Annotated in this window: 62 protein-coding genes and 2 pseudogenes (1 of these 64 running past the window's edge); 6 read left to right on the top strand and 58 right to left on the bottom strand. The window is 70.7% G+C overall.

Annotated features, from left to right (window positions below; all coding sequences use genetic code 11):
* The 16 genes from ACFV3R_RS10200 to ACFV3R_RS10125 all read right to left on the bottom strand — a co-directional run.
* On the bottom strand, positions 1-1,333 hold the 5' portion of the coding sequence (locus ACFV3R_RS10200; RefSeq protein WP_385578592.1) for a DUF2637 domain-containing protein. Its footprint begins 311 nt before the window's first position; the window shows 1,333 of its 1,644 coding nt (coding positions 1-1,333); it begins with the start codon at positions 1,331-1,333; the stop codon falls past the left edge of the window.
* A 193-nt stretch (positions 1,334-1,526) separates the two neighbouring features.
* Positions 1,527-5,294, bottom strand: coding sequence for a LysM peptidoglycan-binding domain-containing protein (locus ACFV3R_RS10195; RefSeq protein WP_385578589.1), 3,768 nt, complete (start codon positions 5,292-5,294; stop codon positions 1,527-1,529).
* On the bottom strand, positions 5,294-5,746 hold the full coding sequence (locus ACFV3R_RS10190; protein ID WP_385578586.1) for a hypothetical protein: 453 nt from the start codon (positions 5,744-5,746) through the stop codon (positions 5,294-5,296). Before ACFV3R_RS10190 ends, ACFV3R_RS10195 begins: the two co-directional genes overlap by 1 nt.
* Positions 5,747-5,757: 11 nt before the next feature.
* A complete protein-coding gene (locus ACFV3R_RS10185; RefSeq protein WP_385578583.1) occupies positions 5,758-6,207 on the bottom strand; it encodes a TadE/TadG family type IV pilus assembly protein in 450 nt (149 codons plus the stop codon).
* Positions 6,207-6,629 (bottom strand): TadE family protein, encoded by a 423-nt coding sequence (locus ACFV3R_RS10180; protein WP_385578580.1) that lies wholly within the window; start codon positions 6,627-6,629, stop codon positions 6,207-6,209. The genes ACFV3R_RS10185 and ACFV3R_RS10180 overlap by 1 nt, the downstream gene beginning before the upstream one ends.
* Positions 6,626-6,829, bottom strand: a complete 204-nt coding sequence (locus ACFV3R_RS10175; RefSeq protein WP_385578577.1) for a hypothetical protein — start codon at positions 6,827-6,829, stop codon at positions 6,626-6,628. Before ACFV3R_RS10175 ends, ACFV3R_RS10180 begins: the two co-directional genes overlap by 4 nt.
* Positions 6,830-6,847: 18 nt before the next feature.
* The gene (locus ACFV3R_RS10170) at positions 6,848-7,744 is read right to left on the bottom strand and encodes a type II secretion system F family protein (protein ID WP_385578574.1); all 897 of its coding nucleotides are present in this window, start codon (positions 7,742-7,744) and stop codon (positions 6,848-6,850) included.
* Positions 7,741-8,682, bottom strand: a complete 942-nt coding sequence (locus ACFV3R_RS10165) for a type II secretion system F family protein (RefSeq protein ID WP_385578571.1) — start codon at positions 8,680-8,682, stop codon at positions 7,741-7,743. The genes ACFV3R_RS10170 and ACFV3R_RS10165 overlap by 4 nt, the downstream gene beginning before the upstream one ends.
* The gene (locus tag ACFV3R_RS10160; RefSeq protein ID WP_385578568.1) at positions 8,679-10,247 is read right to left on the bottom strand and encodes a CpaF family protein; all 1,569 of its coding nucleotides are present in this window, start codon (positions 10,245-10,247) and stop codon (positions 8,679-8,681) included. The genes ACFV3R_RS10165 and ACFV3R_RS10160 overlap by 4 nt, the downstream gene beginning before the upstream one ends.
* Before the next feature lie 14 nt (positions 10,248-10,261).
* Positions 10,262-11,077 carry a hypothetical protein gene (locus tag ACFV3R_RS10155; RefSeq protein ID WP_385578565.1) on the bottom strand — a complete coding sequence of 272 codons (816 nt, stop codon included), beginning with the start codon at positions 11,075-11,077 and terminating at the stop codon, positions 10,262-10,264.
* The gene (locus ACFV3R_RS10150) at positions 11,077-11,766 is read right to left on the bottom strand and encodes a flagella basal body P-ring formation protein FlgA (RefSeq protein WP_385578562.1); all 690 of its coding nucleotides are present in this window, start codon (positions 11,764-11,766) and stop codon (positions 11,077-11,079) included. The genes ACFV3R_RS10155 and ACFV3R_RS10150 overlap by 1 nt, the downstream gene beginning before the upstream one ends.
* Before the next feature lie 19 nt (positions 11,767-11,785).
* The gene (locus tag ACFV3R_RS10145) at positions 11,786-12,742 is read right to left on the bottom strand and encodes an ATP-binding protein (RefSeq protein WP_385578559.1); all 957 of its coding nucleotides are present in this window, start codon (positions 12,740-12,742) and stop codon (positions 11,786-11,788) included.
* Positions 12,697-13,278 (bottom strand): hypothetical protein, encoded by a 582-nt coding sequence (locus tag ACFV3R_RS10140; protein ID WP_385578556.1) that lies wholly within the window; start codon positions 13,276-13,278, stop codon positions 12,697-12,699. The genes ACFV3R_RS10145 and ACFV3R_RS10140 overlap by 46 nt, the downstream gene beginning before the upstream one ends.
* A gap of 520 nt (positions 13,279-13,798) precedes the next feature.
* Complete coding sequence (locus tag ACFV3R_RS10135; RefSeq protein WP_385578553.1) at positions 13,799-14,323, bottom strand: hypothetical protein; 525 nt, start codon at positions 14,321-14,323, stop codon at positions 13,799-13,801.
* A gap of 311 nt (positions 14,324-14,634) precedes the next feature.
* A complete protein-coding gene (locus ACFV3R_RS10130; protein ID WP_385578550.1) occupies positions 14,635-15,609 on the bottom strand; it encodes an MBL fold metallo-hydrolase in 975 nt (324 codons plus the stop codon).
* 69 nt (positions 15,610-15,678) lie between these two features.
* Positions 15,679-16,554, bottom strand: coding sequence for a helix-turn-helix domain-containing protein (locus ACFV3R_RS10125; RefSeq protein WP_385578548.1), 876 nt, complete (start codon positions 16,552-16,554; stop codon positions 15,679-15,681).
* A gap of 236 nt (positions 16,555-16,790) precedes the next feature.
* On the opposite strand from ACFV3R_RS10125, the pseudogene ACFV3R_RS10120 reads away from it, so the two are divergent.
* From ACFV3R_RS10120 to ACFV3R_RS10105, 4 genes and pseudogenes are all read left to right on the top strand, one after another.
* A pseudogene (locus ACFV3R_RS10120) lies at positions 16,791-16,931 on the top strand (helix-turn-helix domain-containing protein); the annotation flags it as partial.
* A 192-nt stretch (positions 16,932-17,123) separates the two neighbouring features.
* Positions 17,124-17,522: a hypothetical protein gene (locus ACFV3R_RS10115; RefSeq protein ID WP_385579156.1), complete on the top strand. Its 399-nt coding sequence runs from the start codon at positions 17,124-17,126 to the stop codon at positions 17,520-17,522.
* A 44-nt stretch (positions 17,523-17,566) separates the two neighbouring features.
* Complete coding sequence (locus ACFV3R_RS10110; RefSeq protein WP_385578545.1) at positions 17,567-18,271, top strand: beta-ketoacyl-ACP reductase; 705 nt, start codon at positions 17,567-17,569, stop codon at positions 18,269-18,271.
* Between the two features lie 382 nt (positions 18,272-18,653).
* Positions 18,654-19,814, top strand: a complete 1,161-nt coding sequence (locus ACFV3R_RS10105; protein WP_385578542.1) for a hypothetical protein — start codon at positions 18,654-18,656, stop codon at positions 19,812-19,814.
* 14 nt (positions 19,815-19,828) lie between these two features.
* Here ACFV3R_RS10105 and ACFV3R_RS10100 read toward each other — a convergent pair whose 3' ends face one another.
* The 35 genes from ACFV3R_RS10100 to ACFV3R_RS09930 all read right to left on the bottom strand — a co-directional run bounded on the left by ACFV3R_RS10100 (position 19,829) and on the right by ACFV3R_RS09930 (position 46,895).
* On the bottom strand, positions 19,829-20,209 hold the full coding sequence (locus ACFV3R_RS10100; RefSeq protein WP_385578540.1) for a hypothetical protein: 381 nt from the start codon (positions 20,207-20,209) through the stop codon (positions 19,829-19,831).
* Between the two features lie 381 nt (positions 20,210-20,590).
* Positions 20,591-21,298 (bottom strand): HNH endonuclease family protein, encoded by a 708-nt coding sequence (locus ACFV3R_RS10095; RefSeq protein ID WP_385578538.1) that lies wholly within the window; start codon positions 21,296-21,298, stop codon positions 20,591-20,593.
* A 98-nt stretch (positions 21,299-21,396) separates the two neighbouring features.
* Positions 21,397-22,389 (bottom strand): hypothetical protein, encoded by a 993-nt coding sequence (locus tag ACFV3R_RS10090; RefSeq protein ID WP_385578536.1) that lies wholly within the window; start codon positions 22,387-22,389, stop codon positions 21,397-21,399.
* A 138-nt stretch (positions 22,390-22,527) separates the two neighbouring features.
* A complete protein-coding gene (locus ACFV3R_RS10085) occupies positions 22,528-22,884 on the bottom strand; it encodes a hypothetical protein (RefSeq protein WP_385578533.1) in 357 nt (118 codons plus the stop codon).
* 72 nt (positions 22,885-22,956) lie between these two features.
* Positions 22,957-23,343, bottom strand: a complete 387-nt coding sequence (locus ACFV3R_RS10080; protein WP_385578530.1) for a hypothetical protein — start codon at positions 23,341-23,343, stop codon at positions 22,957-22,959.
* 45 nt (positions 23,344-23,388) lie between these two features.
* On the bottom strand, positions 23,389-24,018 hold the full coding sequence (locus ACFV3R_RS10075) for a TetR/AcrR family transcriptional regulator (protein ID WP_385578527.1): 630 nt from the start codon (positions 24,016-24,018) through the stop codon (positions 23,389-23,391).
* Between the two features lie 96 nt (positions 24,019-24,114).
* Positions 24,115-24,879: a hypothetical protein gene (locus ACFV3R_RS10070; RefSeq protein WP_385578524.1), complete on the bottom strand. Its 765-nt coding sequence runs from the start codon at positions 24,877-24,879 to the stop codon at positions 24,115-24,117.
* Between the two features lie 69 nt (positions 24,880-24,948).
* Positions 24,949-25,416 (bottom strand): hypothetical protein, encoded by a 468-nt coding sequence (locus ACFV3R_RS10065; RefSeq protein WP_385578521.1) that lies wholly within the window; start codon positions 25,414-25,416, stop codon positions 24,949-24,951.
* Between the two features lie 102 nt (positions 25,417-25,518).
* Positions 25,519-27,309, bottom strand: coding sequence for a hypothetical protein (locus tag ACFV3R_RS10060; RefSeq protein ID WP_385578518.1), 1,791 nt, complete (start codon positions 27,307-27,309; stop codon positions 25,519-25,521).
* A 183-nt stretch (positions 27,310-27,492) separates the two neighbouring features.
* Entirely contained in the window at positions 27,493-27,903 is a 411-nt protein-coding gene (locus tag ACFV3R_RS10055) for a hypothetical protein (RefSeq protein WP_385578515.1), read from the bottom strand.
* A gap of 50 nt (positions 27,904-27,953) precedes the next feature.
* Positions 27,954-28,841 (bottom strand): hypothetical protein, encoded by an 888-nt coding sequence (locus tag ACFV3R_RS10050; RefSeq protein WP_385578512.1) that lies wholly within the window; start codon positions 28,839-28,841, stop codon positions 27,954-27,956.
* Entirely contained in the window at positions 28,838-29,395 is a 558-nt protein-coding gene (locus ACFV3R_RS10045) for a hypothetical protein (protein WP_385578509.1), read from the bottom strand. The genes ACFV3R_RS10050 and ACFV3R_RS10045 overlap by 4 nt, the downstream gene beginning before the upstream one ends.
* Before the next feature lie 28 nt (positions 29,396-29,423).
* Complete coding sequence (locus ACFV3R_RS10040) at positions 29,424-29,798, bottom strand: hypothetical protein (protein WP_385578506.1); 375 nt, start codon at positions 29,796-29,798, stop codon at positions 29,424-29,426.
* A 99-nt stretch (positions 29,799-29,897) separates the two neighbouring features.
* Entirely contained in the window at positions 29,898-30,860 is a 963-nt protein-coding gene (locus ACFV3R_RS10035) for a hypothetical protein (RefSeq protein ID WP_385578503.1), read from the bottom strand.
* Positions 30,857-31,654 carry a hypothetical protein gene (locus ACFV3R_RS10030; protein WP_385578500.1) on the bottom strand — a complete coding sequence of 266 codons (798 nt, stop codon included), beginning with the start codon at positions 31,652-31,654 and terminating at the stop codon, positions 30,857-30,859. Before ACFV3R_RS10030 ends, ACFV3R_RS10035 begins: the two co-directional genes overlap by 4 nt.
* A 113-nt stretch (positions 31,655-31,767) precedes the next feature.
* Positions 31,768-32,502: a hypothetical protein gene (locus ACFV3R_RS10025; protein WP_385578497.1), complete on the bottom strand. Its 735-nt coding sequence runs from the start codon at positions 32,500-32,502 to the stop codon at positions 31,768-31,770.
* A gap of 194 nt (positions 32,503-32,696) precedes the next feature.
* Positions 32,697-33,662, bottom strand: a complete 966-nt coding sequence (locus ACFV3R_RS10020; RefSeq protein WP_385578494.1) for a DUF4007 family protein — start codon at positions 33,660-33,662, stop codon at positions 32,697-32,699.
* Positions 33,663-33,678: 16 nt separating this feature from the next.
* On the bottom strand, positions 33,679-34,035 hold the full coding sequence (locus tag ACFV3R_RS10015) for a hypothetical protein (protein WP_385578491.1): 357 nt from the start codon (positions 34,033-34,035) through the stop codon (positions 33,679-33,681).
* Positions 34,036-34,073: 38 nt separating this feature from the next.
* On the bottom strand, positions 34,074-35,075 hold the full coding sequence (locus ACFV3R_RS10010) for an N-6 DNA methylase (protein ID WP_385578488.1): 1,002 nt from the start codon (positions 35,073-35,075) through the stop codon (positions 34,074-34,076).
* A gap of 103 nt (positions 35,076-35,178) precedes the next feature.
* Positions 35,179-35,475 (bottom strand): hypothetical protein, encoded by a 297-nt coding sequence (locus ACFV3R_RS10005; protein ID WP_385578485.1) that lies wholly within the window; start codon positions 35,473-35,475, stop codon positions 35,179-35,181.
* A 105-nt stretch (positions 35,476-35,580) separates the two neighbouring features.
* Positions 35,581-36,045 carry a hypothetical protein gene (locus ACFV3R_RS10000; protein ID WP_385578482.1) on the bottom strand — a complete coding sequence of 155 codons (465 nt, stop codon included), beginning with the start codon at positions 36,043-36,045 and terminating at the stop codon, positions 35,581-35,583.
* 461 nt (positions 36,046-36,506) lie between these two features.
* Positions 36,507-36,755 (bottom strand): hypothetical protein, encoded by a 249-nt coding sequence (locus tag ACFV3R_RS09995; protein ID WP_385578479.1) that lies wholly within the window; start codon positions 36,753-36,755, stop codon positions 36,507-36,509.
* 104 nt (positions 36,756-36,859) lie between these two features.
* Positions 36,860-37,213 (bottom strand): hypothetical protein, encoded by a 354-nt coding sequence (locus tag ACFV3R_RS09990; protein WP_385578477.1) that lies wholly within the window; start codon positions 37,211-37,213, stop codon positions 36,860-36,862.
* Positions 37,214-37,309: 96 nt separating this feature from the next.
* Positions 37,310-37,987, bottom strand: a complete 678-nt coding sequence (locus ACFV3R_RS09985; protein WP_385578474.1) for a GNAT family N-acetyltransferase — start codon at positions 37,985-37,987, stop codon at positions 37,310-37,312.
* Positions 37,988-38,152: 165 nt separating this feature from the next.
* A complete protein-coding gene (locus ACFV3R_RS09980) occupies positions 38,153-39,061 on the bottom strand; it encodes a hypothetical protein (protein ID WP_385578471.1) in 909 nt (302 codons plus the stop codon).
* A gap of 59 nt (positions 39,062-39,120) precedes the next feature.
* Positions 39,121-39,675: a hypothetical protein gene (locus tag ACFV3R_RS09975; protein ID WP_385578468.1), complete on the bottom strand. Its 555-nt coding sequence runs from the start codon at positions 39,673-39,675 to the stop codon at positions 39,121-39,123.
* 7 nt (positions 39,676-39,682) lie between these two features.
* Positions 39,683-39,955: a hypothetical protein gene (locus tag ACFV3R_RS09970; RefSeq protein ID WP_385578465.1), complete on the bottom strand. Its 273-nt coding sequence runs from the start codon at positions 39,953-39,955 to the stop codon at positions 39,683-39,685.
* A gap of 134 nt (positions 39,956-40,089) precedes the next feature.
* Complete coding sequence (locus ACFV3R_RS09965) at positions 40,090-41,397, bottom strand: Eco57I restriction-modification methylase domain-containing protein (RefSeq protein WP_385578462.1); 1,308 nt, start codon at positions 41,395-41,397, stop codon at positions 40,090-40,092.
* Positions 41,394-42,704, bottom strand: a complete 1,311-nt coding sequence (locus ACFV3R_RS09960; RefSeq protein ID WP_385578459.1) for a hypothetical protein — start codon at positions 42,702-42,704, stop codon at positions 41,394-41,396. The genes ACFV3R_RS09965 and ACFV3R_RS09960 overlap by 4 nt, the downstream gene beginning before the upstream one ends.
* Positions 42,705-42,940: 236 nt before the next feature.
* Entirely contained in the window at positions 42,941-43,471 is a 531-nt protein-coding gene (locus tag ACFV3R_RS09955; RefSeq protein WP_385578456.1) for a hypothetical protein, read from the bottom strand.
* 92 nt (positions 43,472-43,563) lie between these two features.
* A complete protein-coding gene (locus ACFV3R_RS09950; RefSeq protein WP_385578453.1) occupies positions 43,564-44,025 on the bottom strand; it encodes a hypothetical protein in 462 nt (153 codons plus the stop codon).
* Entirely contained in the window at positions 44,022-45,005 is a 984-nt protein-coding gene (locus tag ACFV3R_RS09945; RefSeq protein ID WP_385578451.1) for a hypothetical protein, read from the bottom strand. The genes ACFV3R_RS09950 and ACFV3R_RS09945 overlap by 4 nt, the downstream gene beginning before the upstream one ends.
* A 47-nt stretch (positions 45,006-45,052) precedes the next feature.
* Positions 45,053-45,658, bottom strand: coding sequence for a hypothetical protein (locus ACFV3R_RS09940; protein WP_385578449.1), 606 nt, complete (start codon positions 45,656-45,658; stop codon positions 45,053-45,055).
* Complete coding sequence (locus tag ACFV3R_RS09935) at positions 45,655-46,188, bottom strand: hypothetical protein (RefSeq protein ID WP_385578446.1); 534 nt, start codon at positions 46,186-46,188, stop codon at positions 45,655-45,657. The genes ACFV3R_RS09940 and ACFV3R_RS09935 overlap by 4 nt, the downstream gene beginning before the upstream one ends.
* A gap of 155 nt (positions 46,189-46,343) precedes the next feature.
* Entirely contained in the window at positions 46,344-46,895 is a 552-nt protein-coding gene (locus ACFV3R_RS09930) for a hypothetical protein (RefSeq protein ID WP_385578443.1), read from the bottom strand.
* A 153-nt stretch (positions 46,896-47,048) separates the two neighbouring features.
* On the opposite strand from ACFV3R_RS09930, the gene ACFV3R_RS09925 reads away from it, so the two are divergent.
* Positions 47,049-48,301 (top strand): IS3 family transposase gene (locus ACFV3R_RS09925; protein ID WP_385578440.1). Its coding sequence is split into 2 segments (ribosomal slippage): positions 47,049-47,391 and positions 47,391-48,301, totalling 1,254 coding nucleotides; the frame shifts between segments, so codons are not numbered across the junction.
* Here the strand turns inward: ACFV3R_RS09925 and ACFV3R_RS09920 are convergent.
* From ACFV3R_RS09920 to ACFV3R_RS09895, 6 genes and pseudogenes are all read right to left on the bottom strand, one after another.
* Positions 48,250-48,498 carry a hypothetical protein gene (locus tag ACFV3R_RS09920; RefSeq protein ID WP_385578437.1) on the bottom strand — a complete coding sequence of 83 codons (249 nt, stop codon included), beginning with the start codon at positions 48,496-48,498 and terminating at the stop codon, positions 48,250-48,252. The genes ACFV3R_RS09925 and ACFV3R_RS09920 overlap by 52 nt on opposite strands.
* Positions 48,499-48,531: 33 nt before the next feature.
* Positions 48,532-49,356, bottom strand: a complete 825-nt coding sequence (locus tag ACFV3R_RS09915; RefSeq protein WP_385578434.1) for a hypothetical protein — start codon at positions 49,354-49,356, stop codon at positions 48,532-48,534.
* Positions 49,353-49,850: a hypothetical protein gene (locus tag ACFV3R_RS09910; RefSeq protein WP_385578431.1), complete on the bottom strand. Its 498-nt coding sequence runs from the start codon at positions 49,848-49,850 to the stop codon at positions 49,353-49,355. Before ACFV3R_RS09910 ends, ACFV3R_RS09915 begins: the two co-directional genes overlap by 4 nt.
* Positions 49,847-50,041, bottom strand: coding sequence for a hypothetical protein (locus ACFV3R_RS09905; protein ID WP_385578427.1), 195 nt, complete (start codon positions 50,039-50,041; stop codon positions 49,847-49,849). The genes ACFV3R_RS09910 and ACFV3R_RS09905 overlap by 4 nt, the downstream gene beginning before the upstream one ends.
* A complete protein-coding gene (locus tag ACFV3R_RS09900) occupies positions 50,038-50,508 on the bottom strand; it encodes a hypothetical protein (RefSeq protein ID WP_385578424.1) in 471 nt (156 codons plus the stop codon). The genes ACFV3R_RS09905 and ACFV3R_RS09900 overlap by 4 nt, the downstream gene beginning before the upstream one ends.
* Before the next feature lie 140 nt (positions 50,509-50,648).
* Positions 50,649-51,008: pseudogene (locus ACFV3R_RS09895) on the bottom strand (HU family DNA-binding protein); the annotation flags it as partial.
* A gap of 318 nt (positions 51,009-51,326) precedes the next feature.
* On the opposite strand from ACFV3R_RS09895, the gene ACFV3R_RS09890 reads away from it, so the two are divergent.
* Entirely contained in the window at positions 51,327-52,922 is a 1,596-nt protein-coding gene (locus ACFV3R_RS09890) for an ADP-ribosylglycohydrolase family protein (protein ID WP_385578421.1), read from the top strand.
* Between the two features lie 81 nt (positions 52,923-53,003).
* On the opposite strand, the gene ACFV3R_RS09885 is transcribed toward ACFV3R_RS09890, so the two are convergent.
* Entirely contained in the window at positions 53,004-54,347 is a 1,344-nt protein-coding gene (locus ACFV3R_RS09885) for a hypothetical protein (RefSeq protein ID WP_385578418.1), read from the bottom strand.
* Between the last annotated feature and the right edge of the window lie 298 nt (positions 54,348-54,645).

The following is a 54,645-nucleotide window of genomic DNA, read 5'->3' as shown; positions in this document are numbered from 1 at the left end:
TCTGGATCCGGCGGCCGTCACGAACCTCGTCGTCGCCACCGGGCGGCGGCACGTGCCCGTGCTCCGCGTCGGGCTCATCGTCATCCGGCTCGACCTCGTCGTCCGGCTCCTCGTCCGCGCCTTCGGCCCCGTCGGTCGGTTCCTCGTCCGCGGACTCGTCCGTGCCGGTGTCCTGCGCGGCGTCGTCAGGGATCTGAGCGGCTGCCTCGCCGTGCTCGTCAGCGTGAGGGCCAGCGGTGTCGGCCTCCGCACCGGGTTCGGGTTCTGCCGGTACGGGCTCGGGATCCGGGTCCGGGGCGGTGGCGTGCTGCACAGGCGCAGGCTCGGCAGCAGATTCGGCGCCGACAGGCGCGCCGGCGGGCTCCGGCGTTGTGGTCGGTGCGCCGGAATCGACCGCCGTCGTCTGCGGTGCCGAGGCGGCCGCGGACGTCTGGATCTGGATGGAGACCTCGGCGCTCTCCTCGGCGGCCGACGCGAGGCCCGCCGCTGCAGGGGCGGTCTGCTCGCCCTCCGCGACCGCGGCGCTGAGGGGGACCTCTTCGCCGGCGGCCGTCGGCCTCCCCGGGTCCTCGGCCGGAGCTGGCGCCGGGATACCCGCAGCGGACTTGTCGTCCCCCGTCAGGGGGCGCCGGGAGCCTGTGACGCGAACGTTGTCGACCGTGGAGAGCAACTCCTTCCTCCACGCCTTCCACATCTTCACAGGAGCGCCGATCGGCCAGGGCAGCCAGAGCAGCAGGCTGTATCCCCGCTCGTGCTCGTCCTTGCGGCGCTTCTGCCGTCCCATGATCACTTGCTCGATCTTGGTGAGGAGCTTTTCCAGCAGCACCGCGTAGACCAGCGGCGGGACCACGGCGAGGAACGCGCTTCCGGCACCGGCCTCCGGGGTGTGGAGCAGGTTCATCACCGCAGAGGCGCTGACGAACGCCAGCAGCAGGACCCGGGTGCTGGCGGAGGAGCGCAGGGTGAGGGCCTCGAAGAAGCGGATCAGGGACAGGCTCAGGGCGCCGGCGTCCAGCAGCAACGCGAAGCCGGTCGCCGCGTCCCAGTCGCCACCGTTGTGCGCGTGGGCGTACTCGCGCTGGGCGCCGAAACTCAGCCAGGCGGCGATGCCCGCGAGGACGAACATCATCACGCAGCCCACGGCAAGAGCGATCACGGCCAGGCGGCGCTGCCACGCCTGGCGGCGCTGGAGGACAAGCTGCGCGCGCTCTTCGGCCGTGGCGCGCTGCTCCGCGGCGCGGCGGCGGTTGCCGAGCAGCGTGCAGGCCACGACGACGGCGCCGATCCCGGCGACGGCCAGGCCGGAGGGCAGCGCCCACCGCGACAGGTCCATCACCGGTCTCCCTCCCGGGGATGCCGGGCCGGTGCATCGGGGCCGGCGGGCGGGGCGGCGGCGTACGGCCGGCTGCTGGTCATGCGCGCGGTCTCCTTCGTCGGGTCGGTGGCCGAGGAGGCTCCTCGCTCTCTACAGGTGTGCGGGAGTGGTTCCGTGTGACAGGGCGGGACGATGGATCTGACGGTGCGTTTCATGAAGCGGCGGATCCCCAAGTCGCCTGGCCGCGTTCGCCCTTGAGGAGGGTGCGCAGCAGGCCGACGGTCTCGGGGGAGGAGTCGATGCCTTCCTCGGCATTGATGCGGGCCAGCTGGTGGGCGGCGCGTTCCAGTCCTTCCCGGTCGCCCATCTCGTGGCAGATGGTGAACAGGTCCCGGTACAGCAGCTCGCTCTGGCTGTCGACGAGCATGCCCTTGGTGACGGCCTGGGCGGCGGCGCGGTAGTCGCGTACCTGGCGGCGCCGTTCGGCGAGTTCGTGGGCGACGTCCACGATCGCGCTGATCATCTCCTGGATGTCCGCCTCGGCCCAGGTGTACTTGGAGGGGTCGACGTCGGCGAACGGCCTGCCGCGGACCAGGGCAAGGCCCTGGGCCAGTGCGATGTCGGCGTCCTGCCCGTCGTGGTGCATGCCCTGCTGGTACAGCTCGCGGAACCTGTCCCAGTCCGAGGTGACGGCGGGACTGAGCTGGTAGATGCCGTCCTTGATCGGGGGGAGGTAGGCGGCGTGCGGATCGCCGGCCGGCAGCTGCGGGTTCTGGCCGAGCCAGGAGCGGAGCCGGGAGATCGCCGGGTTGCGGGTCTCGTTGGTGATGCGGATGCCGGGCCAGATCGCGTCGTCGAGGTCCTGCCGGCCCAGCCCCGGGTGCATCACGAGATAGGCGGCGATCTCCAGGAGGTGGTTGCGCCGGTTGCTGGCCACCCGGCCCTGCGCGCCCGTCAGAGTGACCGGGCCGAGCACCATGACCTGAGGCCCGGCGGGCTCTGCCGGTGGTGTGGACAGGGCCGCGAGAACGGTGGACGTCGCGGCGCTGGGCCGCGGGATGATGCGGGTCTCGCTCACCCCTTGCGCGGGTTCGCCGGCGCCGAGCGTGGCCGCCGACAGGGCCGAGGCGTCGTCCTCGCCGGCACGGTCCGGCGTCGGCGGGTCCTGCTCGGCGAGTACCTCGCCGAGAACCGAGTCGAAGTCCCCGGCCTCGCCGTCCCAGTCCGCCTCCGGCTCCGCGCGGTCACCGTCCTCGGCCAGCCTCTCGCCGTCCCACACGCCCGTGGCCAGCGCGGAGGAGGAGTCGTCCGCGGCGGCGTCCGGCGCCTGTTCGTACGCGGCCGCGCCGTGCGCGGCGAGAGCGAGGGCGTCGGTGCCGGTGTCCGTGTCGACCACGTCGGCCCCGTCGTCCGCAGCAGGCCAGGCAGCCGCGACGGCGGGGGACAGCGCGCTGTCCCCCGTGCCGCTGTCCTGCGCAGTGCGGCCGGAGGCGGAGGTGAACGCGGGTGCGAGCGAGGCGAAGTTGGGAAGGGCCGTACTCAAGTCGCCGCTGTCACCGGCCAGGTGAGCCGCTCCCGGTTGTGGGCTCCAGGTGGTCTCGGGGGCGAGCGCGGAGGACTCGCCGGAGGCATCGGACGCGGCCCGGGGGCCGTTGTCGGCGCTGTGCCCGGTCCATGCCGGCGGGGGCACGTCGTCGGTGCGGCTGGAGGTGGCCAGGAGCTGGACAAGACGGTCGTAGGCGGCGTCGTCCAGGTACTGGAGTTTGACCGCCAGGTCCAGTCCGGGCAGTTCGACCGCGGTGCCCGGCTGTGCGGGCAGGGTCCAGGCACCGTGCAGGTCGAGGTCCGCTCCTGCCGCGGTGACGACCGCGACCGAGGTGCGCGGGCGGGAGGTGAGCAGGTCCTCGAGCGCGGCGGCGGACGGTCCGGTGACCGGGTCGGTCGACAGCAGGATGCGGGGGATCCAGGTGTCCCCGCCGGTTTCCTCGCTCAGCCGGGCGGCGCGGAGGTGGTCGTGTCCGCCGTCGGCGAGGGCGTCACGCTGGAAGGTGTCGTGGGACTTCAGCTCGGCGGCAGCTGCGTTCAGGTCCGCGTGGTGGTCGATCTGGTCGGGGTAGAGGTGGTGCAGGTCGCTGCCGGCACCGGCGAGCACGATCTGCGTGGCCGGGGCGAGCTTGGAGGAGGCAAGTTCCACGGCGAGCGCGAGCGTGACCGCGCGGACGTCGGCGGGATGGCCGGCCAGCCGCAGCAGACCGATGCTCTCCAGGTCGACGAGGACCGCGTCGCCCTCTTCTGTCTCGCCGAGGCTGACCAGCGCGGGGTAGGGCGGGGTGACGTCGGCTGCTTCGTCCTCGTCCAGCAAAGCGGCGCCGCGCGCCGGACACCACCACACCATCGGATTGCCCTCGTGTTCGGCGAACGGCGGCACCGGGGCGGTGGCGGCGGCCAGGTGGAGTTCCACGCCGCGTGGGGCGATACGCATCGCCTCGACCTCGGGCAGCGGGCGCCCCGCTTCGCGGCAGTGAGCCGCCAGGGTGCGCAGGGCACGGTCGGCCAGCGCGGTGCCGGTGATGTCGGACGCCGCGCGCAACTGCTTCTCGAAGTCGGCGACGGCGCCGGAGGGCATGGGGATACGCCGCTTGGCACGCCGCCGGCGCTGCTGCCGGGCCCGGCGGGTGGCCAGCACGGCGAGGACCGCGGCCGCCAGGATGCTTCCTGCTGCCGCGACCGTCCGCACGCTCGATGCCTCGGAGCCCGTGTCGTGCTGCGAGCCGGGCGCGGCAGAGGCTTCGGGTGCGTCCGGTGCCGGTGCTGTCGCGTCCGGCTTCGCGGACTCGTGCGGCGCCGGTTCCTGCGTGGCCGGCGCCTGCGGCCGGTCCGTCGTCTGGCCTCCGCCCTGATCGTGCGCCTTGCCGTTGTCCTGCTGTTCCCCGCCGCGGTCGTGTCCCGGCGCCTGGTCGTGCGTGCCGCCGGAATCGTGCTCCGTGCCCTTGTCCTGCTGGTCGCCGCGGTCGTGCTCCGGGGCGGGTGTGTCGGCCGCGCCGTCCGGAGCTCCTTCGGCTGAGGGGATCTTCAGCTGCCAGCCCGGATAGATCTCGTCCGGATCGGTCAGGGTGCGGCCGTCGGACTGGCGGACGCCTTCATTGGCCTGCGCGATCGCGGGGTAGTCGTCGGCGTCGCCGAGCTCGTCCTCGGCGATCGACGACAGCGTCTCGCCCGGCTTGACCGTGTGCTCGGAGTCGTGGGCCGCCGTCCCCCCGGTCTGGGTGTGCACGCCGCCCTCGTCGTCGGCGGCCGGAGCCTTGGCATCGGAAGGAAGCCGCAGTGTCCATCCGGGCTGGAGGTCAGTGGTGTCCTCCGTCAGGTGCTGCCCGCCGGGCATCTCCACGCCCTGGTTGGCCTCGACGATCTCCCGCCAGCGCAGACCGCTGCCCAGGCGCTGCTCGGCGATGTCCCACAGGTTGTCGCCCGCCTTAACGTGGTGGACCGGTCCGGTGCGCGTGCTCTGCGACGCGGCCCGGTGCTCGGCAGCGGCGGGAGCCGGCGTGCTGGCTGCGGGCGTAGCTGCGGCGGTCGCTGCTGTCTGGGGAGCGGCGACCGCGGGTGCGGCGAAGGCGCCGCTGGTGGGCAGCAGCAGGAAGATGCCGCCGACCAGAACGCCGGCCAGCCGCTGCGTTCCGCCGAGCAGGCGCAGTCGGGGGGCCTTGCGGTGCCGGGCGATGGAGGCCGCTTCCAGCACGACGGAGATGGCGAAGGACAGGTAGCCGTACCAGCCGATCAGGGTGACCGCGCCGAGGAAGAGCTGCCCGGTGTCCTGCTCGGTCAGGGCGGTGGTGATCTCGCTGCCCGACGGCACGTGGTGCGGCAGAACCCCGACGCGGAGCAGGGCGTACGGGACTCCCACCAGGAGTATCACCAGAACGGCCAGAGAGAACAGACCGCGGGCGAAGGCGGCGGACTTGCTGCGAGTCTTCATCATTACCCCCGGTAGACCAGGTCGGCTTGGCCGGTGCCGGTCACGGACCAGTTGCCACCCGGCAGGAACAGAGGGGAGTAGCTCTCGTTCACGGTCACTTCCAGAGACGCGCCGTCGTCGCTGACCCGTACGCTCCCGCTCACCCCGGCGTGGGCGAGGTAGGAACGCGCAGCCGCCACCGCGGCGTTGCGGTCGACGGTGACACCCTCACCGGAGATGGCCTTGCCGGCGTCGATAGCCTGCCCGCCCGCGCGGGCGGCCTCGTTGGCCACGCCCTCGGCGTTGTTGAGCGCGCGCAGCTTGCCGCCACCGTCGACGACCAGGGCGGCGACGGCGAACAGCCCGACGATCGTCACCAGGACGAACAGCGACAGCGCGCCGTCGTCCCGCCGCCACCAGCGCGGTTGCGCGGCGGCCGGGCGAGGGGACGCGGGGGTGAGGCGGGCGGCGGTCATGGGTTCCTGTCTCAGTCGCGCTGGCGGTAGGAGTCGATCGAGCTGGTGAAACTGGAGGTCAGGGTCTTGGATCCGGGCAGACCCGGCAGGCCGATGTCGGACAACCGCACCGTGCAGCGCACGGTCGCGGTCGTGGTCGCGGGCGTGCCCAGCGGGACGTTGAACCCGTCGGTGGTGATGTCGACCGACACGGCGGTACAGGACAGGCCCTGGTTGCGCAGCCCGGCGCGGGCGTCGTCGGTGCCGGCCGTGCGCGCCGCCCCGGCGTCGCGTTCGAGGGAGGCGGCCCGGGCGGCATTGCGCGCGGCAGTGTCGACGGCGTTGGCCGAGGACTGGATCCGGCCGAAGGCGATCACCAGCAGCAGCACCATGATCAGCACCGGGAAGAGGATCATGGCCTCCAGCGACAGGGCGCCCCGGTCATGGGCGGCCAGTCGCCGGCGAAGGGCGGAGATGCTCACTACGGCTCCGTGATGCGTTCGGTCGCGGCCTCGGCGTGCTGGTTGATCGGCAACGTCAGCCCGGGGATCAGGGTGTCGACGTGCCCGGTGACGGTGATCCGTACGGTCTGGCCCCGGCTGCCGCTGACGTGGGCGCCGGAGATGCTGCCTCCGGCCCTGTCGAGAAAGTCCCGGGTCTCCCTCGTGCCGGCGTCCAGGGTCGAGCCGCGGCCGCGGGCCGCCTCGACCCCCTGCTGCGCCGCGGACATCGCCACGTTGCGTGCGTGCCACCACAGGCCGGCATGCACGGTCAGCAGGATGAGCATCAGCACGACGGGGAAGATGACCAGGAGTTCCAGGGACAGGGCCCCGCGGTCCCGGGCCGCGCTGCGCGCAGCTGCCGCCCGGAGCCATCGGCGAACCCGTCGTCCGGTTCGGGTCACTTGATCTGGTCCGCCTTCTCGTTGACCTTCGTCAGCAGGACGGCGGCCGCGACGATGGCGATGCCCACGAGGGAGCCGACGAGGATCATGGCCTCGATCGACAGTCCGCCGCGGTCCTCGTCGCGCAGGGCGCGCAGCTTGGCTATCTGAGCGCGGGAGCGGGCGACGAGGAGGCTGAGAATGGGATCGTTGAAGTGCACGGTGGTTCCTTGTCGTTCTCAGGCGGACATGATCCGCGTCAGGGCGGGATAGCCGACATAGATGGTCATGATCACGACGAGGGCTGAGACCGGCATGACCATCTTTTCCGAGGCGCTGTTCGCCTTGGCTTTGGCGGCGGTGACCAGGGCTCCGGACAGGGAGCGCGCCTGGGCGCCGAGTGTTTCGCCGACCGCGGCGCCCTCTTCGCCGGCGATCGAGATGATGTCCGCGGGGGCGCCGAGCTCGGGCACGTCGAGTTCCTCCGACAGACGCCGCAGGCCCTCCCAGGGGCTGATGCCCTCCAGCTCGGCCCGGGTGATCGCGTCGCGGATCTTGACGAAGACCCAGCCCTCGCCGACCTCGGCCGCCCGCTTGAGAGCCTGCGTCGGGGCCGCGTCGGCGGCGCGCTCGAGCTGGACCAGCCGCAGATATGTCTTGATGGCGTGACGGAAGTCAGCGCGGGCTTCGACGGCCTGCTGCCTGACGTGGATGTCGGGGACGAACCAGAACAGCACGCCCAGGGCCAGGCCGGCGAGTGCGGGCACGGGGAACGGCATCGGGTATCCGGCGGCCGAGGCCGCGGAGACCAGCAGCGCCGGCAGCACGAGCCCGTACAGGCCGAGCGCCACCTTGATGCCGACGTGCCGGGTGGGACTGCGCCCGATCAGCTCCAGCTCCTGGCGCGGCAGGCGCAGCGTGCCCTCGCCGGCCGAGCGCAGCAGCGCGGCACCGAGCTTTTCCAGACCGCCGGCCGGGGCGGTGGTGCGTACCGGCTGGAGGTTCTCCAGGCGGTTGGCGTCCATGCGGGAGATGACGTCCCCGACGTCGGGGCGGCCGGGTGCCAGGCCGCGGTAGGCGACGACCAGTCCGGCGCCGAGGGCCGCGCCGCCGAGGATCGCGAACGGCGAGATCATGCGGCCTCCTTGACCAGCGTCAGGGTGGTGTCGCCGCCCGCACGGTCCTGGGCGGACAGGAACCGGGGCGTGGGCTCGATCATGGCCATGCGCCGCATCCAGATCTTCACGACGACGAACGCGACGCCCAGGGTGATCAGGACGAGCTGGCCCATGACGGTGGAGTAGGGCACGGCCCAGGCCGACGAGAGCATCGACAGCCCGAAGATCGTCAGGCAGAAGATGGTCACCCAGCGGTCGTTGGTGCGGGGCTTTTGCCGGTCGGCCTCGATCTCGCGGCGGGCGAGGACCTCGTGGGACAGGCCCGAGGCGAGCTCGTTCAGGGCACGGCTGAGTCCGGCGCCGCGGTCCTCGACGTGCAGGATCAGCAGGGCGACGACCTCGTCGGCAGTGGCGTCGTTGAGTTCGTCGGCGAACGCGCGGTAGGCGTCGGTCGGGTGCCAGCCGGCGGACATGCGCGAGACGAGCCGGGTGACCTCGTCCTTGATGGCTGCGGGGACGGTGTGGAGGCTGCGCTGGATGCTCGCCTCCAGGCTCACGCCGACGGTGTGGATGTCGGAGAGGCGGCGCACCCACTCCTCGACCGCTTCCAGGCGGGCGATCTCCCGGGTGGCGTTGGCGCCGGGGTTGAGGAGCCAGGGCAGGCCGACGATGACGACGGCAGTGACCAGTCCGCCCATGGGCCAGCTGCTGAACAGCCAGACCAGCAGGCCACCGACGAGCGCGGCGGTGATGCGGGTGCTGGTGCGGGCCCACCAGGCGACGGGGCCGGGCTGATTGTCCATGCCCAGCGCGGCGCGCAGTTTCTGCCGGGCGCGGCTGCGGCGGCGGGCGGGCCGGTCGGCCCAGCCCATCAGGCCGGCGATGGCGATGAAGACGCCGGCGACCGCGGCGACGGCGGCGAGCGCGGCGACCAGGGAGTCGAGGTCGAGGTTCACAGCGGCATCACCGTTTCCAGGCGTTCGGTCCAGGTGCCCCAGGGCCGCATCAGTTCCTGGCGTGCGAAGCCCGCGCGTTCGATGTCGTCGAGGTAGCGGGGGCTGGGCATCTGCTGGGGAACCGCACGCGGTTCGCGGATGTCGCCCTGCTCGCGCGGGGCGAAGATCATCTGGTGGCTGGGGCGGTTGTTCTCGCCGATGCCGGTGATCTCCATGACGTGGCTGACGAAGCGGTGCTTGCGCCCGGGCCGCCCGCCGGCGTCGACGAGTTCGGTCTCGTCGACGAGGCGGACGTAGACGACCAGGTCGATCGCCTGGGCGACCAGGCGGTAGGCGAGCGCCTCGGTCATGCCGATGCCGGCCTCCAGGCACAGGGTCACCAGGCGTTCGGCCGACAGCTGGGCGGTCTCGGCGTGCAGCGTGCACATGGAGCCGCCCTCGCCGGTGTTCATGGCGTGCAGCATCGGCACGACTTCCTTGGAGCGGACCTCGCCGACGATGATCCGGCGCAGCGACATGCGCAGCAGCTGGGGGAAGAGGTCGGAGAGGGTCAGCTCGCCCAGCGGCTTGCCGTCCGGGCCCCGCTCGCCGTTGCTCTCCCGGCCTTCGTAGGCGATGACTTCGGGCCCGTCGGGGTCCTCGTGCAGGTAGAGCTCGTACTCGCTCTCCAGGGTGCCCACGCGCTCGGTGCGCGGGATCTCCCGGGCCATGGCCCGCAGCAGTGACGTTTTTCCGGCGCCCTGGGAGCCGACGATGACGATGTTCTTGCGGGCCTTGACCGAGGCGCGCAGGAACGCGGCCAGCGTGCTGTCGATGGTGCCCCACTTGATGAGGTCGTCCAGGCCCTGGCCGCGGGTGCGGTGGCGGCGGATGACGATCTGCGGGCGCGGGGTGATCAGATAGCTGGCCGCGAGGCGGGAGCCGTCGCCCAGGCGCATGTTGAGGTTCGGGGTCGCGGGCGTGAGCGCGCGCTCTCCCTGCCCCTGCATGCGGGCGATGTGGTTGATCAGCCGTACGAGTTCGCGGTCGTTCGGGGCGATCGGGTCCCACTGCTGGCTGGGCCGGTCAGCGAAGTCGACGCGGACCTTGTCGCCGTTGATGAGGATGTTCTCGACGTTCGGGTTGTCCAGCAGCGGCTGCAGACGGCCGGCGCGGAACAGTTCGTCGAACACCGCCTGGCGCAGCTGGTTCTCCTGGACGTCCGTGAGCGGCGTGGCCGCAGTGGCCGCATAGCGGGTCGCCCACTCGCTGACGGTCTCCCGAATGATCTTCAGGCCGAGCTGGCGCTGGTCCTGGGGGCTCATGGTGCCGTCGGCCGCGCTGGCCTGCCCGATCTTGGAGCTGGCCTGCTGGCGCAGGTCGGCGATCACCTCGTAGCCCACGGGCAGCAGGCCCAGGGCGCCCTTGCCCGAGGACACGGGCGCGGGCACGGCGGCGGGGGACGCCTTGGCCGGGACGGAGGCGCCGGCGTCAGGGGAGCCGCTGCGCTGCTGCAGCCGCTGCTCGAAGAGGGCGTCGAGGGAGTCCAGGGCAGGGGGGACCCGTTCGGGTCGGGTGTCGGTCATGTTCCTGCCCTCCTTCAGGCCAGGGCGCTGTAGTGCGCGGGATGGAGCTGGATACGGCGCCGGGTGACGACCTCGTGCAGGCGGTCGTGCGCGGTGCGCGCCGAGCGCAGCAGGCCCTTGGCGGTGCGGCGCAGCCGTGCCTGTCCGTGGGTGAACACGTCCGCGGTGTCGGGGTCCCAGTCCAGGGCGCAGACCACGGGGGTCTGCAGCCACTGCTGCACGTTGCTGGTGGAGGCGCTGCCCTCTTCGATCACCAGCAGGCCCAGTGCGTCGGCGCCGGTTCCGTTGCTCGCCAGGTCCTCCTTGAGGACCCGCGCGGCCGGCGCGGCGGCGACGACGGAGGCCTGGGTGGAGCGCACGACGAGCAGGACGGCGTCGGCGGCCCGCAGCAGGGGGGCGGGGTAGGAGCGGCTGCTGAGGTGGGTCTCGGACTCGGCCACGATGCGGCCGGCGTCGATGATGACGTCGAAGCCCTGGCTGTCCAGGACCGACAGCAGCTCGGCGATGCTGTCCCAGGTCCGGGCCATGGAAGGAGCCTGGGTGGGCGCGGTCAGTCCGGGCAGCAGCATGCGGTTGCCCGAGTGCTCCTTGTCCAGGGAGATCCAGTGGTGTCGGAACTCCCGGGCCAGGGTGCCCTGCCGGTCGGCCGTGGCCAGGCGGTGCAGGCCGATCTGGGCGGTGCCTTCGCCTCCGAGGTATCCGGCGCGGACAGTGCCGCCCGCGGGGTCGGCCTCCACCAGGAGGGAGGGGCGCGGTGAGGACAGCGCGAGGGCGAGGGCCGAGCACGTGACCCCGCTGGACTTCCCGGAGGCCAGCGCGATGATGGCCATCAGTTGTCCGCCTCGAGCACGATCGACACGTTGCCGCCCGCGGCCCACGCGGCGAGCGAGGTGCTGTTGACCTCGGACGCGGCGACGTCGACGACGACGGCGCCGTTGGCGTCGGGGGAGCCGACCCGGGAGACGACGGCGGGCAGGCTGTCGGGTGCCGACCCCGGCTTGCTGGAGGAGGCCGAGGCGCTGCCGTCCTGCGGGGTGTGCACGACGGTGATCTTGTCGCCGGTGTGGAGCTTTTGCACGGGCAGCTGACCGGGCTTGGCCAGGATGCCGACCACGGACTTGCCCGCGGTCACGCTGGATCCGGAACTCACCGAGTCCTCGGTGACCAGGACGCCTTCGGGCAAGTCGGAGGAGGCCCGCTTTCCGACGAGCTCGGAGGACCGGGAGGCGGGCACGGAGCGCAGCTGGGCGTCGTGGGATATCTCCGTCGCGACCAGGTCGGAGGCCTTGATGGTGTCTCCGGCCTCGATGGCGTGGCGGGTTGCGACGACGGAGACCTTGTCGCCGGCCTCGTTGACCATCCACACCGACACGAGTGCGCCGACGGCCGCGAGCGCCAGACCGGCACCGACGACCACCGGACGGCGCCGGCTGCGCGGTGCGTCGTTGGTGATCGGCAGCGGCGCGGTGGCCTGTGCGCGTTCCCGCTTGGGCGCCGCCTGCTCCTTGGTAAGAGACATCGTGGTGCGTTTCCTCGTGCTAGTTGACGACCTGCAGCTCGCCGACGCGCGCTGTGGTGGTGGACGTACGGACCTCGTCGGGGAGCGTTCCGCCTTCGCCGGTCGAGGCCTGCCAGGTGATCTCCCACGAACTGGTCGCGGTGATGGTGAACTTGCCGCCCGGCTTGCCGGTGGAGACCTTCGTGTAGCGGTAGCCGCAGTCCGGCGAGGACTTGCCGCCGTAGGACTTCTTGTACGGCGTGCCGGCGGTGGTGCACGTGACCGAGCCGCCGTCTCCCATGGAGTACGTGATCTTGGTGACGCGGGCGGTGGCGGTCACGGACAGCCCCGGGACGGCAGCGGTGGCGCTGTTGGGCCCCCAGGTGGTGTCGCTCTTGTTGTTCCACAGCCACACGGGCATCCCGACCAGGCCCGGCTTGCCGGGGCCGGGGGAGGAGCCGATGTCGGCACCGCGCAGGGTCATCTTGTCCCGTGCCTGGCGCGCGAGTTCGGCCGGGTCGGGCAGGATCGTGGGCGGCGGCGTGGTCAGCCAGACCGTGCCGCCTACGTCGTTGACGATGCAGTCCTTCTGGTAGAAGGCGCCCGGGCCGCTGGTGTCGGCACCGTTCATGTCGGTGTGGCCGGGCCCGGACGGCGGCTGCGGGTCCATCAGCTGGTAGAAGCAGCGGTCCTTGGGGTTGTACCCGGGGATGCAGGGGATCTCGGTGTCGTCGACGAGCTTGCACATCCCGTCGCCCTTGCCGCTGCTGCCCTTGCCGCCACCGCTGCCGCCTTGTTGGGACCCGCCGTGGCCCGGCTTGCCGGAGGTGCCGGCGTCGACGCACACATCCACGTCCGAACAGCCGTGGGCGCCCCCGCCGGCGTAGGCCAGGCCGGCGGGCAGCAGGGCGAACAGGACGGCGAGCGCACCCGTTACGCGGGCACCGCGTATCAGCAGCCCTTCGTTCGGTCTGCCGTGATCTTCGTGATGAGCCATGTGTCGCCCTCCAGCGTGGCTTGGGACGTGACGGGGTACTTCAGGCGCTGCTTGGCCAGCTCAACGGGCTTGCCGGAGCTGGTGTAGACGGGCTTCCACTTGGTCGCATCGAAGCAGTCGCTCAGCGTGGCGGTCTTCTTCTTCGTGTCGACGGAGGTGACCTCGGGGTCCGTCTGGGGCTGGCCGGTGAACTTGATGCCCATCGACCTGTTGCGCAGGACGGACTTCTTCAGGTCGGCCGCGGCGTCACCCTTGGCGTACTTGGCCAGGTCCTGGGTGTGCAGATCGCCGTCTTCGGCCATCTTGACCTGAATGTCGCGCATGTTGTTGTACGCGGCGAGAACTTCGTCCTTGGCTGCCTGGTCCGGGTCGCTGGAGGGCGACTTGGACGCCGCCGCGGTGGCGGAGGGCGCGGACGAGGTGCTCTTGGAATCACCGGAGCCGCAGCCGGCCAGCACAGTGGCGGCCACAGTGCAGGCGAGCACCGATCCGGTCAGGCGCAGGACGCGAATGCGGGGCTGGGCGGACGCTGTCATGACGGGTCCCTTTCGGATGTCGGGTGGGCTGGCGTACGGGCCATGCGACGAGGCCGCGGAGAGGTGCTCCTCTACCGCGTCTCGACGGACATGGCTGTGTACGTCGGGCCAGGACCCGGCGAGCTTACGATCACGGCCGGAAGGCAGGTGTCGCGTTCCGGCCGGTCGCAGCGAGAGGGGGCCGCCGATGAAGCGGGGCGCCGCGGGCCGGCGGCAGGTGTGCCCGCGTCCGTCCGGCGCGGGACGGACGCGGTCCTTGTCCGGGAAGCCGTGCGGCGGGCCTGTGCCCGTGAACGGGCCGGACAGGTCTCGGCTTCGGGTGGAGCGGATGTGGCTCCTGTGCGGTTCAACGCGAATTCCCCCTCGCGGTCGGGGACCCCGCGTCTCCCACAACGCGATCGGTCCGAGGCCGATTCTCGGCCAGGGAGATCAAGGGCAGCCAGGCCCGGTTTTTTCCGGTAGACCACGTTCCGGTATATGCCTATGTCCTGGGACAGTTGAATGCATCTAGGCGAAAGCCTCAGGGGCGGACGAGCAGGGCAGGGCCGGTGGCGCGCAGGGCCTTGGCGGCCGCGTAACGGTCAGGTCCGGTGATGGCCGTAAGTCGCCGTTCAACGAAGGTGCTGGAGGGATGGCCGGGGCCGAAGACCGAGGGCATCAGCGTCAGGAGGGCGGTGCCGGTCCGCACGGCCTCGGTCGCGTCGGTGACCGTGAGCCAGCTGGCGGCGGCGTTGCGGGCCTGCCGCAGGATCTGGCGGTGCCCGGCGGGCAGGATCCGCTGCCATCCCGCGGTGGCCTGCACCGCGGTTTCGGTGGCGGTTGCCGGATGCCCGGCGAGCTGGGCGCAGTAGGCGACGAGCTCGAGGGCGTGGAGGGCATAGGGGTGCAGGGGGCCGTAGCTGTCGGCGAGTTCGGTGCTGATCAGGCGAGCCCGGGCCAGAGCGCTGGCCGGTTGGCCGGCGCGGGCGGCGTCCCGAACGGAGTTGACGCGTGGGGCGAGGAACTCGGGGACGGGGGCGGGAACGGGAAGGGGTACGGAGGGCATGAACTCTCCCTGGAGCGGGACGGCTGCGAGCGGGTGCCGCCGCCGGGGGGCCGGCGGCGGCATCCGGAATCGAGTCCAGCAACAGCTGCTGCTCGACCGCGCACGTCGACGGGCGTGGGAGGGCCCTCGGTGCCTGGGCGGCGCTCCCCCGTGCGTGCACGGCGCGCCGACGCCAGTAGTCGACCGCGCCGGCTGGTGCCAGGGCAAGCCGGACCGGCCTGGGGAGCAGTTCATATTTCAATGACCGGAATGAAGGCGGGGCCTGTTTCGCCAGCCGGAACAGTGCAAGAAGCGAGCAGGGCTCGGGAGGTTCACACGTTCGGCGGCTCAGCGGACGAGCGGTCCCAGGCGATGCGAGCGGCGTGGTCCATGAGTTCCAGCAGGTCCGGTGCGGCCGGGTCCTTGTCGAGGTGGCGATACTCCGTGCTCAGGGAGATCGCGAGGCGCTCGGGCAGGCCCAGGCCGGTGTAGCGGTCTTCCTTGATCAGGATGCGGGCCGCCTCGACGGCGGTCCGGCCCTGGCCGTGCATCAGGTAGGCCTGGTCTGCGAGGTCGTCGAGGTAGTCGACGTACGCCTTGAGATCCTCGGGGCGCATCAGCGGCCCGTGGCCCGGCACGATCCACTCGGGGTCAAGCGCGAGGATCCGGGAGCAGGCGTCGGAGACGCGCTCCAGGGGGCCGGCCCAGTGCGAGGGGTGGTCGCCGGAGAAGACGATGTCGCCGGCGAAGACGATCCGCTGCTCGGGGAGATGGACGATCAGATCGCCGACGGTGTGGGCCGGACCCACCTCGTGCAGTTCCACGGGTATGGAGCCGACCACGAGGTCGCGGCGTCCGCTGAAAGTGTCAGTCGGCGGGAGGACCTCGATGCCGGTGAAGTCGAACTTGCCGAAGTGCTGGCGGAAATACCAGCCCAGGGGCTGGCCGGGGTCGGTGTCACGGGTGAGGGTCTGCAGCTGCTGGGGGGTCGGCTCCAGGCACTGGTGCTCCAGGGCGGCCCGTGTGGCGAGGATCTCGGCCTCCGCCAGCCGCTGCAGCCCCCAGGTGTGGTCCCCGTTGGCGTGGGTGACGGCGACCCGGTCCAGCCGGGTGCCGGGAGCGGCACTTGCGCGTGCGGCGTCCAGGAACGCGTCGGTCAGGGCCGGCGTGTAGGGGGTGTCGACGAGCAGGGCCTCGCCCTGGGAGGTGATCAGGCCGCAGTTGGCCAGGCCCCAGGTGGAGGACTGCTGAGGGAGCCACCCGAAAACGCCGGGAGCGATCTGTCTCATGTCAGGTGCAAGTGCCATGGGCATGGATTGTGGGTGCTGGGCGGCCCGGCGGCAATCGTGGCCGCCGGGCCGCGGCAACACGGCGGGTCAGGGACGGGTGGGTTCGAACACCAGGAAGAAGAACCGGGCACCGGGGCTGCCGAACGGCTGCGCCGCGCACATGGTGACGTTGCCCAGCTGGGAGGGGGCGTGCCGCTCGCAGCAGCGGTCCCGGCTGTCGGCGCAGCCCTGCGGGACGGAGTAGCCGGCGTGCCGCATGACCCGGGTGTCGCCGTCGGGGTGGATGTAGGCGATGTTGTGGTTGCGGTAGATCGGGCCGACGACGGGGTCGTCGTTGACCTCCTTGTCGAGCTGCTGGAGGTCTTCGCTCTCGGGGTGCGCAGCCACCGCGGTGCGCAGCTGGGCCGCGACGGGCTCGGCCCACCGCTTCTCCCAGTCGACCAGATGGTGTTCACGCGCGTCCTCCCGCAGGAGCATCCATCGGATCAGGTTCTGCTCGGGCAGACGCGGTGTCGTGCCCGGCTCCTGCGGGAACATCGCGATGAAGTCGTCGTTGGCGGCGAGGACGTTCCAGGCCAGGTCGTTGATGTAGCAGGGCTGCCCGGTGACGTGGTTGACCGCGTGCTGCCAGGCCGGCGCGACGTTGGTGCCCGCCATCGGGTCCATGGGGATGGGCGGCTCGTAGCCCAGCGCGTAGACGTACAGCGCGGTGCGCTCGCGTTCCTCCATGCGCAGCACCCGGGCGACGCTGTCGAGGAACTCCGGCTTCGGCGCCTCCATGTCGCCGCGCTCCAGGACCGCGTAGGTGCGCTCGCTCACGAACAGCGCCTGGGCCACCTGGGCCTGGGAAAGACCGGGCGAGCGGCGGCCGCGCCCGGTGCGCTTGGGCCAGCCGAGTTCGACGGGGTCTATCTGTCGACGCTTCCATTGCAGCAGCTGCTGCAACGCCTCCTTATTGTTCAACTTTGTACCCTTCCCCGTGGTGCTGTGCCGCTGCGGACGGCGAATTACCGGAAGCCCTCGCTCCTGAAAGTCGCGAACCGGAAAATTCCGAACCTGGTGCGCGGGATCTTGGCCGTGAAGAATCGGCCACCGGATCGAATGCGCGTTGTGGGAGACGTGACGGTCCTCGATTTCGCGAGGGGGAGTTCGCGTTGCTGCATCCCGTTGCCGGACCGTCGGACCGCACTGGCGGCGCCGTGGCGCGCACCATGGCGGTGCTCCGGGCTCTGGTTCGGCTCGGCCCGGGGGAGTATCCCGTGGCCGTGATCGCGGAGTCGGCAGGGCTTCCCGCTGCCACCGCGCATCGATATCTGCAGGCCATGGTGCGAGAGGGAGCCGTTGAACAGCGGGGCCCGCGCGCTGGATATGCGCTGGTCGACGCGCTGCACGGTGCACCCCACTCAACTCTGACTTCCCAGCCGGCGTCGGCTGGACAGCCCTCGCCTGCCGTGAGGGCTGAGCTCGTCACACTACAGTCGAGAACCGGCCAGATCGTATTTGTTTACCGACCGCACCTGATCGGCACTCCGATGAGGATCTGCGCAGATCGGGCATACGGTGCACACGGCAAAGCGCTGCTCACCGAGACCCCGGAGGCACTGCGCGCCCTCGAAGCCGCCCCCCTGCACGCCGACGCTGCCGGTCTGGCGATCCTCGCCTGCCTCGGCTCCCCGAACGACTCCAAGATCGACATTTCTCGCATCCGTGAGGAAGGTCACGCCGTAGGTCCTGCGCCGTTGCCGGGCCGGACCATGATCGCCGCTCCCCTCTGGTACGGATCGGCTGTCGCCGGCTCCGTTGCCCTGCTGGCCGGCGACGCCCAGATGAAGCGGCCCGCGACCTGCGCCCGCTACGTGTCCGCGGTGATGGATGCCGCCGCCGCGATGAGCGGGTGGCTGACCCGTTCGGGAGCCCGCCGGGCGAGCTGATTGACTGCACAGCACCGCAAAGCACCACAGAAAGGCACCACCTCGTGTCCCGTTCAGTCCTGATCACCGGCGGCAACCGCGGCATAGGCCTGGCCATCGCCCGGCACCTCGCCGACGCCGGAGACCGCGTCGCCGTGACCTACCGCTCGGGCGAGCCCCCCGAGGGCCTGCTCGGCGTCCGCTGCGACATCACCGACACCGAACAGGTCGACCTCGCCTTCAAGCAGGTCGAAGAGCAGCACGGCCCCGTCGAGGTCCTCATCGCCAACGCTGGCATCACCAAGGACCAGCTGCTGATGCGCATGACCGAGGACGACTTCACCTCGGTCCTCGACACCAACCTCACCGGCGCCTTCCGCGTCACCAAGCGGGCCACCCGCGGCATGCTCCGCGCGAAGAAGGGCCGCGTGGTCTTCATCTCCTCCGCCGTCGCCCTGCGCGGCGAGAGCGGCCAGGCCAACTACGCCGCCTCCAAGGCCGGCCTCGTCGGCTTCGCCCGCTCCATGGCCCGCGAGCTCGGCTCCCGGGGCATCACCTTCAACGTCGTTGCCCCCGGCCTCACCGAGACCGCGATGAGCCAGCAGCTGAGCGAGGATCAGCTCGAGAACCTCAAGAGCCAGATCCCGCTGGGCCGTCTCGCCCGCCCCGAGGAGATAGCGGCGACCGTCGCGTTCCTCACCTCCGACCAGGCCTCCTACATCACCGGTGCCGTGGTGCCCGTCGACGGCGGCGCGGGCATGGGCCACTGACCTCCCTGACCGCCCGACCCCAGGAGCCCGATGCGCGCATGACCTGACAGTGGGGCAGTCCCCTCGCGGCTGCCCCGCGGCGGCAAGCCACCCGGTGTGTCCAGCACCTCGGCCTGCCCCGCCGCACTTCTGCCACCACCCGGCGGGTGTCCAGCCCGCCCGGTGAAGAACCCGGTCCACGACCGGGCAACACCGCCCCTGCCAGGGCGGATCTCTTGGTTCCCGAAGAACCCGGCCCCACCGAGACGGGGCCGTCGCATGCCCGAAAGGAGGGCGTGCCCTGCCCATGATGCAGCATGCCCGCGCGCCGGTCCAAGAAGCCGACGCCCCGCCGCACCCACCGCGCGGACAACCCCGAATATCCACGAACAACCTGTTTGTGTTGATCCGCGCGCACGCCGACCAGGAGATCGGCACCACCGCGTCCCGCCGCTGCCGGCGCGGCGACTTCCTGCGCGCAGCCACCTGGGCGATCGCCGAGGGCCTGCACCCGAAGGCCGGCGACACCACACTGCGCGTCGCACGCGACCTTGCCGCGCGCCTGAACGCCGACGGACACGTCGCCTACTGCCGCGAGGCCATGTGGCGGCGCCTCGGCATCAGCCGCCGCACCCTGGAACGGCACATTGCCGTGCTGCGCGAACTCGGCCTGCTCGTCTGGGCCGTTCACGGCAGCCGCACCAACACCCGCCCCGCAGGCAGCGGCGAATGGGCGGGCACCGCCACCATCTACGCCGCCGTCGTGCCCCGAGCCTGGGACACCGCCCTCGGCCACCGCATCAGCGGCCACGGCTACCACGCCCGCCACATCGGATACACCGACCACGGCCGCGCGATGGCCATCGCCGACGCCCGTCGCCGTACCACCGGCCACGGCCGCCGTGACACCCCTTCCTGTAGGTCCAACCACCCACGTCCTACAGCTGAGGTAGAGAGAAGGAAGAACAACACCCGTACGCCGCGACGGCGTCGGCACACCCGCCCGCCCACGCGCCGCCACGACGTCCCGGAGCCCTACCGGGCCACCCCCGACCAGGCCGCCCACGCGGTGTCCGTCGCTGCCTGGATCCGCCCCCGGGTGCCCTGGACCCAGGCCGAGGGCCTGCGCCGGCTCGCCTTCGCCCTGCGGCCCTGGATCGCTGCCGGCCGCTCGGCCGCGGACATCGCTGCCGAGCTCCTCGCATGGCGCGTGCCTCGCCGACCCGCCTCCCCGGCCGCCTTGATCATGGCCCGCTGGCGAGAGCGCGCCGAGCACCTTGTCCCGGCCGGCATCGATGCCTCCGGTCCGGCCGCAGCGGCGTCGGCGGTTCCGCCCAACCAGGCCTTCCGGAACGCCATGGAGCTCCTGCGCGCCCGCCTGCACGCCCGGCACCTGCCCACTGGGCCGGCGGCGCCTGATCCGCCGGCCTTCGTCATCCGCGACCGCATCCTCGCCTCCCTGGCCGAGGCCGAGCGTGCCTGGCGTGCCCGCACACCTGAAAAGTGCCGCACCCTCGCGGAGTGGGAGGCCGTCTGCGACGCAAGGGAACGATCCCCGTGGTGACCGGCACGCCTGCCTCACGACCGCGCCGACGAAGCGGAGGCGCTGTCCGCCCCCACTGCTCCCTGCGGCTTTGCGCCGCCTTCGCCGCTCTCGCCGGCGCGTGGGCGGCGCGACCGGACCAAAGCCCGCAGCGTCCGCCACACGGCACGCACCAGCCGCCCCAGGGCGAACAGGGCACAGCACACCGCCCCCAGACTCGCGACCAGACGCACTGTTCGTTCCAGCCAGTCGGGCCACTGCAGAAACCCGACGGTCAGCGTCGTACCGATCAGGCTCAGGCTGAGCACCATGAGAACGCCGCAGTGCCCGAGCACCCCATAGGCGCGCTTGAGTTCCGCGTAGACGTCCGGGTTCTCGTCCCGCCACCGGGGACGCTGGTCGTGGCTACCGCGCATATTCCTCGCCCTTCCGCGTACTGTTTTCCGTGTCATCGCTTTGCGCACCGCGCAGAACAACCCGGGCATGGCGCAACCCATGGCCGAGTTCCTCCAGTTGCTCTCGCACCTCGTCGAGCGAGGCGCGTGAGGTCAACCCCTCTGGCAGGCCCGGTCCGGGGGCGGGAAGAGGCGACAGGGCGGGCTCCGCGTGGATCGCGGATCGACGGCCTCCTCCTGCCGCTCCACCTCGACGGCCTGCTCGACCAGCAGCGTCACGCTCCGGCACCATCAGGTCCGTGTCCTCCGGCGCGTCCCACAGTTGGCGAACCGCTACCCGAAGGGCGTACTCCCAGCGGCCGGAGTCGCCGCTGAAGGGCAGGGGAAACGGCGCCAGGCCCGTCATCGGCCTGCCTCGCCGTGGCCGGCGTCCGGGCAGGACTGCAGAGCCGTCCGCTCCGCGGAGGACACCGAGAGCCGGTACTTGGCCTTCACCTTCACCTGTGCGGCGGCGTACCAGCAACGGGCGCTGCTGCGCGGCGGCATCCAGGCGGAGGCGTCCTTGGCGCCCTTGCCGGCGTTTGTCGGACCGTCGCTAGAAACTAGATTATCCGGGTCGTTGGCCAGGTCCAGCCGCTGCCCGGCGCTCAGCTGGCGGGCTCCGGACTGCCAGGCGAGGGCCAAGGGCACGATGTGGTCGATCTGCACCGCCAGCGAGGTTCCGGGGCCGCGGTGGAAGCGAATGGTCTTGCCGGTGTACCGGTCGTGCAGGACGCCGGAAAGGACGGTGCACCCGTCCTTGGCCCGCACCACGTCGGCCAGGTCGCGGGCCAAGACGTCCTGGCGGGTCGGGCAGTGGTTGTGCGAGAGGGCGACGGTGCCGTCGTCGCTCCAGGCCGGACCGAACGCTTGACGGCTGTAGCCGGCCAGGGATCCGTGGGGCTTGACCGGCAAGGTCTCCAGCTGCGCCAGGGCGGGTGCCGCCGCAACGCCGGCGGGGGCGGGTGCCGCCTCGGCGCTGGAGGGCGCAGTGTTCAGCGGGCCGCAGGCGGAAGCGAGCAGCGCGGAGACGATCGTGAAGCCGGCGGCGAGAAGGCGACGAGGGGCCATGGTGAGTTCCTGTTCGTGTCGTAAGGGAGCGCCGTCGCCTGCTACAGGTGCGAGGACGGGGTCTGGTGTGACAGGCCGCCCGGATTTCCTGCGAAGGGTCAACCGAGACGGCCCTGGAAGGTGAGGCGGGAGCCGTCCGCGGCGACGGCCTCGATGGTCACCGGGCCGTCGGCGGCGGCCGCGGGGATGCGGAAGCCGACGGTCTGGGTGGCGGTGCGGTGCGGCGCGATGGCGGCGTCGTGGTATCCGTACGCCGGGCGGATGGTGGTGATCAGGTGAAGGTCCTCGCCGGCCAGGACCCGTAGTGTGGTGCCGAGCCCGGGCAACGGGTCGCTGGTGCCGTTGGCCACGCTCAGCTCCAGGCGGGCGCGGCGGGAGGCGCCGCCCTGGCCGGAGAGCGAGACCTCCGACAAGCGCAGCCCGGCGTTCCACTGCCCCAGCGGTGTGACGGCCTCCCGGCGGTCGAGGTCGCCGGGCGCCTGCGCCGGTGAAGGCGCGGCCGGCCGGCCCGGCACGGCGTCTTCGAAGAACAGCAGCTCCGGCTCGGCCAGGCCCTCAGGCGTGGCCTCGACGGTCATGGTGACGCGCTGGCCCTGCGCCTGATCGGGGAGGACCAGACGTACGTCCCGGCTGACGGAGCCGTTCGGGGCTACCCGAACGGGCTCATGCGCCGCGGGCGAGGCGGACGTTGGGCCGGCCGGCATCTCGAGGACCTCGTGGCCGAGATCGCCGTAGCGAATGGTCAAGGCGATCTGCGGAGCCGTCGCGACCTGGGGGCGCGTGTTCGTCACGGTCATCCGGGTCCGGTAGGCGCCCGACCCGGCGGGCGCCTTCGAAGGGCCGGTGCCGGCCGGTAGGCGTTCGAGGCGCTGGAGGGTGACGGTCCAGCTGCCGCCGTCGACGGGCTGCTGTGCTCCCGCCTTCGCGATGCCCTGGGGCAGGTCGGCGGCGGACGTCGGGTGAGACCCGGTGCTGTTCGCGTGGGTGCCCGAGGGGTTGGGCGTGGTGTCGTGGCCGGCGGCGCAGCCGGAGGCGAGGAGCGAGGCGGCGAGCAGCGCGGTGGGCAGGAGTCGGCGCAGTTGAACGGACATGGTTTCCCCTGGTGTCGGATCTTGCTTCTTCGGGCGACGGGGATCCTGCCAAAACGCTGTCGTACGGCGGCTGGTGCAGCTGTGGGCGGCACCGGCCCCCAGCCGTTCGCCTGCTGCTCGCAGCCTGCGGCGGTCAGGTCACAGCGTGATGGGGACGGGGACGAGGAAGTGCTCCTGGTCGCCGAGGCGGATCCGAAGCGGATGGCCGGGCGGCAGCGTGAACAGCCGCTCGTGCACGGCCTCCGCGGAATCGGTTTCACATAGGGCGGGCTCAAGTGCCGTGCGGACGGCGGCGCGAGACGTGTCGGACAGAGGGTGGCGCTCGGCGGTCGCCGCGCACTGGTCGAGCTGCTCATCCGTCAGGTCCGGTCCCCAGCCCTGGCGGAGGGCTTCGAGGGCGACGGCGGGAGCGAGGACCGCCCGGTTGTGATCACGGCAGATGTCGCTGGAGGTTCCCTGCGGCTGGAAGTGGCGAGCGGTGTCGATGGACGTCATGTGTCTTCCGGTAGTTGGACGGGGCGGCCGGGTGGCCGCCCCGTGGGAGGCGGGAGCGGCAGCGCCAGGGGATCAGGTCGTGGCGAGAGGGATCACCATGACGCCGCACGGAAGGTTCATGTCGGACAGCAGCCGGGCAGGCCGGTCTCCCGTCAGGCCCGGACCGCCGGAGTCCAGACGGATGGAACCGAGGCGGGGGCCGCGCGCCGGATAGATGTGGACCGTGGAATCGGGGCTGTTGCGCTCGAAGACGCTCACGGTGGCGTACGCGGCCTGGTGATGAAGGCCGGGGTGCCGCTCGACGACGGCGAGGGAGAGGGCGGCGACGAGTTCGGGGCCAGCCGAGGCGACCGAGAGCGGGAGTACCCGGCGGCGCCAGAGCGGCTGCCTGTGGCGGCCGATGAAGGCGATCACCGCGCCGACGGTGATGCCGATGGCGAATGAGACGAGCTGGAACACGGGTCCCCCCGGTGGTGTGGAGTAGGGCCAGGTGGCAGGTGAGGGTCAGAGCGCGGCGGTAGTCACGGTGGCGAGGACGAGGTGCGCAAGTCCCTCGCGCCGCGCCTTGTTGCTCAGCCCTGCGACGCGCCTGGTGCCCTCGTGCCCGGCTGCTGCTGCGAGTGTCGCTACGAGGTTGTGGGCGACGGCCTTGGGCACCGGGCCGGGTGCCGGGTTCGGCACGATGGTGGCGGTCAGCACGCGGGCCACGGGCTGGGTGACAGCGGCGTACGTCTGCATGAAGCGGTCGTCGCTCTCGGCCGCGACGGCGGTGAGCACCCGCATGACCGGGCGGTGCCGCTTCCAGGTGTCCAGCACCGCGTCGACGAGGCGGGATGCGCCGGGCAAACCGTCGGCCGCCCAGGCGCCGTCCTGGAAGTCGGCAAGGGCAGCCGCCGTGTCGTCGACGAGTGGATCGGCGGCTTCGAGGATGACGTCTTCGACTCCCGCGAAGTACAGGTAGAAGGTCGCCGGGGAGGTGCCCACGTGGAGAGCGATCTCCTTCACCGTCACGTTGCGGTAGGAGCCCGCGTTGAGCAGCTCGATCGTTGCGTCCACGAGCTTCTGGCGGGTCTTGAGGCCGCGCTGTCCAGGGATGCGGCCATCGGCCGAGCGGGTCGCGAGGGAGGTGGTCACAGTCGTCTCCTGAGTCATCACGGGGGGAAGTCGGTCGGGGATGGCGAGGGGGCATCCCCGACTCGCATGACAATCACAGTACATTGTGAAAAGTGACTATGCAACACCACCCTGGGAGCCGGTCATGGACCACGGAGAGGCCACAGGCCTCTGCTCTCGCTTGCACTCCGCGCAATACGGGGCACCGTCCGGCTGGAATCGCCCATGAACAACCTGGTCGTGGCCGTGCCGGCAGACGGGAGCGGGCGAGGCGCCGCCCGTGAGGAACCGGAACTGCTCGCGCAGACGCCGACGTCCGGGCTCGTCCTCGACATGGGCGGGCGCGATGCAATGCGGGTACCCGCACTCCGCCTTGACCTGCCCGACTGGATCCCGACCGGTCCGCTTCCGGAAGGAGACCGCGGCCGGACTGACGGACTTCTCCCGGAAGCGCATGACCGGCGAGCCGCTGCGCGTGCTGCGCTCCCCCGTCCATTCCAGGTGCCCCTCCCCGGCCGGGCGGACGCGGTCGGCCCACTTCTCCTCGGCGGTCGCGTACGTTGGCGGGACGAACCGGATGCCGCTCTCCCTGCGGATACGGCGCACCGCGGCCCGGTCCACGCCCAGTTCCCGAGCGATGGCCTCGCTGCTCATCGCGGCGAGGCGCGCGCGGATCTCCGCGTCCTTCGGATGCTTCCGGGGAGCGCGGCGGCGAATCGTCGCCGGACCGAACCCGCCTTCCGCCCGGCGCCGGGCAATGGTGCGCACGTCCGCGCCCGTGCGCCGCCGGATCTCGGCATCGCGGTACCCCTCGCGCAGCAAGGCGCGGATCTCCGCCTCCTTCGGGTGCGGGCGGGTGTGCCGGTGGCGTTCGCCGGTCATCGGATCGGTTCCCTTCTTCAGTGCCCGTCGACGCGCGGACACGACGGGGTTCGCCGGCCTGGGCCGGGGCTAGGCGTCGGTGCGTGCCGGCCCTGCGGCCTTGAAGTGGGTGTAGGCGTGCGCCGCGATGAACACGGCTGTGCCGGCGAGCGCGAGGTAGTCGGCCGCCGAGCCGCGTGGAACGAGGACGGCCCCGTCACCGCGCAGCAGCACCGCGCAGACCGCGAATGCGGCCGCGACCAGCAGTGCGTCCAGCAGTCCCGCCGCCACACCCCACGCCCGCCGGGCGAAGGACGAACCAGTCTTGAGGACCACCTCGGCTTCGGCCTTCGTCTCACCGGCGGGGCGGGAGACGGTCCAGGTGCGGACGAGGCGGTTCACCTCCCGTGCGATGACAGCGAGCGGGAAGACGAACAGGAGCATCACCGGCTGCTGGAGAAGGACTCCGGCGCCGGCGAGCAGCGCGACCAGGCCGTAGACGGTGTGCAGCGGCTGACAGCGGTGCGCGGGCGCGCAAGAGTTTCGGTCGTCGGACATGGCTCTCCTCGGAGCAAGGGAACGGGCAGATAGAGCCCCGGCCGGATTGCCGGAGCCCGGCGGGCGGGCAGATGCTCTGCCCGCCCGTTCTGGTGCGATGGACTACGCGCTCTCGTCGCGGGAGGAGTGCGCTGCTTCCCGAGCGCGGGCCCGCCGCATCCGGTCGGACCACGGCGCCCCGGCGGGCCCGACGACGTGCTCGGGAATGGTGATCTCGTAGTGCGGGCAGCTCCCGGCCACAGTCGCCTCACGGACTGCGTGCTCATGCGAGTTGGGGCACTGGTCCCGCTCGTGCTCGCCCCTCCAGTACCGGACGGTCAGCTTGCGGCCGGACCCGCTCTCAGCACGCCGCTGGGCCCGGTACCGCTCGCCCGCGTCCGGGTCGACCCACACGGTCGTCACCTGGCCGGAGTCGGTGATACCCCGGCGCCGGTCGGAACGCTGCTCGCGCGGCCTGGCCTCGTGCACCTGCTCGGCCAGGACACGGACCGAGGACCGCTCATGCTGTGTCAGCAGCTCCCACAGGCTGCGGACGTGCCGGATCAGCAGCTCGCTGCGGCCGAGCGGCCCCACGCCGTCCCGGTACCGCTCGGGGTTCTCGGGGTCTCGCAGCCGTGTCTCGGCCTCCACGGTGTCGCCGGGGCGCAGCAGCAACGTGCCGCTGGGGGCGAAGGGCAACTTCAGCAGCGACTCGTCGCACGTCAGGGGGGTCACCCAGGTCCAGGACGCATCCTCTTGCGGAAGGTCCAGCGGGCACGGCCCGCCATCGTCCCCCAGGCGCATCCACCCGTCCTCCGGGCGCGGGGACCAGGGGCCCCACACGTAGCCGACGATGCGTCGGCCGGTGGGGAGCCGGAAGGGGATGTCGAGGAACAACATCCCGCGCGCGGAGGGACGGTGGCGCGGGTCGAACGGTGTGGTGGCCCGCTCGCAGCGCCGCTGCACGCGGCGCAGCGCCATCTCGGCCACGGAGCCGGTGAGCTGGAAAAGGCGGGCAGACGCCGCACGGTCGGCCTCCTGCCGGAGCTGGGTGACGACGGCCTCCGCCAGGTCGCCCGGGTGGTCGTAGGGCGCCAGGGGTTCGCGGCACTCGCGGTACGCCTCGGCCTTCTTCACCGCCCAGTCGACGCTCCGGGAGTGCGCCGCGACATACCGGCGGCGCCAGTTGCGGATGCGGTGCCAGTCCGGCACCGCCCAGGCCGCGCTGCCGGTGTCGGTGAGGCAGTTGGCGAACGGCGTGGCCGACTCGGCGTCCGGCGGCAGCAGTTCGCGAAACCGCTGGACTTCGGACTGGCCTGCGTCGATGACGAAGTCGGGGTTCACGGGCGGCTTCGGGCGGGCGTTGCCGGAGTCCAGGATCAGCTCCTGGTGGACGTCGTCGGGGTCAAGCGCCCACTCCAGACCCGCGAGCTGCCCCAGAACCGCACGGACCGTGTCCCGGTCCTCGGATGTCAGGAAATGAGCGACGAGGAGCTGGACGGTGCGCACCGGGGTGTCCGCCGCCGCGAAGCGCAGCAGACGCTTGAGGAACGAGGCGCCCGCACCCTGCTGTCCGCTGGACAGGACGAGAAGCCCGTTTGCCGCGCGCTCATCCTCCAGCGCCGCGTTCGCCAGGTGCGCGTAGACCTGGCGGAAGACGGCGGCCTCCTCCCGGTGCTCCAAGATGCTGTTCAGCGCGCGCGTCAGCCGGGACACCGCCAACGGGCGGGTGGCTGCCTGGACCGGCGGCCGTACCGTGTCGGCGGCTGCGGCGTGCAGCTCCCGGTAGAGCTGGAACTGAAGCGAACTGATGATCTTGAACTCGCTGTCGGGAACCACCCTCCGCTGCCGGGCGGCAGCGGAGGCACTCGACAGCAGCGCGGAATCCGGCACATCGGGCAGATGCGAGAACAAGGCAACCTCACCTGGGATGACGGAGAGAGGGGGAAGTCGCGGGCGCCGTGCGCCGGGCGATGACATGACAGTACATCGTGAAAAGTGAACATGCAACGTTCGGTTCGCCCCCAAGCCCCTTCAACGTCCGGCAGAGGCCGTGCGCGGAGCACGGGGCCATGGACCGCCGGTGCAGGGGCGCCTTCAGAGACTGTCGGCCGGCGATGTGCCGGATTCGTCGTGCCAGGGCAGATGGATGCGTCGCTCGGGTTCGACGCTCCAGGACAGGTCGGGCAGGAGCCGGCGAACCTGCTCGCAGGCCCAGGGCCAGACCGCGTTCCAAGTCCCCTCCGTGGGTTCGAGCTCCGATACATGCCAGCCCTCGGCGCAGCTGGCCCCCTGCTCGCCCAGCAGATCGGCCAGGTCGGCGAGGGCGAGGTCGTCCGGGAGGCGCTCGCCGGTCTCCTGGCGGCGGCCGTAGCGGTCGTACAGCTTCAGCGCCAGACTCTCGCCGTCGAGGTGGTGGGTGTAGCGGACGCGGAGTACGGACCCTCGGCCTTCCGGGTCGGGAACGGTTGTGCAGACGGCGCGCGGGGGCGTGTTGTTGATGGCCATGGGGGACTCCAGGAGGGCAAAGAGGGCAAGGGGCAAGGGCCGCGGGGGGTTCAGAACGGCCAGAAAGGGGGCCGGGTGCTGGTGTGGTAGAGCACGGGGGCATCCTTCAGGTCGGCGACTGCCTTCTCGGCGCGTCGCTGTACCGATTCCTCCAGCAGCCGCGGGTGGTTCAGCGCGTCGCCGCACGAGACCGTGACATTCCGACCGAGCCGCCACAGCTGGGCGTTGACGGCGCAGCAGGCCGCGTTGAGCGGATCGAGGTCGTTGAGCCACCAGTGAAAGGTGGCCGGGTCGGCGCCGTATACCCGCAGGGCTGCGGCCGCGGCCCGGGCCATCGTGCCGGTTCCGGCAGCGGGCTCGAGGAACAGGTCACCGGGCTTCCGGTCCGTGGCGAAGATGGTCTCGCCGACGTGGTCGGCGGCCATTGCCGGGGTGAAGAACTCCCCAGTGCTCTGCCGCTCGGCGTAGGTGCGCATACGCGTGATCAGAAGACCGAGGATATCGTCCGACTCGGCGCGGGCCACGTCGCTGCAGTACTCCAGCAGCCCTGCCCGCACGAGCACCCGCGCATAGTCGGACAGGCCATGGATGTCGTTCTCGGTCGGTGCGCCGAGCCAGTCGTGCAGCGGGCGTGCTGCTTCCGCGAGATCAGGATCGTAGGTCCTGAAGGTGTTCCATCCTGCTCTGAGCGTGTCCACAAGTCCTTCGTCGCTCAGGGGGATCAGCAGAGGGCCGTAGTCGGGGCCGTCGGGCCGGCTTGGAGCGGCGAGGGCGAGCACGGCGAGGGTGCCGACCGCGATGGCCCGGTCTCCCGAGCCTCCGCGGTTGGCCACCCACCAGGCGTGCGCGGCGTCGGCGATGGCGTGGGCGTGGTCCCGGCCGCGCTCGGGCACCATGAAGCGGCGCATCCCGGCGGGCGGGATGCCATACAGCGTCACGTCGAACTGCCCTGCGTGTGCAGCTCTGCGGCAAGCCGGTCGAGTTCGGCGGAGAACGGGGCGAGCGGGGCGCGTTTGCGACCCATGCGGGACGAGCCGAACGGCCTTTGGAAGTCGGGGTGTCCGGTGGGGTGGAAGTCGGTGTCGATGATCCAGTTCTTGTCGGTCGGCATCCGCGAGAGCCGGAAGGCGGCCTTGTTGCTCAGGCCCTCCATGCTGAACAGCAGGAGTTCGGCGTACAGGCCGGTTGCCCCGCCTGCCGTGTGTTCTCCGATCACCGGCACCACGCCGGTGAAAGCGGTGGGGATGTCGTCGCTGGTGACCGTGACGGTGAATGCCTTGGCCGTGAGCAGGGGCTGGAGGACGGCCTGACCGATCTGGTGAAGGGCGCGCCCGGGGGTGGACGCGACGACATGGGTGGCGAGGCTGAGCGGGTCGTGGGTGATGGTGCTGGACAGGCCGAGCGGGGCGAGAGAGCGCAGCAGTGCCTCACGGCCCAGGGTGGCCAGGTACCAGATCTGCTCGGCGTCGGTGCGGGAGGCAGGAGCGTTCACGGAAGGTGCCCTTTCTGGGTACGGCGGCTCAGGACGCGGCGGTGGGGGCCGGGGCAGTGAAGGGGCGGGGTCTGCAGTCCTGGAGTTCGAGGACCGTGCCGACCGGCAAGCCGCGCGCCAGGCCGAAGACTTCGGCCATGCGCTTGCGTGTCTCGGCGCTCTGCTGCTCCCGTTGCGGGTCGTACCAACCGTCGCGGGTGAGAAGGGTGATGATCTTCTGGCGGACTTCCGCGCGGCTGAGTGCGACGTCGGCGACGCGACCACGGGTCGTGAACCGTCCGGATTCGACGCCGACGAAGGCGCTGTCGGTGCCGACCGTGAGGACCTCGCCAGGGTCAGTCCAGGAGTAATCCGTGTCCGAAGTGCGGTAGTTGGAGTCGATGGCGGTGATGACCAGCTTCATCTCGGAGGCTTTCTCGTGGCATGGCGTGCGGCAGTAAGGGCCGCAGAAGGGAGCGGGAGGCGTCACCTCGACCGCACAGCCACATTACATGGTGAACATCTATCGTGCAACGCTCTGGGGTGGTGGACTCCCGACGGGCCGCCGATCGGCCTCCCACTTCGGGTACGGCTGCGCGGGCATGCCGAAGACCGTCTTCGACCTCTCGCCGCGCGTGCGGCCAGCCGGCAGCAGGTAGCGAAGGTTCCCAGGGTGACGAGCCCACCTGGCCCCGATCGCCGGAAGTACCTCGGCCAGCCAACGGGACGGAGACTCACCGCAGTTAAGCGGCCGCGCCCCAAGATCGCGCAGCTTGCGCATGACCCCCTCTCCGCCGACCTCGCCCCCGGTGACCTTGGCCTTCGAGCGCGCATTGAGGACCGTGCCATCCGGCAGGAAGCACAAGGACCGGGGCGTGCTGCGGCCGGCGAAATGGGCCCCGAGCGCCTGGTAGACGATCCCGAGATGACCTGGCGAGCCGATGACAACACCGTCCTCGGTGATCCGCTGGCGAGGCATCGGGTCGGCGAAGGAGACGACCCCCCGTACATCCTGCTCGGCGGCGAGCCGCAGGGCCCGGGACACCAGGAACGTCTCGCCGTTGGCCGGCACGGACTGAGTGAGCACCAGACGGGCCAGCTCGACGCTCTCCCTGTAAGGGGTAAGACCCGGAAACGCCCTGGTGAGAACGCGTTCGTTCATGGGGGAGGCGAGCACCACGGCGCCGACGAGGACGTGGCCCTGCACCGTCTGGTCGTCGGGGCCCGGCTCTGCCTCGGTGTCCAGCAAGCCGAATCGGTGGATGCTGGCGGGCCACCCGGACAGGTAATGGTGCCGCGTCACGTAAGTCCGGGCTGTCTGCTCATCGAGCCGCGCCACCTCATAGCGGGTCCTTCGAAAGCCACCCTCCGAGACATGACGCCAGCTCGGGACCCCGTAAGTCCAGCGCTGCGCGTAGCCCCGGGGCTCCCCGGACACGATCGCGCGCAGCTCGCCCACGCTGGGCACGACCAGCCGACGGCTCATCGCCGCTCCCGTACGTCCGCGAGGTGGTCCAGGAGGTCTTGTCGCCACCGCCGTGCATAGCGAAAGCAGTTCGCCTCGCTCTTGTGGGTGCCGCACATGACCTCGTGTCGGCCGCCCTTGGACCACGCCATGCTGTCGGCCGAGGCCACGTGCCGCCACGACGTGTTCAGGCCCGACTTCTTGTACCCGAAGGCGTGCAGCCGCAGGCCGGTGGCGTGCAGGTCTTCCAGGATGGTGCCGGCCACGTACGTACTGGGACGCCGGCAGATGCTTCCCACGCCGACCAGCGGCTCGCGGGTCAGGTCGACGCCCGCGGCGAGGAACTTCTCAGCGCAGCGGAAGTAGTGGGGGCGCAGCCACCCCTGCAGGACGGGGACGATCGGGAGCTCGGGGGCGAGCTCGCGCAGAGTCAGGAAGTTGGCGACGGTGAGGTCCTGGTGCTCGTCGATCGTCCGGCCGGTCATGCGCAGCGCCTGGTCCTCGCACATCCAGTCCTGCTGACTCGCCCAGGCCAAGTGACCCACCTCGTCGCGGTACCTGCGAATGAGCTGCACGTACTGCTGCGGACTGGTGCGCCATTCGCCGTACTTGGTGATCTCGGTGAACCCGCCGCTGTCGAGGGCCCATGGCCCCAGAGCCCGTGGCAGCGTCTTGATGCCGGCCAGCTGGCGGTTCGACACGAACATCGGGATGCTGTCCCGCTCGAGCCATCTGGGGCGGTGGACGCCGAGCCAGAACGTCGGCAGGGGCGGTGGGCTGTCGGCAGCGAGGCGGGACTGGTCGAGGACGGGCATGAGTGTCTCCGGGCGAGAGGGACGAACCAAGGGGAGGGGGCGGCCGCGGCCCGGAACCGTCCGGGCCGCCTGGCGGTCTCGCGCGGGCGCCGCCAGGCCCGCGCGAGGAGCGGTCACCAGCCGATGAGGCCCCTGTTCCGGCTCCAGGCGAGCTCTGCAAGACGGGTTCGCAGCCGCTCCAGATCTGCCACGGCGTAGCCGTACTGGTCGAAGACCGCCCGGGCGGCCAGGGCTCGGGTTCCGGCCGTCGCGAGCTGCGTGCGCGCCACCCGGAGCCGGGACAGGGCCCGCATGGCCGCGACGTGCCGTGCGGCCTCCACGACAGGCTCCAACCCGTCTCGGTGTTCGGAGTCGTGGGCGAGCGCGGTGACCAGGTCCCCGACCGGCTCCTTCATGGCCTTGACGGATTCGAGCCAGCCCTTGTCGGCTGCTTCTGTGAAGGCGAGGGTCCAGGTGGCTCCGCCGTCCCTGCTGGACAGGCCGCACTTGAAGCGCAGATCGACCCGGTACCTCAGGCTCACCTCGGCCCGGAGGTCCAGATGCTCTTCGTGGTCCAGGCAGCTGTCGCCCAGCCCGGCGGTGAACCGGACATGGGCGTCGCGATTCGCGACCTTGGTCATCAGGCCGTAGTCCCTCTGGATCAGGCGCTCGACGTCGAGCGCCTCGGTCACGGCGTCGGGTGCGACCGCTTGTCGGAGCAGACCGGCCGTCAGCTGCTGGACCAGGTGCGCGGCGACTTGGTCGGCCGTGCATGATCCGTGGCACCGGCGGATCTCCGCGATGCCGTTGTGCAGTGCGGCCGCCAACTGCTCCTCGGCCAGGAGGGCGTCTACGGGGGAGGGGGTCATCGGTGGATCGCTCCCAAGGAGGAAGGGGGAATGAGTCGCCGACGGCACCAGCTGCGGGGGCAGCTTCCGAGTGTCAAAGGGAAAGGTCAGAGCCGCGCGCGATCAGCGGGAATCCGCAACCGGAGCGCCGTAGCGTGCGATCACAATACATCTGGAAACGCGAATGAGCAACGCCCTTGGTGCTCGACGCCTTCTCAGTCCAGTGCGCGGCTGTCCCCGCGGAAGGGGTATGCGGCGTTCAGGAGTTGCTCGGCGATCTGGTCCGGACGGCTGGTGAAGGCCAGCACCTCCTCGCCATCGGCGGCCTGGATGACGGCCAGGTCCGGATGCCGGGCGGCGACCTTGTGCAGGGCGCGGCGAAGCTCGGCGGCGCCGGTGAGGAGGAGCCGGCCGGGGCCGAGGGGATCGGAGGCGAGCCTGCTCAGGCTGACGGAGCCGGGCGTGCTTCCGACGCTGTGGGTGACGAAGTCCAGGGTGGCGTACGCCTGGACGAGTTCGGGGCAGCTACGCCCGGCTGTGCGGCGTACGGCGACCAGATGACTTCGATCGGAGGTGCGGCCGGCGGGGGGTTCGGGGTCGAGCAGGTGCAGGGTGCGGAAGGGGTTGGAGAGCTCGTCCTCGATGTTCGCCGGCGTATGGTCGCTGGGCGCGTACATGCTGACGAGGCAGGCGATGTCGGCGGCGAGTACTGATTGCGCCGGCGTCTTCCATCCTGCGGCGTTGGCGATGGCCACGACGTTCTTCTGCAGTTCGGTCCGGCTGTTGCGACTCAGCGGTGCGTAGCCGAACAGGTAGCGCCAGCTGGGCGCATGGCAGGGCGTGGCGCTCACGAGCCACCAGTGCAGAAGCCACAGGCTGGAATCGAACTCGAGATAGGGGTCCGCTCCGGTCTCATCGTCCAGGAGCCAGTGGGCCCTGGCGGTGGGCAGCAGGGCTCGCCCCTCGCGACTGGCCAGCCCGAACGCCTGGGTCCAGAAGCCCATGGAGGGGACCATGCTCTTGCCGACGCCGAGGGCGACCGTCGCATCCGGCCGCTGCAGCGCCTGCGGGTCCTGCACGAGGGCGAGATGGACCTTGCGGAGCCACCCGTAGCGGGGTGGATAGCCGCGGTGCCGGCCGAAGGCGGGCAGGCAGCCGGTCAGCGGGTTCTTGTCCTGCACGGGACGTCCTTCGGTGTCAGTCGGGAAGCGGGAGAGTGCTTCGGTCGGCGAGGGTCAGGCGGGCGACGAGATGTGCGAGGGCCTCCCCCCAGTCGGTCGAGGTGTCGCGGACGAGGAAGTCCGCCGCCCAGGTGGGGCCGTCGCCGAAGCGCGGCTCGCTGGTCAGGCGAACCGTCCGCAGACCGGCGCTGTCGGGGGCGAGGAGGAGTTCGTAGGAGCGCGTCTCCGTGTCGATGGTCCAGAACAGCTGGCCGTCGGCGTCGGGGCATCCGCACGTCAGCGCGTACACGCGGGTCCGGCTGGGGATCGGCAGGGTCTTGCGAAGGGCCACAGCGACGTTCTCGCTGTCGGCGTGGTCGTGGGTCTCAGGCATCGGGTGTCTCCAGTCGGCGGCCCGGCGGTGGCGTTCGGCTACTGCGTCAGCAGCGCGTGCAGGAGACGCTCAGAGGTGCGGGTGGCGATGGCGAAGCCGATCAGCTCGACGAGCATGTCCCGGTGGCGGGCCATGTCGCGCTGGTAGGTACGCGCCTGCTGGTCCAGGTCGCCATGGGCGAGGACGTCGCCGTTCGCGACGACGGCGCGTGGTCCCAGACCCCAGACGTGCACGTTCACGGCTGCTCCGGCGGCGGACAGCGGGTCGAGTTCGAGCATGACCCAGGCGAAGTCGGACGGATCCTGACCTTCGCGACGCAGGTCCTGGGCTGCCGAGCGGACCATGCCGCCGGTGCCGGCCGTCGGCTCGATGAAAGCGTCCCCCTGCGGCTGAGGCCGGCTGTCGGAGGTCAGCATCGTGCTGATCAAGTCACTGATGTCCGGAGGCGTGTGGTACTCGCCCATGGCACGCCGGGATTCGTGGTGCCTCAGGCTTGTGATCACCCAGGACATCAAGTCGATGTGTGACCGCTCCGCGGGGTCGCTGTCTCCCGTGTGGAGGAGCACTCCGTGGCGCAGCGCCGCCTTCGCCACGCTTGCGACGCCGTTCAGCTGGGTGGAGTTGAGATCTTCCTGCGCCCAGTCGAACAGAGGCCGGGAGACTTCCCACAGATCGGGGCGTAGCCCCCAGTAGGAGTTGGCCGACTCGGCCAGCCCGCGGACGAGGACGCGTGGGGGCTGCGCGGCGATGTATGAGGCGAGGGCGTCGGCGTCCTTGGCTCCGGGCGACTTGGCCGGCCACAGTGCCAGCGCGGCGACGACCCCTGCGGGGATGTCCAGTCGGCTCCCGCCCGCGGCGTACCAGGCCGCGGCCACGGCTTCGCCGAACTCGGGACCGGAGCTGCGGCTCGTCTTGAACGGAGGGCAGTTCATGGTGCCTGCGTGCCGGGCGCAGCCCGGGTCGGTGCAGTCGCCGGGCGATCCAGCGAGCCTGCTGGTAACGGACTCGTCGACGAAGTCGGCGACGGTGCGGGGGAGCATGCTGGGCCTCCTTACGAAGTGCCGGGACGAAGGGGATGGGCGGATGGCGGCCCCGTCGCCGCGGCCCGTGAGTACAGCCGCGGCGACGGGAGCGCAATACGGGTCATGCGTCCTGCGGGGCCGCCGCCTCGGCGTACTTCACGCACGCGGGCGTCGTGTTGCGCAGATCGGGGCCGCGCAGACCGCGGCTGGTGCGGGGCAGGAGGCCGCACTTGAGGCGGTCCTGGCCGTCGCGGTGCTTCTTGAGCACGGCGTGTGCGCATCCACCGCAGAAGGCAGAGGGGTTGGACAGGTCGCTGTCGAGCAGCGCGGCTTTCGTGGCGGGGTGCTCGCGGAGGTCAAGGTGCTGGCGTATGGACCCGCGGCCCGAGCGGGCCGGGGCGGGCGAGAACGTGGTCACGATGGACGTCCTTCCGGTCTGTGTGAGTAATGAAGGGGCTGGTGGAGCTGGGTATGAGGCCGGTCGGCGCGAACATGGCCGTGACGACCGGCGAACCTGTCGGCGCTACTGGGCCTTCCGCTGTTCGATCCGGTACGAGGTGCGGGCCGAGCGCACGACGGCGGAGAAGTCGAGGCCGATGTGTTCGGCGAATGCGCGCAGATCGGAGAGCAGCTTGTTCAGGGCGGCGGAGAACGTGGGGAACTCCTCTTCGGAGGAGTGCACGCGGAGGACGGCGGCGGCGTCACTGGCGTGGACGTAGTGGTCGAAGCAGTGGTCGGCCGAGGCCGTTTCGTCGGTGTTGGCGATCGGCTCCACGGAGAGGTGGAGGCTGGGCATGGCGGACAGCGCGCGCTCATCCAGCCGCGCCTTGGCGTCGCCGTCCATGCAGCGCTCGAAGTCGGTTCGCATGTAGCTGGCCAGGTGCATCAAGTCGCTGATGAGGTCCACCAAGGTCACCTCGGTGTCGCCCATGCTGCGGCGGTAGGCGATCAGGGCGGCGGCGACCTCGGGGACGAGGGCAGTAGACATGGAGGGCTCCAGGAAGCGGGAGGGAAGGCGGCGCGGGGACTCCGGCGGAAGAAGCGGCGTCCGCTTGATGAAAGTACAATACATCGTGAATATTGAAGATGCAACGCACGCGAGAGGGATGGACAGCCGAGGGCGGGCGTTCCGTTCCTCAGCCAAGTCATCTACGTCGGGCCAGAGTTGTGCAGCATGCCCCAGCCCACGGCTACGGCCCGGGTGCCCCCTGCAGGTCAGTCACGGGGAGAGGGCGCACAGCAGGAGCGCACGAAGATCAGGCTCACGGCCTTATCGCTGACCAGATGTGTTCCATCGCGGGAGATCGGTACACCCGAATCCCGCATGCCCTGGTGGCCGGAGGCCTGGTCAGGCCGAGATCCGTCGTGGGGATTGCCGACCGTCGAAGAGCGTGCGGCCGGCTCTGGTCGTGGAGTCCGGCGAAGCCGCAGGTAGAGGGCCGCACTCCGCTATGAGGGGTCGTCGGGTGTGACGCCGCGGGCGCGCCGGGACCGTTCTTCTGTGCGGCCCGGCATGGTCAGGACGAACACGATCAGTGCCGCCACGGCGATCCCGGCCGCCGCGATCGCCCTCGCCTGTGTCTCCGGCTTATACAGCCACACGCTGCCGAGCGCGACCAGTGCGCACGGCAGTCCGAACCGGAGCGCCCATCGCTGCCACCTGCGCCGGCTCGGGCGCTGAGTGCCGGGAATCTGCATCTGTTCCTCCTGGTGCTTCGTGTCGGCGCGCCACCGCGCCGCGGTCAGGTCCGACGGAGGCGCACCTGCTGGTGAAGGGTGTGCCTGTGCGTGGGCCGGGGGCGTCACCGGGGACCTTCATGTCCGTCGTCGGCCACCGGGTCGCTCGCCATCTCCTCGTCGGTGCGCAGCGTAAGGTTCCGGGTCTCCTGCTGGTAGCTCTGCCCGTGCTTGAGCCACCCGTACCCGCCCCGCTCGGGGGCGTGGCGTCGGCGATCGGTCACCTTCACCACCGTAAGGCCGGTGCCGCAGTGCTCAGTGATTTCACCGATCCACGCGGCATCCCGCCCGGACCAGACACGGCCGTCATGAAAGATGTCACCGTTCTCGACCCAGACCTCGGCGCCGACCGGCATGGCCCGCTGAGTCGCGGTCGGCGTGAACCGCCGTCCCATGTGATCCGTGTACTGCGTGCTCATGTTCTCGGGTTCCTTTCATCGAAGGGAGCCCGCCGGCGCGGTGACCGGCGAGCCGAAAGGCGACCGGGGATGACGATGGTCCGGTCCCGGCAGGGGTCAGGTGCGCAGCCGCTCGCCGTCGAAGTACGCGCCGGAGGGGACCCGGCTGCCGGGCAGGAGGCCGGAGACGACCGGCGAGGCAAGACCGGCGACGTCAGCGAAGACCGTGTGACGGTCGAGCGTTTTCGCGGCGACCCGCGTGCCCTCCCACACCGGCGCCACCATGCGTCCGTCGCCGAGGTTCACGATCAGATCGTCCATGAGCGAGAACTGGAGCCGACGGTAGTAGTCCTCCAGCGCGGGCAGGCTGTTGAGGGTCACCAGGCCATATCCGGCGCGGGTGAACCGGCGTGCGGCATGCCGGATGAGTTCCGCCCCTACGCCCTGGCCGCGGTGATCGGATGCCACCGCCACTGCGGAGATCATCCCGATCCTTGCGACCAAGTCCTCCAGCAGGGCTGGGTGGTTGATGCCTGGGTGATCGAAAAGCCAGATCGGCGCGCCGCCCAGAAGGGTGCCGATCGTCTGCCCCTTTCCGTCCTCGGCGACGACGTGCAGCGCCCTGAAGTGGGACAGGGGACCCGCCTGGGGCAGGCCCAGGTTGGGGCGCGCGTCCTCGAATGCGTCGGGGTCGTCGGGATTCACGTCGGCGACGAGCCGCATGATCTCGTCGGTGTCCGACGCCGCGGCGTCGCGGAGGGTGATGCCGGGCAGGCGGGTGCGCGTTCGGTTCACGGAGTGGCTCCCAGGAGACGCCCGGAGGCGATGCGCCTCGGGTTCACGGGTGATTAGGGAGGGGGCGGCGACGAGTGTCAGCCGCCCTCGAAGTATGCAATCAAGATACACCGCGTAAATGGAATATGCAACGCACGGTTGTGGGCTCCGCTCCCGGCCGTCGGGTCAGGGGTCGGACCTGAGGAACTGGCCCTCGCCGTCTGGCCAGATCAGCGTGGTGTCGTACGTCGCGCAGAAATCGGCGAGGTCGGGACGGGGCTTGGATGGAACGAGCATGACGCGCCTCGGCGTCGGAGCGAAGAACCTGCGCATGTCGATCAACTCGCCGAAGGCGGCGAGCATGTGAGTCCGCGCGACACTGCCGGAGCTGGCGATGAGCTCGTTGGTGGTGTGGTCGAACAGATCCACCGGCAAGGGGAGGAGTTCCCGCGCAGGGGTGACGTGGTACCGACGGGCATCGTGTCCCAGGAGGCGTAGGTGATCGCTGTAGTCCTTCAGGAGGCGTTCGGCAGTCTGCTCGATGGATGTGAGGTGTCGTCCTCGCTCGGCGCCGGGCTGCGGGCGGAAGGGGAGCGCGAGATCACGCTCAATGATGGCCGTCTCGGTCTTCAGCGGGGGCGCGGCCGGGACGCCTTCGGGCGCAGGGGTGCCGGCTTCAGGAAGCAGCCTGAAGACGTAGCCGGTGCGCGGAGGGTGGATCGGGTCGCCGACGACCGGCAGGGACACCTGCACGTACGGGATGTCCGGATCCACCCGGTAGGCGCCGAGGTAGCGGACCAGGCCGCCGGGGGCCGACACGAACAGACGTAGCGACCTTCCGGTCAGGACATGCTCGGCGAGCGCCCGGTTTCCGTGCTTGATCTGCTGCTCGCGCTCCCCCTGGCCCTCACCCTGGAAGTGGAAGTGCTGGCCGGTCCATCCGTCGTGCTGGCTGTCGTGTGCTCCCGGTGTCGTGAAGAGGCTGATGACCGGGGTGGTCTTGCTCGGGCTGATGCGGCCCTGGAGGCGTCCGCCGAGAAGGGTGTGCAGTTCGGAGCGGGTGATGGTGGCGCCCAGAGGGAGGAGGGGGTGCATGGTGATCCTGACGTTGCTGGTCGGGCGAATGCGGGGTCCCGCCAGAGGCGGGACCGGGGTCAGACGATGAGGCGGCCGTCAGGTACGGTGCGGCCGACAAGGCGCCACGGCGGTCCGTCGGCCAGGACCGCCGTCGGGCACCGCTCAGGCGTGTGGGATGCCACCTCGTGATCCGAGTACGTGTAGAAGTACCTGGTGAGCGTGCACTTCGTGCCGTGCGTGCACACGTCCCGCTCAGCCACGAAGACGTGGTAGACGTCCGAAGACGTCGGGATGCTGTGGCGCACAGACGCCGCGACCCGGCTGCCGGATATCGAAGGACTCTGCCTGAACCGTGAGCCGATGCTCAGGCCGTAGACATAGGCGGTCTGGCCGTTGCGGTCGATCCGCCAGCGCAGCACAGAGCCGAAGCGCGGACTGTCCGGGTACTCCACGTCGTTCCCTGCCGGGACGGCACCCGTCATGTCGAATACGGTCTCGTGGACACCGGCGAACGCCTGGGGGACGGCGAGCACCCAGTGCGCGGTCGCGCGGTCGGGGAACTGGTACGCCCTCCGGCGCCGGTACTGAGTGCCCGCCTTGCGCTGCTTTACCAGCGGTTTGTTGCGCTTCATCGAGGCGTCACCCGTTCCAGATGCGCACGCACTGCGACTTCGCCTCAAGCGACCGCGTCACGCCGTACACGTCGGGGTACAGGCGTTCGGTGGTGCCCGGATCAGGGGCGACCGTCACGGTCTGGTACACCGAGTGCACGACAGTTCCGGTGTAGTCCCCCCACCGGCTGCCGGTCACCGCCACCCGGTCCCCCGTGCGGAACTCGCCGAAGCGGCTGCTGAGGAACTTGTTGATCCGGTAGCCCAGCGGCATCTTCACCGCCGTGCACTTCCTTCTCATCGGTGCTCTCCGTGCGTTCGAGATTTCGGGATGGAGGGGCCCACGGTTCACTGGCTAAGTCAGCTGGGGCCCGGCGTGCGATCTGCGCTCCGCGATGTCATCACAGTACATCTAGAAAACTCAACATGCAACGCCTAGTTGGTCTCGGCTTCTCCGAGGAACTGGACGAGTCCTTCCTGGAACCGATCCCAGGCCAACCGGCTGTGGACTGCGTCCTCGATCGCCGACCACACCAGCCCCCGCGCCGGATCCTCGGGGATGCGCGGCTCGCCGGCGTTGCCCCGGATCACTGTCACCGTGTCTCCCACAGGCGGGCGCGCACGGTGGACGAGGATGCAGGTGGGCGTTCCGTGACCGGGGATGTAGGCCCCGGAGGTGTCGATGATCCAGCGCGCATCGAACCGTGGCAGGAACTCCTCCACGTACCGTCTTCCGAACTCCCTCTTCATGAACGAGTTGCTGGTCAGCTGTGCCACGAATCCGCCGGGGGCGGCGAGGCGCTCAAGCATCAGCGCCGTGAAGGGCAGGGCCAGGGAGTACTTGCCGCTGGCGACCTGCGGATACGCGGCGCGCACGCGGTCGCGGACGACGGGGTCCTTCGGCGTGATGTACGGCGGGTTGGCCACGCAGGCGTGGTAGGCACCGGCCGCTAGCAGGGGCTCGTCGCGCGCCAACAGTGAGTCGGCCGCGGCCACGTTGACCGGCCAGCTCGACGGCAGACGCTCCAGCGGCGTGCGGAGGATGGTGGCGCAGCTGGCGAGCAGGCGATACGCCGTCAGCGCGGCGGCGTAGGGGTCGAGGTCGACCCCCGTCACCGCGGCCAGTGCCCGCTCGAGCGCCCGATGCCCGTGTGCCGCCGGGGCCGAGCCCCGCCCGCGGACCGGCGGGACCCGCGCCATGTGGAAGGCCGCCATGACGATGTGCCCCGTCCCGCAGGCGGGGTCGATCATCCGGGTGCCGGCCGGCCCCCACTCCTCCATCGCCGGCTCCAGGGACAGGCGGAGCAGCAAGCGGGCGATCCACGGCGGGGTCTGGCAAAGCGCGCGGCCCTTGCGGGCATCGTCAGAGAGCAACTGGTACGTGTCGCCGAGGGCGTAGCCGTCGATCCGGTGCTCGTCCTCCAGCGCGGGGTGTTGCTCCCAGAAGGTGCTGATGGCCTCCCACACGGTCTCGCCGAGTGGCTGGGACCAGACCGGCAGAACGCGAGGGTCGGTCAGCGCCGCAAGGGCAGGGTGGCAGGAGGCCAGGATCTCCAGGGACTTGCGCACCCCGTCTGCCCCGGGCGCAGGGCCGGTGTCCGGGAGAAGGCCGTGCTCCTGGGCGTGCCGGACCAGGCCGGCCGCGTGGATCCACAGGGCGGCGCTGCGCCGATCGCCGGTGTCCCGGGCGACGGAGGTGGTCAGCTTCTCGTACGCGGCCGCGGGCAGAGTGCGGGTGATCATGACTCCTCGTCGGGGGCGGCGGCCTGCTGCTGGCCGGCGGTCATCGCGGCCCACACCTTGGCGAAGCCGTCGCGGGCCTTGTCCTGGACGCCGGCCGGGGCGGTCACGTAGAAGTCCTCGACCGTTCCGTACGCCTTGGGGCCCGGGCGGGTTCGGGTCCGTACGCGCTCGATGCCGGAGCGGTGGGCGCTGGTGGAGTGCTCGACCGGCCGGTCCAGCGCCGACGCCGCGTTGCGCAGGAACGCGCCGACTTCCGCGCGGCTGCCGGTGCGTACGGTCTTCACCGACCGGTAGACGGTTCCCTTGATGCCGTTGTCACGGCATCCCGGCTTGGCGCAGCGGTCCCCGTGCGCGGTGCGGCACTCGGGCCGGCGCCCTGCGGTGTAGGCGCGCTGCAACCGGTAGACGGCCCAGTCCTCTTCGTTCAGGCGCGCCTCGAACTGGCCGAGCGCCTCGGCGTTGCCGTCGTTGACGATGCGCCGGTGGAGGGTGTCGTCCTTGTAGAGCGAGCTGTTGTCGTTGAGGGCCATGGACACGTACTCCAGACGGAGAACGCGAGCGGCCAGGTCGGGATACTTCCGCAGCCGCTTCAGATGATCCGGCTGCGGCGAGCAAACGCCTGAAAACGGGCAAACTGGGCAGTAGCTCTTGGACATGGCCACGCCGAGCCGCTCCTTGACGTAGCCCTGCACGCCCTTCCGGTCGAGCCCGAGCCGGATGAGGGGATAGTCGAGCGCGAAGATGCGGGTGCCGGCCTTCTTGTCCCTGCGGGCCTGGTGCCGGTTGGCCTCGACGGCACGCTTGTGCTCGTCCGCGTTGTAACCGAAGAGCTTGCCGACCGTCTGGCCTCCCGCCTGGTCGCGCTGGAAGCGCTCGATGGGGAAAGCCTTGAATTTCTGGGCGCATCGGTGACCGCCGGCGTACTGCGGGACGGTGCCGTTGGCCTCCAGCTCGTCCATCAGCGTCCACTGCCCGCGGCTGTACATCTTCCCGGGATTCGTGGTGTCGCTGAGGACCTGGACGCCGGCGTCCTCCAGGTGGCCGGCGCGAGCCACCTGCGCATAGCGGATGCCCTTCGCGCGGAGCCTGGGCAGGACGTGGTCCTGGACGTCGGCGATCGTGTCGGGAAATTCGAATCCCGTCAGTCCCGTGATCACGCTGAAGTCGGAGAAGTCTTCGGCGATGCCGAAACTGACGGGATCGTCGAGGATCGCCAGGAGCACGGCCGTCGAGTCGACGCCGAGGCCGTAGGAGAGCGACTTACGGGGTGACGCGCGGAAGGCCTCCAGCGATTCCGTGGAAGCCACCTGCACCTGAGGTGCCGAAGGGGCTGGGGCGGGGGTGTCGAACAGGGTCAGAGTCATGGTCTGGGCCAAACAATCGGGCGGTGCGGGCCCCACGGGCCGCTCCCGCTGGGGGAGGAAGGGCAAACGGGGCCGCCGCGTCGTTGATCTCAGGGAAGGCGGAGCGGCAGGGACAGCGCGCTGCGCACGGGTCGGGCGGCCTCGCGGTGGCGCGCCCAGGCGATGACGGGCACGGCGGGTTAGACCTTTGGCCTTCGCCATGCCTGTGTGAGCTTCCGCTGGAGGTCGGACTCGTACTCGTCGGCTTCCGACCCGTGGACGCTTTCGTAGGCATCCAGTTCCGTGGGGCTGGCTACGAGCTGGCGGAAGTCCTCTGGGAACACCTGGGCGAACAGGCGCATGTACAGGTAGGCGGCAGCGGAGTTGAGCGGGGCGGGCAGGCTGCTTTCCATGAGGACGCAGATCATCTCGGCGGCCGTCGCGGGCTGGGTGTCCTTGCCCTCGGCGACCCGGTCGAGCACTTCCGCGGCGTGGGCCCGGTAGAGCCGCTCGGAGGTGTGGAGCCGGCGGAGGGTCGGCCGCACGAGAGGAAAGGCGCGCCAGATCGGCCCCTGGCCGCTCTCCTGGTGGCGCTGCTGCGCCGCCTGGATCGCCTCTTCTGCCCATTCCCGCACGGCGAGGAACGGGCCCAGCATCGATTCGAGATGGCGCCAGATGTCGGCCAAGGTCTCTACGGAGGCGGTGCTCACTGCGTGTCCGTTCTGTTCCACTGATGAGGGTGTGTCCGGCCGCCACTGCCCGCCGGGGACTCCGGCCCCCGGTGCATGGCCAGCACCGGGGGAGCCGTGACGGGCTTAGGTGGTCAGGTCGCCGGCCGGGCGGTGCGTGCGGCTTCGATGCCCGCTGGGGTGAGCCAGAGGCGGTGTTTGGGACCGGTGCGGCCGTCGTCGCCGTCGGTGGGCTGTGCCACGCCCTGGGCGTCCCGGTATTCAGCGAGTCGGAGCCGCACGAGCGCATCGGCGGTCGGCCACGCGACCTTCGAAGGCAGGAAGCCGCTGTCGTCGGCGGAGTCGATGGCGGCGCGCTGCGAGTCGTTCAGGATGGCGCGCCGCCCTGCGCCGGTGATGACGTACGGCCCCGAGCCCTCGTCCACGGCGGCCTCCGGCGGCAGCCGGAACCCGTCGGCGTCGTTGCGGTAGACCAGTCCGTCGTCCAGGTAGGTCTGAAGCGTCGCGCGGCTGACCCGGGCGGTGAGGTGCCCTTCCGCGTGCGCGGATGCAGCCCGGAGGTGGTGAGGGGCGGGCGGATAAGGCTTGTTGCTCATCGCGGGCCCTCCAGAACTGGGACCTGCGCCAGCGGGAGCGCGGCTGCCGACTCGCTTCCGGTCGGCGGTGCGGCCGTGCGGCAGTTGCCGGGGCCCTCGCAACCCGCTGCGGCACGCGGGTTGATCCAGCGGCACGAGGGGCAACTCCACATGAGCCCGGCCGTGACGGCCGCCGCGTAGATCGCAGCCTTCTGGCTGCTGTCCGCCCCGGCCAGGAGTTCCTCCAGCACCGTCGGGCGAGGGGCCCGCGCGGGCCCGTCGTCCAGGACGACCGTGTCCTCCACTACTACGCGCAGTGGCACGGTGCCGTCCGGCCGGACGACGTAGTCGGGATCGGCGCTGTCCAGGTGCACCGACACCCGAACAACGCCGTCGCCGTGGTCGAGATAGGCGAAGACGAGTACACCGGCCACCTCGATGCACGCGGGACCGTCATCGTCCGCGGCGTGGAAGACCGCGGCGCGGTTGAGAGCCTCGGCCTCCGCGGCGAAGGGGAAGCGGAAGTCCAGCGGGACGAACCGGGAACGCCGGCCGCGGACCACCTCAGCCGCATACAGCTCGTAGCCCTCATCCGGCCGCGCGTTGCCGTCCGAGCCGAAGTAGAACTCGACAACTTCGGCGTCATCCGCCGGCGGGTGCTCCGGCACACCCGGCTGCCCGTACAGGTTGTCCCAACACCCCCGTGCGTAGCTGGCGAGTTCGGCAAGCGCGGCGGCTTCGGTGGCGTACGGGACGGTGGAGTCCTCGTGCCTGCTCCACATGCGCAGCAGCCAGACCTGCTCGCCCGGGCGAGGGCCCAGAAGCGCGGTGCGGGCGGGGGAGAGGCGGCCGGCGGCCTGAGCCAGGATTTCGGTTCGTGCGCGAGCCGCCAACTTGCGATCCGGCGCAGACAGCTCGGCAGCGGCCGGCGAGTCGGCCAGGGCGCCGGCGATCCGGACCAGGCGCTCGACGTCGGGCGGGCTGAAAGTGGCAGTGATCATGGTTCTTCCTCGTCGGAGGGGCGGTGTGGGGTCGGCGTGCCGCGGGGCTACAGGCCCAGTTCCTGGAGCGCCTCCAGCAGCGCGAGCGCGCGCTGGCGGGCCGGGGAGACGCGGATACGGCGGATGCGCAGCGGCTTGGCGGGGAGCTCGATCCCGATGGGTTCGCCCTGGGCGGTGTGGCGCAGCTGGTACTTCGCCAGCGGCAGCATCCACGCGTCCCAGTCGTCCGCCGCGCTGCCCGAACGCCGTTCGTCCTCCTCACTGGAGGCAGTCACGGGGCAGGAGCAGTTGGGGTCGTCACACGGCCGGCCTGCCGGGTGCCGGGCGATCACCCCGCCCTCGCGGTAGGTGGTCACGGCTCCGGACAACATGGGACAGGCCTGCTCGGAGTAGACCATGCACGGCGGATGGAGCCCGGGCTCGGGTGCGTAGCCGACGCTCACGTCCTGGGGCCGGAGCAGCACATAGAACCGCTCGTGCAACGGCCTCTCGCAGATCTGACAGAGGCGGTTGACGAAGGCGCGGGTCCGCTTGCGCGGGTCGAGCGCGCCGAACGTGACGGCGTTGTTGTGCTCGAAGGACACGTAGGGAACGACCAGGCCACCGCGCCGAGGGCGGTGAGCGCACATCTGCGGGACCGGAGGTGCGCTCATCGTGCACCGCCCGCCGCGGAAGGCGCCGGAGGCGTCGTGGACGTGGAGAGGCTGAGTCGCTTCAGTAGCTGCCGGATTCGCCGAGATCGGCCGTACTCGTCATCGGCGAGGGTGGTGCCGAACAGCTCCCGGGCCAGGTCGAGGTCGGCCGCCTCGGCGTCGACGCCGTACAGCGGGAGCGCCGCGCGGATCAGCCGGTCGCCCGCTTCGCTGGCGGGCCGGATCTCCTCCGTCCAGTCCCAGTAGTCGCACAGGGCCGTACGACGCTCGGTGCGACTGCCCATGGCTTCGGGGTTCCAGATGAGATGACCGGTGTCGTCGGCCAGGGCGAGCGCTGCCGTCAGCGTGCTCACGCCGTTGTGCGAGCGGAACATCACTGCTGCGAGGCACATGTGGTGGTCGGGCAGGGCCCCGGTGGGCACCCAAGTCGCGAGCGCGGCTTCGGCGTTCTCGACGCACGACAGGCGGGAGAAGAAGTTCAGTACGCGCATGTCGAACGCGACGGCGTACTTCGGAGCGGTGTCGGACATCAATGCTCCTTTGGAAAGTGGCCCGACGGCTGCGGGCGCCGGCCGGGACGCCGGCATTCGACGCGGAGCGGCGAAGTGGCGTAGAGATGCGGGGAGTTGGTCAGCTAAGGGGGCGTAGCGCATACCGGGCGCCGCCCCGAGCTGATACATCTAAGTTACACGATGAAACTCAAATGTGCAACGCCATGGATGTGGACAGTCCCCCGAGGGCCTTCAGAGGCGCGGAACCACGCCGACAACAGGTGCATGCACAGCTGCCGGATTCCACCCCGCTCCCAAAGATCTCGTGTCTCGGGCAGGGAAGCCGGCCACCAGTACACGGAGACCGTATTGCACACGACATCCACGGCGACGCCGTATCCCTCGTCCTTGCTCCACTCAGCCATCCGAACGTGGGGACTCAGCGCCGCAACGACCCGCTCGTGCAGCCGGACAGCTTCCTCCTTGGCGCCGCGCGCGGCCACACGAATCGCCCGCGCCTCCTCCAGGGGCACGGGGCGATAGACGGTCCCCTGCCCGTCGGTGCCGTCTTCGCTGACGACCAGCGCCCCGCCCTGCGCGGGCAGGACCCGGTCGCGGCCGGCGGCCGCGGCGAGCTCGAGCAGCCGATGCCCGGAGACGGCAGCATCCGGGCCGACGGCGGGTACGGCCGACGCCCGGTAGTGCTCATGCCGCACAAGCCCCGTTGCGTGCCGCACGTTCAGCATGGCCCGTGCAAGCTCCCGCGAACCCGGTTGACCGCCTGCGGCATAGCGCACGAGGAGGCGATGGATCTCCCTGGCCTGCTCGGGGCCTCCCCCTGAGTGGTGGACACGCTGATACTGGATCTGCTTGATCCGGAGGAAGCGAGAAGACCGCCGATGGCGATGAAGGACTACTCGGACGAGTTCAAGGCCGATGCCGTGGCCCTGTACGAGTCCACGCCCGAGGCGACCTACAAGAGCATCGCCGCTGACCTGGGCATCAACAGAGCGACGCTGCCTGAGTGGGTGCTGCGGGACCGGGCACGCCGCGGCGTCGCCCCCGCGGCCGCCCGGGCAGGCGGGGCAGCGCCGGCCCGGGCCGGACAGCCGGCACCGTCCGCCGACCCGGACGAGCGGATCCGGCAACTGGAGGCCCGGGTGGCCGAGCTTGAGGCGAGCGAGCGGAAGCTGGCCACCGAGCGGGACATCCTGCGCAAGGCGGCCAAGTATTTCGCCGGCGAGACGAACTGGTGAACCGCTTCCAGTTCGTCCACGACCACCGGGACGCCTTCGGCGTGAAGCGGTTGTGCCAGGTGCTGGGCGTGAACCGCTCCAGCTACTACAAGTGGCGGGACGGAGCCGACGCGCGGAGGGCGCGGCAGGCCGCCGACCGGGCCCTGGCCGAACAGATCCGCGCCGTCCACGCCGACTCCGACGGCGCCTACGGCTCCCCGCGGATCACCGCCGAGCTCCGCGCCGACGGCCGCAAGATCAACGAGAAACGGGTGGCCCGCGTGATGCGCACGTTCTCCATCGCGGGCATACGCCTGCGCAGACGGGTCCGCACCACGATCCCCGAGCCGTCGGCGACCCCGGTGGCGGACCTGTTCCAGCGTGACTTCACCGCCCCCGCGCCCGGCGTCAAGTACATGGGCGACATCACCTATCTCCCCACCGGGGACGGCCAGTTCCTCTACCTGGCCACCGTCCTGGACTGCTTCAGCCGCCGGGTGGTCGGCTGGTCCATCGCCACCCATATGCGCACCGAACTCGTCGCCGACGCCCTGCGGATGGCAGCCGCCACCCGCGGCAATCTGAGCGGCGCGGTCTTCCACTCCGATCACGGCGCCCAGTACACATCGCGTGAATTCGCCAATCTGTGCGGCGAGTTGGGCGTCACCCAGTCCATGGGCGCGGTCGGCACCTCCGCCGACAACGCCGCCTGCGAGAGCTTCCACGCCACTCTCAAGCGGGAGACCCTGCGCGGCGCCCACCACTACCCGGGAGCGGAACTCTGCCGACGCACCGTCTTCCGGTGGCTCACCCGCTACAACACCCGCCGCAGGCATTCCGCCAACGGACACCTCAGCCCCGTCGACTACGAAAACCAGCACCAGCAGGCGTCCGATAAGCTCACGCTGGCCGCATAACCACCCGAACGCGTGTCCACTTTCGCGGGGGAAGGCCCCTCCTCACTGGGGGATGCGAACTCGCTGCCCATCACGCCGCGCATGATGAAATCGATCACCTGCGGCACGTAGCCGGCGGTGTAGGAACCCCGCCGCAGCAGGCGGAGTTCGGTCTGCGCGTACGAGCCGGAAACCGGGGCGACAAGTGCTTCGGACACGGGCAATCACCTCTTATGGCGGACGGTGCCGGGTTACGGACGGGGCGGGTTCTGGGCACGGAGAACGGTCGTCCATGCGTCGTGTTCCGCCGCCGTGAGCACCGGCGGCGGGCTGATGGGCGCGCGGCCGAAGCACTGCTTGCACCGGCGCGCGGTGTCGTCGACGAGGTCGTGGCCGTCATCCCGATTCGCAAGCCGTACCCCGCACACGGCCCGCCTCTCCTCCGCCGGAGGCTCGAACGTCAGGTGCACGAGCTCGTCGGCGAGCACTGCATGCACCTCGACGGCAGATGCTCGGCTCGGCGACGGTCCGAAGTGGGCCGCGAGGAACCGCACGACGAGGCCGTGCGCAGCTGCACGCCGGTCTTCCAGAGGTCGCGGGTCGATGGGCGCCTCACCGACGGGATACAGGGGTGGGCGCAGGTCGGCCGTCAGGCGCTCGACGAGTGCCTGCGCTTCGGCCCGGAACCCGGGCTCGTCACCACGGGGGTCGTGGCCGCGCATTCCGGCCCAGACCCACGACGCGGGCACGAACATGGCCAGGTCGCCGAGCAGGTGATACGAACTGCTGCTGGCCCAGGTGACGTAGGCGGCACAGGGGTCGTGGTCGCAGCTGCCGGCGGGCGCCTGGCAGGCGCGCAGCTCGAAGCGGAGCCCGAGCGCGGTTGCCTCGGTGCGCACGAGCCCGAGCTGCGGAAAGTCGCCGTGGCCACCTCGGTACCACCAGGCGGGCTCCCTGCCCAGGGCCGGGCCGGCCTCGTTGCTGTGGCCGGGCCCCTGCGCCTCGGCGGCGCGGGCCAAGGCGAGGGTGGTGTGGGCCGAGGTGACCCGGCCGTGTTCGACCACGAGATAGGTCATGACGGTGTCTTTCTGTGGGACTGGTCGGGGACGACCGGGAGCTGGATGAGCGGCCCGTCACCGGCGGCGTCGGGATGGCGGTCCTGCCACGCCCACGAGCGGCGGACGGTGCCACGGCCGGTGGCGTACCGGGCGGTCATCACGGCGTCGGTCTCGCACACGGAGGGGAGGCCGATGAGTTCCCGGGCGATGTGCTCGGCGAAGTCGTGACGCACGGCGGCGCGCGGGTCGAGACCGCGGACGGCGGCCCACGACTCGCGGTCCACCTCCAGGCGCCAGGCGAGCGCTATGTGCACCCGCCCGTCGCGGACCCGGAGTTGAGGCGAGCCGTAGCCGTACGCCCAGCCCTCGGCCTCTTCCAGAGCCTTGATGTCGGTGATCGACGAGGTGACGTACCAGCACAGTTCCCGGGGCACCTCGGCCGCGTCGTAGCCGCCGTCCTCGGCGAAGGAGTCCACCCCGACGTTCCACCACGTCTCCAGGCGGGTGATCACGGTTCGCCGCCGACAGGCTCACCGCACGGCGAATGCGGTACCTCGGGGGAGGCGTGGCACGCCGTTGCGGTGGTGGCGGCGTCGAACGGGACAACAGCCTTGGTCTGCGTCGTGTGGTGCGGGGTCTCCGGGGTTGGAGGCCTGTCGACCGTCGTCGCGCCGGCCGTCAGCCCGTCATATTCGGCGTTCACGCCGGACGTCCCTGCACGGGCCGCCGGTAGCGGTTGCACTCGCGGTCATGCGGCCGTCCGGGATGCTCGTTGCCGTAGCAGTCGCAGTGACGGGAGACCGGCGCGGTCAGCCAGTCCGCGACGGCCGCGGCGAGCATGGCGGAGTCTTCGGCGCAGTCGACCAGACCCCCGGTGCCGGTGACGAACACCGGGTCCCCGACCGGCTCGCCGCGCTCGTCGTGCAGGTACATGCGCCAGCCGGTGTGTGCATCAGGGGCGTGCCGGACGGAGCGGGAACGGTCGGCGATGGAGAGCCGGCCCCAGAAGCCTTGGGGGAACGGCAGCGGGATGTCGAAGCGGTCGGGGCCGATCGACAGGCGGTCGCCCGGGGTGATGCCGTACTCGGCGAGCGCGGCCAGCAGCATGAGACCGGCCGAGTGGCCGGTCATCCAGGGCGGCGGGTGGTGCGGCGTGGGGCTGATGGGCATCGTGGTCCTCGGGGCGGGTGACGGCCGCCACGGGAGCGCGGCGGGTGTGTCGGTGCTGCGGCCCGGGCGCCGGGGAGCCCGGCCGCAGCGGGGATGGGGGGATGGGGCCTGAGGTGCGGCGGCGGAGATGATCAGGCCGCTGTCGTCTCCAGCTGCTTGGTAGAGCCGGACAGGGTTCCCTTGGGGGCCTTCCTCACCGCCACCTGCTCCGTAGCGGGGAGCTGCTTGGAGCCGTCCACGAGGTCTTTGAATCCCTGGCCCGCGCGGAATCGGGGCACCGAGGTCTTCTTAACGTGGACCCGTTCGCCGGTCTGAGGGTTACGGGCGAACCGGGCGGGACGGTCAACCTTCTCGAACGAACCGAAGCCGGTGACCGACACTCGCTCGCCGCTGACAACCGCGCGGAGGATGGCGTCCAGAACGGCGTCGACGGCGTCGGCAGCCTGCTGACGGCTGCCGATCCGGTCCGCGACGGCATCGACGAGCTGGGCCTTGTTCATGTCGAACTCCTTGTAAAGGGGGAGGGTTTGCGCCGCGAAGGGGCGCGCATCCGCTTCGTGACCCGCCGCGCCGGATGACACGGACGGGAGGGGAGAGGGTCGGTCGATGCAACGGCGGCTGCTCGACCGAACGACTTCGACAGTACATCGCGCAACACGAATATGCAACGAATTTCGTCGGGTTGACGTTATGACGATGCTGTGTCAGGCTGACATAACGACAGCGGGTCGGAGCGCCCGGCTAGTTCACGCCGCGCTCCCCGCCACCGTTCCTCTCAGGCTTCCCGCACACCCCCTGACATCGGGAGATACCCCGTGATGACGATGCTCACCGCCCTCGCAGCCACCCCTCAGCCCTCCGGCTCCCGGCCGCTGGACATCCACGCCGCCGACCGCGCGGCCGGTGTCCTCATCGGAGCTGCGTGCGGTGATGCTCTCGGCGTCCCCTACGAGTTCCAGCCGCGTCTGACCGCCAGCCAGCAGCCCGTCATGATCGGCGGAGGCCTGGGCCCGTACAAGCCGGGGGAGTACAGCGACGACACCCAGATGCACGTCTGCATCGCCGAGGTCGCCGCCACCGGAGCCGACCTCACCAGCCGTTCCGCTCTCGACCAGATCGCCCGCCGTTTCCACGCATGGCGCGAGGGAGGCGCCAGCGACATCGGCTCCCAGACCCGGACGGTGCTGAGCACGGCCAGGGCCAACAAGGCCGCTTCACCGTCAGAAGCCATGACAGCGGCCGCCGACGCCTACACCGCCCGCACCCGGTACAGCGCGGGCAACGGCTCACTGATGCGGACCGGCATCGTGGCCCTCGCCTACCTGGACGACCTCGACGGCATGGTCGAGGCCGCCACACTGATCAGCTCCCTGACCCACAGCGACCCCGAATGCGTGGAAGCGTGCATCCTGTGGTGCTCCGGCATCCGAACCGCCGTCCTCGAAGGCAGCTTCGACGGCGTCCGCGACGGCGTCGCGCTCCTGGCCCCCGACCGCCAGGCCCTCTGGAACACGCGACTGGACGAGGCCGAGGCCAACCCGCCGCACCACTGGCCGACGAACGGATACGTGGTCACCGCGCTCCAGGCCGCCTGGTCGGCCATCACTCGCACCTCCGTCCCGGAGCACGCGCCCGAGCACGGCTCGTTCCCCGCCCAGCACTTCCAGCTCGCGACCGAGGCCGCCGTACGAGCAGGCAACGACACCGACACCGTCGCAGCGATCGCGGGGGCTCTGCTGGGCGCGCGCTGGGGCGTCTCGGCGATCCCGCTCGCCTGGCAGCAGGCCGTCAACGGCTGGCCGAACCTGACCGGCCCCGACCTCGTCCGCCTGGCCGTGCTGACGGCGCGCGCCGGAGCCGACGACGCCGACGGCTGGCCCTCAGCCGCTCGCGTCCGCATCCCCGCCTACGCGGGCAAGGGGTTCGTCGCCCCCCATCCGGAAGACCCTGGTGTCCTCATGAGCAACCTGCCCATGACCGAGTTCCAGGGCGAGGCTCCGATCGACGCGGTCGTGTCGCTGTGCCGGGTCGGCCAGGACCCGATCTTCGCCGCGACCGACGTCGAACACGTCAGGGTCTGGCTGGTCGACAAGGAAGGCGCGAACAGCAACCTCCACTTCGTGCTCCACCAGACCGCCCACCAGATTCTCCGGCTGCGCCAGCAAGGCAAGCGGGTCTTCCTCCACTGTGTCGCGGGCCGCTCGCGCACCCCCGCTGTGGCGGCCGCCTACAGCACACTCCTCGGCATGCACCCGCACACGGCGCTGGTGAACGTCTACCGGGCTCTGGGACGGCAGTGGACCCTCATGGCCCACCCGCAATTGCACGACGCGGTGTACGAACTGGCCGGACTTCCGCCGCACCGGCCCCGTCCGCTGCGCCGTTTCCTTCTCGACAGGCACATGCGCCGGTGAGCACTCCGGCTCAACCGGAATGCCGCACAGATGAGTCGGGCCCGGTACCCCCGCCGTGGGGTACCGGGCCCGACTCATATCTCATTCACGAGGCCGCTTGGGCTCGAAGTTCCCTGGCCCGCGCCGGCTGGTGATGACGTCGTACACCGTTTCGCGATACCAGTGGTAGGACAGCACCCGCGGCTTCTTCCCGTCGTCCGGAGTCCGGTCTGCGTACGGGATCTGCCCCCGGGTGTGGTACGACATGACGGTTTCTCGCGCCAGGGGCTCGCCCCGTGTGGCGATACCCCACACCTCCGCGAAGTCATCCACGTCCAGAAGGTCGCGAGGATCGCCTTCGGGCAGCGGGTTGAGCAGCACCGGACCGGTGCCTTTGAAGGCCGCCCACACGTGCGGGCGGGCCTCCCTCACCCAGTCGTCGACCTCGTCCTGGTCCCACACACGCGGCGCTGTCCGCAGGGGGGCGGGGAAGGCCTTGCGGACGACTCTGCCGTCCTCCCGCTTCTCCTTGACCCTGGTCCAGTTGGTGCCGGTCTCCGGGGGGACGCCATACCGCGGGCCGATCTGGTCCGCGGCCAGCTCGACCCCCTTCCTGCTCCGAGACCGTCGTCCCGCCCCTGCGGCCGCCGGCACCTGCTCCTCCGATGCCTCGGGAGCGCCGGCCGCCTCAGCCGCCGGCGCCGGCAGCCGCTGTGCCGCTTCCCAGGTGCGCCGCCGTTCGGAGCGCACCCAGGCGTCCACCAAGGCTGCGTCGTAGTCGGCTCCGTCCAGTGCCGGAAAGCCTTCAGTGCGCGTCCACCTGCTGGCCGTCGGCCGGCTGACCCCGTACTTCTCGGCGATGCCATCCACATCCACGCGCGACGACGACTGCTGTGCGGCGCCGGACTGCTTCTTGGGCCGGCGCTGCGCCGGTGCCTGTGCACCGCCAGCACCTCCATCAGCCTTCTTCTGGCGTCGCATGCTCCGCGGACGGTTGACCCAGTCGTAGACGGTCTGACGGAACCACCTGCGGTCCGTCACCTCGGGCTTCAGCCCATCGCCCGGTGTGCGGTCGGCCTTGGGCATCGTCCCCTTGGACAGGTACCCGCGCAGGGTGGTTGCCGGCACCGGCTCGTCCCGCCCGAGCGCCTTCGCCTCGAACTCTCCGATGTCCTTGAGCGACAGCAGGTCCTTGGGATTGCCCTCCGGAAGGCCGTAGGGATTGTCCGACTCCTGGCCGCGCGCCCAGTGGACGGGCAGGTTCTCGCGCAGCCACTCGTCCACCTCACGAGCATCGCGGACGAGGGTGCGGCCGGGGCCGTCCGGCCAGCCCTCGGGAAACCCCTTCATCTCGCTCCAGTACCCGACCTGCGGCACGTTGACCTTGTACTTCTCCGCGATCTCCTCGGAGGTCAGGACCTCTTCGTCAGCGTCGGCGGGGATCACCGTGATCACTCCTTGTCGGGCCGGCGAGGGTGCAGGCCGAGGTGGTGGCTCCGTGGCCGGAGCCGCTGGTGGGACGGACTCGGGATGACGCCGACACCGCCGGCTCCCTTCGGTGCCGGCCCCCTGATCGTGCAGGGGCAGGCGCTAAAGTACATCGCGCTAGAATGATATGCAACGTGGCGTCGGGTGGGGCGCTCTCCGGGCTCGACCAAGCCGGATGCGTGTGTGGGGGCCGGGCGGGTTTAACCGAGGGCCCCCCACACCCCAACGCCCCTAACTGTAAAAACGCGCAAAGACC

The sequence above is a fragment of the Streptomyces sp. NPDC059740 genome (genome assembly GCF_042733155.1).
Lineage (GTDB): Bacteria > Actinomycetota > Actinomycetes > Streptomycetales > Streptomycetaceae > Streptomyces.
Note: the sequence above shows the minus strand (reverse complement) of the source record. Positions and strands in the feature narration are given on the sequence as shown.

Bases quoted from the DNA above. Each gene is read 5' to 3' on its own strand.
- ACFV3R_RS10195 (WP_385578589.1), bottom strand. From the start codon at position 5,294: ATGATGAAGACTCGCAGCAAGTCCGCCGCCTTCGCCCGCGGTCTGTTC.
- ACFV3R_RS10190 (WP_385578586.1), bottom strand. From the start codon at position 5,746: ATGACCGCCGCCCGCCTCACCCCCGCGTCCCCTCGCCCGGCCGCCGCG.
- ACFV3R_RS10170 (WP_385578574.1), bottom strand. From the start codon at position 7,744: ATGATCTCGCCGTTCGCGATCCTCGGCGGCGCGGCCCTCGGCGCCGGA.
- ACFV3R_RS10160 (WP_385578568.1), bottom strand. From the start codon at position 10,247: ATGACCGACACCCGACCCGAACGGGTCCCCCCTGCCCTGGACTCCCTC.
- ACFV3R_RS10155 (WP_385578565.1), bottom strand. From the start codon at position 11,077: ATGGCCATCATCGCGCTGGCCTCCGGGAAGTCCAGCGGGGTCACGTGC.
- ACFV3R_RS10150 (WP_385578562.1), bottom strand. From the start codon at position 11,766: ATGTCTCTTACCAAGGAGCAGGCGGCGCCCAAGCGGGAACGCGCACAG.
- ACFV3R_RS10145 (WP_385578559.1), bottom strand. From the start codon at position 12,742: ATGGCTCATCACGAAGATCACGGCAGACCGAACGAAGGGCTGCTGATA.
- ACFV3R_RS10140 (WP_385578556.1), bottom strand. From the start codon at position 13,278: ATGACAGCGTCCGCCCAGCCCCGCATTCGCGTCCTGCGCCTGACCGGA.
- ACFV3R_RS10135 (WP_385578553.1), bottom strand. From the start codon at position 14,323: ATGCCCTCCGTACCCCTTCCCGTTCCCGCCCCCGTCCCCGAGTTCCTC.
- ACFV3R_RS10130 (WP_385578550.1), bottom strand. From the start codon at position 15,609: ATGGCACTTGCACCTGACATGAGACAGATCGCTCCCGGCGTTTTCGGG.
- ACFV3R_RS10115 (WP_385579156.1), top strand. From the start codon at position 17,124: ATGAGGATCTGCGCAGATCGGGCATACGGTGCACACGGCAAAGCGCTG.
- ACFV3R_RS10100 (WP_385578540.1), bottom strand. From the start codon at position 20,209: ATGCGCGGTAGCCACGACCAGCGTCCCCGGTGGCGGGACGAGAACCCG.
- ACFV3R_RS10095 (WP_385578538.1), bottom strand. From the start codon at position 21,298: ATGGCCCCTCGTCGCCTTCTCGCCGCCGGCTTCACGATCGTCTCCGCG.
- ACFV3R_RS10090 (WP_385578536.1), bottom strand. From the start codon at position 22,389: ATGTCCGTTCAACTGCGCCGACTCCTGCCCACCGCGCTGCTCGCCGCC.
- ACFV3R_RS10085 (WP_385578533.1), bottom strand. From the start codon at position 22,884: ATGACGTCCATCGACACCGCTCGCCACTTCCAGCCGCAGGGAACCTCC.
- ACFV3R_RS10070 (WP_385578524.1), bottom strand. From the start codon at position 24,879: ATGACCGGCGAACGCCACCGGCACACCCGCCCGCACCCGAAGGAGGCG.
- ACFV3R_RS10065 (WP_385578521.1), bottom strand. From the start codon at position 25,416: ATGTCCGACGACCGAAACTCTTGCGCGCCCGCGCACCGCTGTCAGCCG.
- ACFV3R_RS10055 (WP_385578515.1), bottom strand. From the start codon at position 27,903: ATGGCCATCAACAACACGCCCCCGCGCGCCGTCTGCACAACCGTTCCC.
- ACFV3R_RS10040 (WP_385578506.1), bottom strand. From the start codon at position 29,798: ATGAAGCTGGTCATCACCGCCATCGACTCCAACTACCGCACTTCGGAC.
- ACFV3R_RS10035 (WP_385578503.1), bottom strand. From the start codon at position 30,860: ATGAGCCGTCGGCTGGTCGTGCCCAGCGTGGGCGAGCTGCGCGCGATC.
- ACFV3R_RS10030 (WP_385578500.1), bottom strand. From the start codon at position 31,654: ATGCCCGTCCTCGACCAGTCCCGCCTCGCTGCCGACAGCCCACCGCCC.
- ACFV3R_RS10025 (WP_385578497.1), bottom strand. From the start codon at position 32,502: ATGACCCCCTCCCCCGTAGACGCCCTCCTGGCCGAGGAGCAGTTGGCG.
- ACFV3R_RS10015 (WP_385578491.1), bottom strand. From the start codon at position 34,035: ATGCCTGAGACCCACGACCACGCCGACAGCGAGAACGTCGCTGTGGCC.
- ACFV3R_RS10010 (WP_385578488.1), bottom strand. From the start codon at position 35,075: ATGCTCCCCCGCACCGTCGCCGACTTCGTCGACGAGTCCGTTACCAGC.
- ACFV3R_RS10000 (WP_385578482.1), bottom strand. From the start codon at position 36,045: ATGTCTACTGCCCTCGTCCCCGAGGTCGCCGCCGCCCTGATCGCCTAC.
- ACFV3R_RS09995 (WP_385578479.1), bottom strand. From the start codon at position 36,755: ATGCAGATTCCCGGCACTCAGCGCCCGAGCCGGCGCAGGTGGCAGCGA.
- ACFV3R_RS09990 (WP_385578477.1), bottom strand. From the start codon at position 37,213: ATGAGCACGCAGTACACGGATCACATGGGACGGCGGTTCACGCCGACC.
- ACFV3R_RS09980 (WP_385578471.1), bottom strand. From the start codon at position 39,061: ATGCACCCCCTCCTCCCTCTGGGCGCCACCATCACCCGCTCCGAACTG.
- ACFV3R_RS09975 (WP_385578468.1), bottom strand. From the start codon at position 39,675: ATGAAGCGCAACAAACCGCTGGTAAAGCAGCGCAAGGCGGGCACTCAG.
- ACFV3R_RS09970 (WP_385578465.1), bottom strand. From the start codon at position 39,955: ATGAGAAGGAAGTGCACGGCGGTGAAGATGCCGCTGGGCTACCGGATC.
- ACFV3R_RS09965 (WP_385578462.1), bottom strand. From the start codon at position 41,397: ATGATCACCCGCACTCTGCCCGCGGCCGCGTACGAGAAGCTGACCACC.
- ACFV3R_RS09950 (WP_385578453.1), bottom strand. From the start codon at position 44,025: ATGAGCAACAAGCCTTATCCGCCCGCCCCTCACCACCTCCGGGCTGCA.
- ACFV3R_RS09945 (WP_385578451.1), bottom strand. From the start codon at position 45,005: ATGATCACTGCCACTTTCAGCCCGCCCGACGTCGAGCGCCTGGTCCGG.
- ACFV3R_RS09940 (WP_385578449.1), bottom strand. From the start codon at position 45,658: ATGAGCGCACCTCCGGTCCCGCAGATGTGCGCTCACCGCCCTCGGCGC.
- ACFV3R_RS09935 (WP_385578446.1), bottom strand. From the start codon at position 46,188: ATGTCCGACACCGCTCCGAAGTACGCCGTCGCGTTCGACATGCGCGTA.
- ACFV3R_RS09930 (WP_385578443.1), bottom strand. From the start codon at position 46,895: ATGCTGAACGTGCGGCACGCAACGGGGCTTGTGCGGCATGAGCACTAC.
- ACFV3R_RS09915 (WP_385578434.1), bottom strand. From the start codon at position 49,356: ATGACCTATCTCGTGGTCGAACACGGCCGGGTCACCTCGGCCCACACC.
- ACFV3R_RS09900 (WP_385578424.1), bottom strand. From the start codon at position 50,508: ATGCCCATCAGCCCCACGCCGCACCACCCGCCGCCCTGGATGACCGGC.
- ACFV3R_RS09890 (WP_385578421.1), top strand. From the start codon at position 51,327: ATGACGATGCTCACCGCCCTCGCAGCCACCCCTCAGCCCTCCGGCTCC.